This is a genomic window from Kitasatospora sp. MAP12-44 (genome assembly GCF_029892095.1).
Taxonomy (GTDB): Bacteria; Actinomycetota; Actinomycetes; order Streptomycetales; family Streptomycetaceae; genus Kitasatospora.
The window spans coordinates 6,516,561-6,574,231 of record NZ_JARZAE010000004.1 but is presented as its reverse complement, the minus strand read 5'-3'; the positions used below and the strand labels follow the sequence as shown (position 1 = coordinate 6,574,231).

Here is a 57,671-nt window from a genome sequence, read left to right as displayed (position 1 = left end):
GGGGCGGGCAGAGCGCGGGCGTCGAGCTTGCCGTTGTTGGTCAGCGGGATGCGGTCGATGGCGACGAAGGCGCTGGGAACCATGTAGCTCGGCAGCAGGCCCGACAGGTGGGTGCGCAGCTCGATCGGGTCGAGCGCCGCATCCTCGGTGGTGACGATGTAGGCGGCGAGGGTCTTGTCGCCGGGGATGTCCTCGCGGGCGATGACGGCGGCGTCGCGGACCGAGGTGTGGGTGCGCAGCTGGTTGGTGATTTCGCCCAGTTCGATGCGGTAGCCGCGGATCTTGACCTGGGTGTCGATGCGTCCCAGGCATTCCAGGCTGCCGTCCTCCAGGCGGCGGGCGAGGTCGCCGGAGCGGTAGAGGCGGGCTCCGGGCGGGCCGAAGGGGTCCGGGACGAAGCGCTCGGCCGTCAGCTCGGGGCGGCCCAGGTAGCCGCGGGCCACGCCGGCGCCGCCGACGTAGATCTCCCCGGGCACGCCGACCGGCACCAAGTTTCCCTGCTCGTCCAGGAGGTGGATCGCCAGGTCGGAGAGCGGACGGCCGACGAAGCTGCGGTTGGGCTGGGCCAGGTCCAGCTCGCCCAGCTCGTGGTACGTCGAGTGGACGGTCGTCTCGGTGATGCCGTACATGTTCACCAGCACCGGACCCGACAGGCCCAACCGGTCCGTCCACGGCAGCAGGTCCCCGGTCTCCAACCGCTCACCGGCGAACACCACCGCCCGCAGGCCCAGTTCATCGATCCGCGCGTCCCCCGCCGCCGCCAACGCCGTCAGCGAACGGAACGCCGTGGGCGTCTGGCACAGCACCGAAACCCGCTCCGCGACCAGCAGGTCCAGGAACTCATCCGGCGAGCGCAGCGTGTCGAACGACGCCACCACCAGACGGCCACCGTGCAGCAGCGCACCCCACATCTCCCACACCGACACGTCGAACGCGTAGGAATGGAACAGCGTCCACACGTCCTCGGACGAGAACGTGAAGTCGTGATCGGCCGAACGCAGCAGCCGCAGCACGTTCGCGTGGCTCAACGCCACACCCTTGGGCCGACCCGTCGAACCCGAGGTGTAGATCACGTAGATCAGGTTCTCCGGCGATGCCACAGGCACCGGGTTGACCGCCGGGCGGCTCGCGATCACAGCCGCGTCCGCATCCAGCAGCACCCGCGTCCCCGCGTAGTCCGCCGGCACACTCTCCAGCCCCGACATCGTCACCAGCAGCGACGCACCCGCATCCTCCAGGATGTAACCCAACCGCTCCACCGGGTTCGCCGGGTCCAACGGCAGATACGCCGCACCCGACTTCAGCACACCCAGCAGCGCCGGCAGTAGGTCAAGACCGCGCTCCAGCGAAACACCCACCAACTGGTCCGGACCCGCACCCAGTTCACGCAAGTGGTGCGCGATCCGGTTCGCCCGCTCGTTCAGCTCCCGGTACGACAGCTCCACACCCTCGAACACGACCGCAACCGCATCCGGTGTCCGCTCAGCCCGCGCCTCGAAGACCTCGTGCACGCAACGCTCCACCGGCTCCACCACCACCGGGTTCCACTGCTCCAGCAGCTGGACGGACTCCTCCGGCGACAGCAGACCCATCGCCGAGAGCCGGTCCTGCGGCCGGGCGGTGACCGACTCCAGGAGCTGCAGGAAGTGCCCGGCCATCCGCTCGGCGGTCGTCCGGTCGAACAGCGCGGTCGCGTAACCGAGGCGGGCCCGCAGCTCGCCCTCGGCGGCGTGCGTGACGTTCAGCGTGAGGTCGAACTTGGCGATCCGGTCCTCCAGGACCGACTCCAGCCGGAGGCCGTGCAGGTCGAAGGCGCTCTCGCGGTCCTCGTGCATCACGAAGTCGGCCTGGAAGAGCGGGGTGCGCGAGAGGTCGCGCTGCGGCTGGAGCTCGTCGACCAGGCGGGCGAACGGCACCGCCTGGTGGTCGAAGGCCTCCAGCACGGTCTGCGCGGACTGCTTCAGCACCGCGGCGAAGCTCGGGTCCCCGGTCCAACGGCCGCGGATCGCCAGGGTGTTGATGCCGTAGCCGATGATCTGCTGCAGCTCGGGCCGGTTGCGGCCGGAGACGGTGACGCCGACCGGGATGTCACTGGAGCCGGCGTAGCGGCCGAGCATCAGCTGGTAGACGGTGAGCAGGAAGGTGAACGGCGTGGTGCCGTGCTCCAGGCTGAGTTCGCGCACCCGGTCGGCGAGCGCGGCGGGAACCGTGAACGGCACGGAGTCGCCGGCCCAGCTGCGGACCGCCGGGCGGGGCCGGTCGGTGGGCAGCTCCAGCGGCATGACGGCGTCCAACTGGTAACGCCAGTAGGAGAGTTCGCGCTCCAAGGTGTCACCGGTGAGGTGCTTGCGCTGCCAGGCTGCGTAGTCCGCGTACTGCAGCGGCAGCGGCTCAGCCGTCACGCTCGGCCCCGCCACACTGGCACCGGTCACCGCACCCCGGTAGAGGTCGCTCAGCTCACCCGCGAAGAGCCGCATCGACCAGGCGTCGCAGGCGATGTGGTGGAAGGCCACCACCAGGACGTGGTCGGTGGCGTCGTGTCTGATCAGCTTGGCCCGGACCGGCGCGGTGTGCTCCAGGTCGAACGGCAGGGCGATCTCGGCCTCGACGGCCGCGCGCAGCTCCGCCTCCCCGGTGACCTCCAGTAGCGGCAGGCCGACCGGCCGCGGCGCGTCGATCACCTGCACCGGCTCACCGCCCACCAGCGCGTAGCGGGTGCGCAGGATCTCGTGCCGCTCGACGATCCGCTCCCAAGCGCCGGTCAGCGCGCCCCGGTCGAGCTCGCCGCGCAGGCGCAGCACCAGCGGGACCACGTACTCGGTGGAGTCCGGGTCCATCCGGTTGAGGAACCACATCTGCTGCTGGCCGAAGGAGAGCGGCAGGGGCGCGGTGCGGTCGGCCCGCTCGATCGTGGTGCGGCGGCCGCCGCCGCCGTTGCCGCGGCCGGCCAGTCGGCGGCGCAGCAGCTCGGCGCGCAACGAGGCCGTGTCCTGGTTCTGGGCAACTGGTCCGTTGCTGTTCATGCCTGGGGCTCCTTGACCGTGTCGGTGGTGAAAGCAGAGGTGGGCGAGGTCATCGCCTCGAGCGTGGTGGGCGAGGTCATCGCCTCGAGCGTGGTGGGCGAGGTCATCGCCTCGATGGCGTCGGCGAGCCGGCTGACCGTCGGGTGGTCCAGCACGGTGCGCAGGCCGATGTCGTGTCCGAGCTCCTCGCGCAGGCGGTCGGCCAGGCGGGCGGCTCGGATGGAGTTGCCGCCGCTCTGGCGGAAGTCCTCGTCGATGCCGGCCGGCTCGGTGCCGAGGACGTCCTTCCAGCAGGCCGCCAGCAGTTCGTGCAGCACGGTCACTGGTGGGCGGGGGGCTGCGAGGGCGTGCTCGGGCCAGGGCAGGGCGCGGCGGTCGGCCTTGCCGCTGATGCTGAGCGGGATCCGGTCGATCGCCACAAAGCTGCTCGGGATCATGTACGTCGGCAGCAGCTGGCTGAGGTAGCGGCGGTAGCGCGTGGCGTCGACTCGGCCACTGGCCACCACATGCGCGACCAGCAGGCCGTTCTCCCGCAGCGTGACGATCGCCTCGCGGATCCGCGGGTGGCTGGTGAGGGCCGACTCGATCTCGCCGAGTTCGATCCGGTAGCCCCGGATCTTGACCTGGGTGTCGATTCGGCCCAGGAACTCCAGCGAGCCGTCCAGCAGTCGGCGGGCCAGGTCGCCGGTGGCGTAGAGCCGGGCGCCGGCCGGGCCGAACGGGTCCGGGACGAACCGCTCGGCGGTGAGCTCGGGCCGTCCGACGTAGCCGCGGGCCAGGCTGAGGCCGCCGATGTACAGCTCCCCGGGGACGCCGGGGGCGGCGGGACGGCCGGTGCGGTCCAGCACGTGCAGCACGTAGTTGAGCAGCGGCGCGCCGAGCAGCACGGACTCGGGGTCGGTCGGGACCTCCCAGCCGGAGGCCCAGACGGTGGCCTCGGTGGGTCCGTAGACGTTGACCAGGCGGCCGACCCGCGCGCGGAGCTCCGCCGCGAGCTGCAGCGGCAGTTCCTCGCCGCCGACCAGGGCGACGGTGTCCGGGCCCTCGAAGCCGGCCGCGAGCAGCACCCGCCAGCCCGAGGGGGTGGCCTGGACGTGGGTGACGCCCCGGTCGGTGATCAGGGTGCGCAGCGCGCCCGGGTCGGCGGCCTGCGCGCGGGAGGCGAGCACGATCCGCCCACCCGTGGTCAGCGGCAGGTGGATCTCCAGGTTGGAGATGTCGAAGGAGACCGAGGTGGCGGCGAGCCAGCGGGTGCCGGGCCCGGCCAGCTCGGCGAAGGAGCCGATCAGGTTGGCCAGCGCGCCGTGCGGGAGCATGACGCCCTTGGGCCGGCCGGTCGAGCCGGAGGTGTAGATGGCGTACACCAGGCTGTCCGGGGTCACCGCGACGTCCGGGTTGCCGGCAGGGCGGGCGGCGATCGCCGCGGCGTCGGCGTCGGCGTCCAGCAGGATCCGGGTGCCCGGGTAGCCGGCCGGGATGCCCGCGGTCCCGGTGGAGCTGGTGACCAGCAGCGGGGCGCCGGCGTCCTCCAGGATGTAGCCGAGGCGCTCGGCGGGGTTGGCCGGGTCGAGCGGCAGGTAGGCGGCGCCCGCCTTGAGCACGCCGAGCAGCGCGGGGATCAGCTCGATGCCCCGCTCCAGGCTGACGGCGACCAGGGTGTCCGGTCCCGCGCCGAGCGCGCGCAGGTGGTGGGCGATCCGGTTGGCCCGCTTGTTCAGCTCGCGGTAGGTCAGCTCGACGCCCGCGCAGTCCAGCGCGATCGCGTCCGGCGTCTGGGCGGCCCGGTCCTCGAAGGCGTGGTGCACGCAGCGCGCGGGCGGCGTGCCGACGGCGGGGTTCCAGGCCGTGATCAGCTCCGCGGTCTCGCGGGCCGGCAGCGGCGAGGCGGTGGCGTCGCCGTCGGGGTCGGCGGCCATCGACTCCAGCACCTGGCGGTACATCCCGGCCAGCCGGTCGGCGTAGTCGCGGCCGATCACGTCGGTGCTGGAGGCCAGCTGGAGGCGGTCGCCGACGACCGTCACGCTCAGCGCGAACTCGTTCGGCGCCGACTCGAACTCGCCGATCGCGCTGGACGGTTGCGGGTCCAGGCAGTCGAAGAGGACGGTGATCAGCCGGTCCGTACCGGCCGCGCGCTGGATGGCCGGCAGCGGGAAGCGCCGGTGGCCCCAGATCGCGCTCTCCCGGGCGCGGGTCTGCTCGACCAGCCGGGCCCAGCTGGCCGGGTTGCCGCTGTGCGGGAACGGCAGGGTGTTCAGCTGCATCCCCAGCAGCAGCTCGGCGCCCGGGACGGTGAGCGAGGTGTCGGTGACCAGGCCGGTGTGGAAGACCTCCTCGCGGGTCAGCGCGCTCATCACCTTGAGGTGCGCGGAGAGCAGCACGCTGCGCGGCGAGGCGCCGGCCCGGGCGGCCAGCGCGTGCAGCCCGTCCACCAGGTCGTCGAAGCGCACATGCAGGCGGTAGCGCTCGACCGGGCCGCGGCGGCTGCCCCAGGCCTCGGGGAGGGTGAGCGGGGCGTGCGTGTCGGTGATGCTCTTCCAGTACGCGCGGTCCTCCGGGCTTTCCAGGGAGGCCAGTTCGGCGGCGATGAAGTCGGCGAAGCCGACCGGCGGCAGCTGGTGCTCGGGCAGCTCGACGCCGTCGCGCAGGCAGCCGTACAGCTCCAGCAGCTCCTCGGAGAGCATGTCGGGGCCCTGGCTGCCGAGCAGCGCGCTGTGGTGGGTGAAGGTCAGCCGCCACGCCTCGTCGGACTCCAGGTGGGCGTTGATCCGCAGCAGCGGCCCGGTCTGCGGGTCGAAGCCGGTGGCCCGCTGGTCGGCGGTGAACTCCCACAGCGCCCACTCGCGGTGGTCGTCGCCGACCCCGCGCAGGTCGTGGATCCGGGTCGGGATCTGCGCGGTCACCCCGAGGGCGTCGGCATGCACGAACTGCAGCGGACGCGAGTAGCCGGTCAGATGCATCGTGGTGCGCAACGCGACGTGGCGCCGGGCCAGTTCGCGGACGGCGCCGGTGAACGCCTCGGCGTCGAACGGGCGGTCCTCGCGGACCTGGAAGGCGCGCAGGCTGTGGTAGACCGGGCTGTCGACGGTGGCGGCCAGCGTCTCGACCAGCATGCCCGCCTGGACCATGGAGAGCGGGTAGGCGTCGACCAGGCCGTCCGGGAGCCGCAGGCGGTCCTCGTCGCGGATCAGCGCGAAGGGGGCGACGCGGGCGTCGATGGTGGGCAGGCTCATGCCGAGTACTCCTGAGTCAGCGCGTCCAGCTCGGTCGCGGAGAGGTCGTCGATCTCGGCGCGGATCAAGTCCTCGACGGCGCCCGCGAGTTCGCGGACCGTGGTGAACTCGAAGACCGTACGGATCGGGATGTCGAGGTCGAAGATCTCCTGCAACTGCGCCACCATCCGGATCGCCAGGATCGAGTGGCCGCCGAGCTCGAAGAAGCCGTCCAGCACGCTCACCCGCTCCTGGCCGAGCACCTCGCACCAGATCTCGGCGATCCGCTCCTCGGTCGGGGTGGCGGGCGCCTCGTACCGGTCGGCGCCGGACTGCGCCTCGGGCAGCGCGCGGTGGTCGAGCTTGCCATTGGGGGTCAGCGGCAGCGCGTCCAGGACGGTGAAGGTGCTGGGCACCATGTACTCGGGCAGCGCGCCGGCCAGCCGGGTGCGCAGCTGCGCCGGGTCGAGCTCGGCGCCGTCCACCGGGACCAGGTAGGCGGCCAGCGCGCGCTCGCCGGCCTGGTTCTCGCGGACCACCACCGCGACCGCCCGCACCTGCGGGTGGGCCAGCAACTGCGTCTCGATCTCGCCCAGTTCGATCCGGTAGCCGCGCAGCTTCACCTGGTCGTCCATCCGGCCGAGGAAGGCGATGGCGCCGTCCGGCAGCCGCCGGGCCAGGTCGCCGGTGCGGTAGAGCCGGCTGCCGGGCGGGCCGTAGGGGTGCGGGACGAACTTCTCGGCGGTCAGCTCGGGGCGGCCCAGGTAGCCGCGGGCCAGGCCGTCACCGGCGAGGCAGAGCTCGCCGGTCACGCCCAGCGGCACCGGCCGGCCGGCCGCGTCCAGGATGAAGCCGGTGGTGTTGGGCAGCGGCAGGCCCAGCGGCACGGTGGTGGTGTAGGGGTGGGTGACGGGGTGGATGGTCGAGCCGATCGAGTTCTCGGTCGGGCCGTACTCGTTGATCAGTCGGCCGCCGCCCAGCGCCTGCTGCCAGCGGTTGGCGACCTTGGGCGTGAGCGCCTCACCGGCCACCACCACCCACTGGGCGAGGCCGTTGATCTGCTCGTCGGACAGCTGGTAGGCCAGCAGCTCCAGGTGCCCGGCGGCCAGCTTGATGAAGCTGAACGGGCCGGCGGCGGCCAGCGTGCGCCCCAGCGAGCCGAGGTCGAGGTCGGCGGGCAGCAGGTGGACCGGCTGGCCGGTCATCAGCGGCGCGTAGAGGTTGGTGGCCGGCAGGTCGAAGGCGATCGAGGAGAACAGCGGGGCGCCGCCGGGGGTGGTGACCAGCTCGCGGGCCGCCCACTGGAGGTGGTTGGAGAGCCCCGCGTGGGTGACCATGACGCCCTTGGGGCGGCCGGTCGAGCCGGAGGTGTAGATCACGTACGCCAGGTGCTCGGGGCTCAGCACCCGGGCCGGCGCGGTGGACGGCTGGGCGTCCACCGCCGCGCGGTCGGCGTCCAGCAGCAGCCGCGCTCCCTGGTGGGCGGCTGCCAGCGGGGCCAGCGCCGACTCGGTGACCAGCACGGCGGCGCCGCTGTCCCGGACGATGTGCTCGATCCGCTCGGCCGGGTTGGCCGGGTCGATCGGGATGTAGGCGCTGCCCGCCTTCCAGACGCCGAGCAGGGCCGGCAGCAGCTCGGGGCCGCGCTGCAGCAGGACGCCGACCGGGGTGTCGGGGCCGGCGCCGAGGGCGCGCAGCTGGTGGGCGATCCGGTTGGCGCGCTCGTCCAGCTCCCGGTAGTCGATCCGCGTCTCGCCGCTGACCAGCGCGGTGGCCTGCGGGGTCGCGGCCGCCTGGCGCTCGATCAGGTCGATGACCGGGGTGCGCTCCCAGGGCTCGGCGGTGTCGTTCCAGCGGGTCAGTACCTCGCTGCGGTCAGCGGCCGGGAGGATCTCGGCGGCGCCGAGCGCGCCCTGCGGCTCGGCCGTCACCGACTCGACGAGCTGGAGCAGCCCGGCGCCCAGGCGCTCGACGGTGGCGCGCGCGAACAGCGCGGTCGCGTACTCCAGGGCGCCGGTCCAGCTGCCGTCGGCCTCGGTGCGCACATACAGCGTCAGGTCGGTCTTGGCGGCCTGGCGGGCGTAGAGGAACTTCTCGCCGTGCTCGGTGTCGGGCATGCCGCCGTTGACCGGGCCGTCGGTGAAGTTGAGCGCCACCTGGTAGAGCGGGGTGCGCGAGGGGTCGCGCTCGGGGCGCAGCTCCTCCACCAGGCGCTCGAACGGGACGTCCTGGTGGGCGAATCCGTCCAGCGCGGTGTCGCGGACCAGGTCCAGTGCGTCGGTGAAGCCGAGCGCGGGGTCCAGGCGGCAGCGCAGCACCAGCGAGTTGAGGAAGAAGCCGACCACCCGCTCCAGCTCGGGCCGGCCGCGACCGGCCACCGGGACGCCGACCGGCACGTCCCACTGCCCGGTGTGCCGGGCCAGCAGGGTCGCGAAGGAGGTCAGCAGGATCATGAACGGGGTCGCACCGCGCTGCCGGCCGAGCGCCGTGACCGCCTCGGCCAGCTCGGGCGAGAAGGTGAACGGCACCAGGTCGCCGCGCGGGTCGCGCTCGGCGGGGCGGGCGTAGTCGGTCGGCAGCTCCAGCGAGGCCGTCCCGTTCAGCGTCGCGCGCCAGAAGTCCAGGTCGGCGGCGAGCTGCTGCGGGGTGCGGGCCTCGCGCTGCCAGGCGGCGTAGTCGGCGTACTGGACCGGGAGCGCGGGCAGTTCGGGGCCACCGGCGCAGAGCTGCTGGAACTCCTGCTCCAGCAGCGTCGCCGACCAGCCGTCGCAGGCGATGTGGTGGATGGTGACCAGCAGCCAGCGCTCGCCGTCCTGCTCGGTGACCAGCAGGGCGCGCAGCAGGCGGCCGGCGGCCAAGGCGAAGCCGTCCTCGAACTGGGCCCGGAAGACGGCCTCGCGCTCGGTCGCGGCGGCGTCCAACTCCCGCCACTCGACGGGCGCGGCGGCGCCGACCAGCTGGCGCGGCTCACCGTCCACCGTCAGGTAGCGGGTGCGCAGCGACTCGTGGCGCTCGACCAGGCGGTCCAGCGAGCGGCGCGCGGTGGCGGTGTCGACGGTGCTCGGCAGCCGCAGGAAGAGCGGGATCACCCACTCCGGGCTCGCCTTGACGGAGTCCAGCAGCCACAGCCGGCGCTGGCCGAAGGAGAGCGGCAGCGGCTCGTCGCGCGGGACGGGGAGCACCGGGGGCAGTCCGGCGGCGGGGTCCGCGACCAGCCGGGCCTGGTCGGCGACGGTGAGCGCGCCGTAGACGTCGGTGAGCTGCAGCTCGCGGCCGGTGGCGGCCCGCAGGCGCTCGGTGAGCTTGGTCAACAGCAGCGAGTGGCCGCCAAGTTGGAAGAAGTTGTCGTCCGCGCCGATGCCGTCCTGGGCCAGCAGCTCCGACCAGACCGCGGCGACCATCGCCTCCTCGGGCGTGCGCGGGGCGACGTAGGCGGGGCGCTCGAAGGCCGAGGGGGCGGCGGCCTGGGCCTGGGCCGAGGGGTCGGTGAGGCCGAGCTGCTCCAGCGTGCCGTCATGGCGCAGCCGGACCAGGCGGCCGGTGCGCAGCAGGCGGGCGCCGTCCTCGCCGTCCGGGTCGGGCAGCAGCAGGTCGGCCGTCGCGTCGGGCCGGCCGGGGACGGCGCAGCCGGTGCCGAGGCCGCCGAGGTGCAGCTCGCCGGGGACGCCGGGCGGCACCGGGTCGCCGTACTCGTCCAGCACCCACAGCTCGGGCCGGCCGACGGGGGACGGGCCCTGCGGCTGGGCGGGGTCGAAGCGGCCGGCGGCGACCTCCACGCCGCAGAGCTGCGGGCCGAAGGACTGCCACAGTTCGGCACGGCTGCCCTCGGCCCAGCGGATCAGCTGCTGCTGCGCCAGGTGGTCGGCGGCGGCCACCAGGCGGACCCCCGCGAACTCCTGCGGGTCCTGCTCGGCGAGCTCGGCGTCCAGCGGCAGCACGGTGACCCGGTGCGCGCGGACGGCGGCGAGCGGGTCGGTGCCGGCCATCACCAGCGTCCCGCCGCGGGCCAGGGTGGCGAAGACCTCCCAGGCGAGGCGGCCGGGGGTAGCGGTGCAGAGCACCCGGTCGCGCGGCGAGAGGCCGTAGCGCTCGGCGCGGCCCAGCGCGTCGCGGGCGGCGTCGGCGTGGTCCACCGTCAGCAGCGTGCCGTCGGCGGTGCGGCAGAGGGCGGCGACGGCTTCGGCGTGCTCGATCGGCTCGGTGCTCACCGCCGCGTCTTCGGCGAGCGCAGCCTCGGCGGGCGCGTCCAGGCAGAGCGTGCGGGTGGCGCCGGCCGGCGCGGCCAACTCGCCGGTGGTGAGCACCAGGTGGAGCCCGGCGGCCCTGTCGACCGGCTGCGCGGGGTCCAGCAGCAGGTAGCCGGCGCCCGCCTGCCAGACGGCCAGCAGCGCGGTCGGCAGCTCGACGCCGGCCGGCAGCAGGACGCCGACCAGGCAGCCCGGTCCGACACCGGCGGCGCGCAGCCGGTCTGCCAGCAGCGCGGCCTCGATGGCCAGGTGCTGGTAGGTGAACTCGTGGTCCTGATCAACCACGGCCACCGCGCCCGGCGCCGGCGACGCCTGCTGCACGAAGGTACTGGGCAGAAGCAGAGGGCGGGTCAACGGATGCTCCTCGCGAGTGGGGTCGGACGCTGGCGGGGCCGTGGGTGCGCAAGCGGAGGTCAACTCACTCGGCTCACTGGGCCAGTTGTAGATTCCGCCCCGGTGCTATAGCGCTTCTATATCCACTTCGCGGGGGTGCTGGTCGGTCGATGAGACGCCTGCTGCCGCGCACCGACCGGCGTGGAGCCGGATCGGTACGCGGCAGCAGAGTGGCAGGGCCGTACAGGCCATACAGGCCCGTACAGGCCGTACGGTCGTCCGGGTCAGCGCAGGATCGCGCCGTTGTCCGGACGGTCCACCCGGCTGCGACGGTTGTCCAGGTGCACGAAGGTGCGGTGCAGCCAGCGGTCGTGCCCGTCGTAGCGCGGCACGAACGAGCTGCGCCCGTGCAGCGCCATCCGGTTGTCGATGAACGCCAGGTCACCGGACTGCAGGACCAGCACCGACGACGCCAGCACGATCGCGTCGCGCAGCTGCTCCAGCGCCTGCGTGCCCTCCTCGTCCAGCGCCACGGTGGCCGCGAAGTCCACCCGGATGTTCGGGTCCACCGGGTCCCCGTACAGCACCGCGTGCACCTCGGCGGCGTCGCCGCCCTGGAACGACGGCGGCGGCTGGGTGACGAAGCGCGGCTCGGCCAGCACCCGGCGGGCCTGGTCGGGGACCAGTGGCAGCGCCCGGCGGATCGAGGAGACCAGCGTCCCGGCCGTCCTGGTGTGGTCGTTGCGCAGGCAGAGCAGGCCGACGTAGTCGGGCCGGTTGAGGTGGAAGGCGTTCTCGACGTGCATCTGCAGGTCGACCGAGCCGGCGTTGCTCTGCGACGCCTCCATGCCCGGCACCGGCACCACGTTCTGCACCAGCGCGCCGGACTTCTCCTCGCGGAACGCGACGACCTCGCCGAGGTGCAGCGACAGCAGCGCCGAGATGGCCGCCGGGACGGTGGTGCGGCGCTCCACCGACTCCCGGACGGTGGGGGTTTCGGGCAGGGTGTGCTCGTCCACGGGGAGGTTGTGCAGCATCAGCAGCGCGTCCGGTCCGCAGTCGTAGCGGTACTCGCGGATCGCCTCGCGCAGCCGCAGCGGGATCCGGCAGGACAGCTCGCGGGCGTGGTCGAGCCACTGCGGGTCGTCCACCAGGCCGCTGCCGTGGGCGGCCAGTTCCTCGGCCAGTCTGGCCAGTTGGGAGCGTTCGAGGTCGGTGAGCCAGAGCGTCAGGGAGCCGCGGGCCGGCGCCTGGACCGCTTCGGTCAGTGTGCTCATGAAGTTCCTTCTTCCGTCGGTCAGTCAGTGGTGGTCGGGGTACGGTCCTCGTGGGTACGATGCGCGCGGTGCATCAGGCGGACATCGCGACGAGTACCCGGCGGCTGCCGGTGAACGGCCGACGGCCGTGCGCCACCAGGACGTTGTCGATCAGCAGCAGGTCGCCGCGCCGCCAGTCGACATCCACGGCGCCGGCGAGGCCGCGGTCGCGGACCTGCAGGATGTAGTCGTCCGGGATCGGGCTGCCGTCGGCGAAGCTCACCGACTGCGGCAGCTCGTCGACGGGCAGGATCTTCGCCAGCGCCGTGCCCTCGTCGCCGAGCGCGGCCGAGTGCCACTGGTCGGACTGGTTGAACCAGACCTCGGTGCCGGTGACCGGGTGGCAGGTGGTGGACGGGCGGGTCTGGGTGATCCGCAGGCCGCCGTCGCGGCGCCAGGTCCACTCGGCGCCGGCCTCCGCGAGGAACTCCTCGACCCGGTCGCGCTCGGTGCTCTCGAAGGTCTCCTGCCAGCTCTTGCCCAGGCCGAAGCCGCTGTGCAGGTTCTGGGTGTAGCGCACCCCGCCCGCGTAGGCGGCCCGGACCTCCTCGTCCAACGAGTCCAGCCAGTACGCGGCGTCCACCACCGAGGTCGCACCGCCGGTCTCGGACGGCTGCGCGCAGAGGAACAGCAGGCGGGCAGGCCATGTCGTGCTGTACGAGAGCTCGTTGTGCATCGAGATGGTGAAGGCGGCCGGGTACTCGGTCGACGTGTAGACATTGGCGCCGACCTTGGTGCGCGGCGAGTTGCCGTGCACATAGGCGAGCCGGTCGGCGAGCAGCAGGTCGAGGACCGGGTCCATGGTGGACTCGGCGACGCCGAAACCCCGGAAGACCAGGGCCTTCGACGCCAGCAGCTGCTCGTCCAGCGCCGACCCGGCGCCGCTCAGATAGGCGGTCAGACCCGCCACGGTCGCCGGGACGCCCACGTCGGACGGGTGGATCTCCTGCGGCGTCCAGGTCAGTTGGGGTGTCGGCATAGAAACTCCTCACAGGCTGGTGCGGCAGGTGCGATGCCGCTCTGCAGCGAGGCTGGGAGGTGTGCCTATACGGCAGCGATATCCGCTCCTGGCAGGGGTTGCGCGCCCGGCCGATATGGCCGGCGCATAGACCGTCCACCCATGCTGCCCGGCACCCTGCGCCCACACCCTGGAGGAGTTCGATGAGCACGGCCGGCACCTGGTTCCACCGCTACGACGCCCCGGCGGATCCGGGGTTGCGCCTGGTGTGCTTCCCGCACGCCGGTGGCTCGCCGAGCTTCTACCGCTCCTGGCAGCGCCGGCTGCCGGCCGGAGTCGAGCTGCTCGCGGTCTGCTACCCGGGTCGGCAGGACCGGATCGGTGAGCCGGCGATCACCGCGATGTCCGAGCTGGCCGACCGGCTGACCCGGGCCCTGCTGCCCCGACTGGACCGCCCGTTCGCCTTCTTCGGGCACAGCATGGGCAGCGCGGTGGCCTACGAGTGCGCGCTGCGCCTGGCCCGCGAGCACGGCCTGCGCCCCACCCGGCTGTTCGCCTCCGGTCGCGGCGCGCCGCACCGGGTGGAACCCTCCGCCGTCCCGCTGGCCGAGGCCGACACCGAGACGCTGCTCGGGGCGCTGGCCAGGCTGGGCAGTTCCACCGTGGGCCTGCTCTCCGAGGAGGCGGTGCGCGAGCTGCTGCTGCCGCCGCTGCGCGCCGACTTCCGGCTGATCGAGAGCTACCGGCCCAGTGCACCGGAGCGGATCGGCTGCCCGGTGGTGGTGTACTCCGGCGAGCAGGACCGCGGCTGCACCTCGGAGTTGGTCCGGGCCTGGTCCGAACTGACCATGGCCAGAGCCGAGTTCCACACCTTTGCGGGCGGCCATTTCTACCTGGAGCAGGCCGAGGACGCGCTGCTGCGCCACCTCGGCAGCCACCTGGCCGACGACCTGCGGCTGCGCCGGGTCGCCCGCCCCGCCCCGCGCTGACCCGTGGACCGGATCGGCGCGGAGCGGAACATCCATGGGATCAGGCGAAGTTGTGGGAGAACGCGGACCCGCCGGCCCCCGCCGCCAGGGCCGGCTCCGCGGCGAACGGGCGCAGCACCGCGTAGTACGCGAACGGCGGGCCGATCAGCTTGGACACCCGCAGCCCAGCACCGTCGGCCAGGCCGAGCAGCGAGGACGCCCGGATCTGGTGGCGGTCGAAGAACTCCCCGATCACCAGCCGCCCGGTGGGCTTGAGCACCCGGCGCAGCTGGGCCAGCGTGACCTGCGGCTCGGGGATCTCGCCGAGCGCCGTCACCAGGTAGACGGCGTCGAACGAGCCATCCTCGAACGGGAGTTGGTGTGCATCGGCGTGGGTCGCCACGATGTTGGCCACCCCCTGCTGCTCCGCCCGGCGCATCACGTGGTCCAGCATCTCCTGCTGGATGTCGACGATGTCCAGCCGGCCGCTCACGCCCAACTGCGGTGCGACGTGCAGCGACTGCAGGCCGGTCCCCGGGCCGATCTCCAGGATCCGCTCCCCCGGCTTCGCCTGCAGCACCGAGTCCAGCCGGCCCAGCGTCAGGAACGGCAGCGGCAGGTCCAGCAGCCAGCGCTGCGAGTAGGGGTAGGGCGCGGAGTCGGTCAGCCACCAGGCAGCAACGGCAGCGGCGGTGACGCCGCCGGCCAGCACCCGGCGGGTGGCCTTCTTCGACAGCAGCGAGCGAACGGTCAAGATTCCTCCCCAGTCATGAGCGCGGGCAGGTCGTCCACCCGGCGCACTGCTTCCCGGCGGCGGCGGCAATGACAACCGCTCATCAGGTAGCACTGGCAATCTACTTCGCGGCCTGCGCCGATTGGGGTGCGAGCGGTGGCAGGACATTGCCCCGACAAGATCTTGACAGCCGTCAGAGCAGTTCAGAGGGCCGGGCTCGCGCAGAATTACGTCAGCCGGACCGACGTCCACCGACGCAGGGGTCCGAAGTCAGAGCTGATCCAACGGGGGATAGCTCGCCCCGTTCACTTTTCGCGCACCGCCGCCCCCACATGCGGCGTGAATTCGTGGCAGGAGGAACTATGGAATTCCAGCTTCTCGGCCCGGTCGAGGTCCGGCAGGGCAACGACGCAGTGCCGCTCTCGGGAACGAAGATCCACACCGTGCTCGCCGTCCTGCTGCTCAACCGCGGCACGGTGGTCTCCGACGAACGCCTCAGCAACGCCCTCTGGGGGTGGGACCCACCCGCGACCAGAAGCGCGCAGATCTACACCTACGTCTCGCGGCTGCGCAAGCGTCTCGGCCCCGAGGTCGACCTGGTCCGCCATGCCCAGGGGTACCTGATGCACCCCGGCTCCGCCCGGTTGGACCTGGAGGAGTTCGAGCGCAGCTCCGGACTCGGCCGCGAGGCCCTGGAGCAGCACCGCTACTACGACGCCTCGGTGCACCTGCGTTCCGCGCTCGCCCTCTGGCAGGGCCCGGCGCTGGCCAATGTCACCGACTACCTGTCCGACGCCGAGCGGCCCAGCCTGGACGAGGCCCGTGTGGTGGCCGTGGAGGACCGGATCGAGGCCGACCTGGTCCTCGGCCGCCAGCGCGAGCTGGTGCCCGAGCTGACCGGCCTGCTCGCCGAGCACCCGCTGCGGGAGCGGCTGCGCGCCCAGCTGATGACCGCGCTCTACCGCTGCGACCGGCAGGCCGACGCGCTGACGGTCTACCAGGCCGGCCGCCGGGTGCTTGCCGAGGAGCTCGGGGTCGACCCCGGACCGGTGCTGATCGCCGTCCACCAGTCGATCCTGCGGGGCACCCCGATCCCGGGCACCCCGATCCCAGGCACGCTGATCCCGGGCACGCTACTCCCGGGCACCCCCGCACCGGGCGCGCCGGCGCAGGCGCCCGGCGCCCAGTCGGCGCTCCCCACCCGGCTGCGCGTCCCGGCCCGCCCGGTCCCGGCGATGGTCCCCCCCGAGCTGGCCGACTTCGCCGGACGGGAGGCCGAACTCGCCGACATCCGACGGGTGTTGGCCCCGCAGCCGGGCAGCTCACGGGCCGGCGCCGTCCTGCTGACCGGCATGCCGGGGATCGGCAAGAGCGCGCTGGCGACGCAGGCCGCGCACGCCTGCCGCGACGCCTTCCCCGACGGCCAGCTCTACACCGACCTGCGCCGCCCGGACGGCTCGCCGAAGAACCCGTGGGAGGTGCTGGTCCTCTTCCTGCACGCCCTGGGCCTGGACACCCGGGAGTCGGCTGACCTGGACGAGCTGGTGAGCCTCTACCGCGCCCACACCGCGGGCAAGCGCCTGCTGGTGGTGCTGGACCGGGCCGCCAGTGACCTGCAGATCGGCCCGCTGCTGCCCAACGACCCCGGCGTCGGCGTGATCATCACCAGCCGCGGCCACCTGGCCACCGGCGGCCACACGGTGACCGTCCCGCTGCTCGACGACGAGCAGGCGCTCGACCTGCTGGCGTCGATCACCGGTCCGGAGCGGATCCTGGAGAACCCCGCCGCGACCCAGGCGATCATCGAGGCGTGCGCGGGCCTGCCGCTGGCGCTGCGGATCGCAGGTCTGCGGCTGGCCACCCGGCCGCACTGGTCCACCGGCCAGCTGGCCCGCCGGCTGGCCGCGCCCAGCACCCGTCTCGACGAGCTCAGCTTCGGCGAACTCGCGGTCGGCCAGCGGCTGCTGAGCTCGCTGCGGGGTGTCAGCCCGCAGGCCCGTACGGCGCTGCCGCAGCTGGCCGCCATCTCCACGCCGCACTTCCCGGCCGAGCTGGCCGCCGCCGTCCTCGGCACCGGCGAGGGCCCCACCGAGCAGGTCCTGGACGACCTGGTCGGCGCCCGCCTGCTGGAGGTCAACGGTTCCGGCTCCCCCTTCCACACCGAGTACGGCTTCCACGAACTGGTCCGCCTGCTCGCCCACAACCTGCGCGGGCCCGCCGTGCTGGCCCGGCAGGGCGGCCACGCCGCCTGATCGCCTGACCCCCGAACCACCTTCCACCACCTCAGGAGAGTCATGTCCCGCCGCCTGTTCACCTCGGAATCCGTCACCGAGGGGCACCCCGACAAGATCGCCGACCAGATCAGCGACGCGATCCTCGACGCCCTGCTGAAGGAGGACCCGGCCGCCCGGGTCGCCGTCGAGACCCTGATCACCACCGGCCAGGTGCACGTCGCCGGCGAGGTGTCCACCACGGCGTACGCGCCGATCGCGCAGATCGTCCGCGACAAGATCCTGGAGATCGGCTACGACAGCTCGAAGAAGGGCTTCGACGGCGAGTCCTGCGGCGTCTCGGTCTCCATCGGCGCGCAGTCCCCCGACATCGCCCAGGGCGTCGACACCGCGTACGAGGCCCGCGTCGAAGGTGTTGAGGACGACCTCGACAAGCAGGGCGCCGGCGACCAGGGCCTGATGTTCGGCTACGCCAGCGACGAGACCGCCGAGCTGATGCCGCTGCCGATCACCCTCGCGCACCGCCTCTCGCACCGGCTGTCCGAGGTCCGCAAGAACGGCACCGTCCCCTACCTGCGCCCCGACGGCAAGACCCAGGTCACCATCGAGTACCAGGGCAGCCGGCCGGTCCGGCTGGACACCGTGGTGGTCTCCGCCCAGCACGCCGGCGACGTCGACCTGCTCACCCAGCTGACGCCGGACATCCGCACCCACGTGGTGGAGCACGTGCTGGCCGAACTCGCCGCGACCGGCAGCACCCTGGAGACCGGGGACTTCCGCCTGCTGGTGAACCCGACCGGCCGCTTCGAGATCGGCGGCCCGATGGGCGACGCCGGCCTGACCGGCCGCAAGATCATCGTCGACACCTACGGCGGCATGTCCCGTCACGGCGGCGGCGCCTTCTCGGGCAAGGACCCGTCCAAGGTGGACCGCTCCGCCGCCTACGCGATGCGCTGGGTCGCCAAGAACGTGGTGGCCGCCGGCCTGGCCGCGCGCTGCGAGGTGCAGGTCGCCTACGCGATCGGCAAGGCCGAGCCGGTGGGCCTGTTCGTGGAGACCTTCGGCACCGCGACCGTCGCCGTCGACCGGATCGAGCGCGCCATCAGCACGGTCTTCGACCTGCGTCCGGCCGCGATCATCCGCGACCTGGACCTGCTGCGGCCCATCTACGGCCAGACCGCCGCCTACGGCCACTTCGGCCGCGAGTTGCCCGACTTCACCTGGGAGCGCACCGATCGCGCCGAGGCCCTGCGCAAGGCGGCGGGGGCATGAGCGAGTCTTCGGTGCAGTGCGCGTCATCGGTGCACAGCGAGTCTTCGGTGCACAGCGAGTCTTCGGTGCACAGCGAGTCTTCGGTGCACAGCGAGTCTTCGGTGTCCTGGGAGCAGGGAGCCGTGGTCGCCGTCGACCAGCGCGCCCTGCCCGCCGAGTACCGCACGCTGACGCTGCGTACGGTCGACGAGGTGATCGCCGCCGTGCAGTGCCTGGCCGTGCGCGGCGCCCCGACGATCGGGCTGGTCGGCGCGCTCGGCGTGGCGCTGTCCGGCTACGCGCACACCGCGGCGGACGGCACGCTCGACGAGGCCGCTGAGGCCGCCGTACGGGCGGACGCCGAGCGGCTGGCCGCCGCCCGCCCCACCGCCGTCAACCTGCGATGGGCCGTGCAGCGGGTGCTGGAGCACCTGCCGCAGGGGGCGGACGCGCTGCTGGCGGAGGCCACCGCGATGCTCGCCGAGGACGCGGCCGCCAACCGCGCCGCCGTGCAGCGCGCCGCGGACCTCGTCATCGGGCTCACCCCCGACCGTCCGCTGCGCCTGCTCACCCACTGCAACACCGGCCGGCTGGCCACCGCCGCGGTGGGCACCGCGCTCGGCACCATCCTGGAACTCGCCGCCCGGGGACGGGTCGAGGAGGTCCTGGTGGACGAGACCCGGCCGCTGCTGCAGGGCTCCCGGCTCACCGCCTGGGAGCTCGGCGAGGCGGGCGTCGCCTACCGGCTGTGTGTGGACTCCGCCGCGGCCGCCGCGATCTCGCGCGGCATGGTGGACTGCGTGCTGGTCGGCGCCGACCGGATCGCCGCCAACGGCGACACCGCCAACAAGATCGGCACCTACGCGCTGGCCGTGGCCGCCGCCCGGCACGGCATCCCGTTCGTGGTGGTCGCTCCCGAGTCCAGCTGGGACGACCAACTCCCCGACGGCAGCGGCATCGTGGTCGAGGAGCGGCCCGCGCGGGAGGTGACCGAGCTGGCCGGCGTGCGGGTGGCTCCGGCCGAGGCGCAGGTCTTCAACCCGGCCTTCGACGTCACCCCGGGAGCGCTGATCACGGCCGTCGTCTCGGAGCGGCGCACGCTGCGCCCAAGCCGTCCGGCGGCCCCCGTCGCGGCGGACCCGGCCGAACTGGCCGCCCGGACAGTCGCGTTGCTCACGGAGTACCCGGACCACCCCAAGCCCGGCGTGGTCTTCCGGGACCTGGCCGCGCTCTACGCCGAGCCCGGCATGCTCGCCGAGCTGGCCGACCAGGTGCTCGCCGACTTCGACGGCCGCTACGACCGCATCCTCGGCGTCGAGTCCCGGGGCTTCGTCCTCGGCGCGGCACTGGCGGCCCGCGGGCGGATGCCGCTGGTGCTGGCGCGCAAGCCCGGCAAACTCCCCGGCGCGGTGCACGAGGCGTCCTACGCCCTGGAGTACGGCACGGACCGGCTCGAACTGCAGAAGGGCGCGATCGCCCCGGGCGAGCGGGTGCTCGTGGTGGACGACGTGCTGGCGACCGGCGGCACGCTGTCCGCCGCCGCCCGTCTGGTCACCGACTCCGGCGGCCAAGTCGCGGGCCTGGCCGCACTGGTGGCGCTCAGCGGCCTCGGCTGGGAACAGCGGCTGGCCGGACATCCCGTGCTGGCGCTGTGCGAGGTGGCAGCGTGAGCGTGACCAATGTCGACCTCTGGTGGGACCCCTCCGACTCCTCCGACGCCCCGTCGGCGGCGAGCGGCGCGGACTGCTCGCGCCCGGCCGCCGAGCTCGCCGCGTTCTCCCGCGCGCTGTACGCGCGCGGCTGGATGCCCGGCACCTCGGGCAACCTCTCGGTGCGGCTGCCCGGCTCCGAGCCGCTGGCACTGATCACCGCCAGCGGTCGGGACAAGGGCGAACTGACCATCGCGGACACCGTGTTGATCGACGCCCACAGCGCTCGGCCCAGCCTCCCCAGCCTCCCCGGCGGCCCGCGCGCGTCGGCCGAGGCCTCGATCCACGCCGCCGTCTACCGCAGCACGGACGCCGGCGCGGTCATCCACGTGCACGCCCCGTACACCACCTGGGCGGCCTGCCGCACCGGGGCCAGGAGTGGGAGCGGGAGCGGCACCGGGGCCCTGACGCTGGCCGGCTTCGAGCTGCTCAAGGGGCTCGACCTGGCCGACCCGAGCCGCACCGAGCTGCCGGTCTTCGCCAACTGGCCCGACGTGCCGAGGATCGCGCAGGAGATCGCCGCCCACCTGGCGGCCCACCCGCAGGCGCCCCCCGGCCTGCTGATCGCCGACCACGGCGTGACCACCTGGGGACGCGACCTGGCCGAGGCCCGGAACCGTCTGGAATGCCTGGAGGCGATCTGCCGGCTGCTGCAGCTCGGCGTCGACGCCGTCCCTACCGAAAGGCCGGTCGGATGACCCTGCTGCAGATCATGCCCGAGGACGCACCGGAGCACGTGCGGCTGCGCACCACGGATCCGCTGGTGATCGGCGAGGCGCTGGCCGAGTGCGGCGTCGACTTCCGGCGCTGGCCGGTACGGCTGCCGGTCGGCCCGGACACCGACCCCGAGCTGATCCTCGCCGCCCACCGCTCCGAGATCGACGAGCTCTGCGCCCGCCAGGACCTCCAACTCGTCGACGTGGCACGGCTGTACAGCGATGACACGGCGCCAGGGCGGGAGCGGGCCGCGCAGGCCCGGCTGAGTTTCCTGGACGAGCACCGGCACGCCGAGGACGAGGTGCGCTTCTTCGTCCACGGCCGGGGCTGCTTCTACCTGCACCTCGACGGGGCCGTCCACGCGGTGGTCTGCGAGGCCGGGGACCTGCTTTCGGTACCGGCCGGCACCACCCACTGGTTCGACATGGGCGAGCGCCCGGCCTTCACCGCCGTGCGCTTCTTCCAGCAGGCGGACGGCTGGATCGGCGACTTCACCGGCTCGCCGATCGCCAAGCGGTTCCCGCTCCTTGACGCCCTGCTGGCGGCGCAGCCGTGACCACGGTCAGGTCAGGGGTCCGGCCGCGCGCCGTCGTCCTGGACATCGAGGGCACCGTCGGCTCCATCGACCACGTGCACGAGGTGCTCTTCCCGTACGCGCGGCGCCGGCTGGCCCCCTGGTTCGAGGCCCACCAGGGCTCCGAGGCGCACGACCGGATCCTGGCGGCCGTCCGCGACCACCAGGGCGCGCCCGGGCTGGACGAGCGCCAGGCGGTCGAGCTGCTGACCGGTTGGGCCGACGCGGACACCAAAGCAGCACCGCTGAAGGCGCTGCAGGCACTGATCTGGACCGAGGGCTTCGCCGACGGCACGCTGAGGGGCCACCTCTACCCCGAGGTGCCCGAGGTGCTGCGCGGCTGGCACCGGCAGGGGATCGCGCTGTACATCTACTCCTCCGGCGCGGCCTCGGCGCAGCGGGACTGGTTCAGGCACTCCGGCCACGGCGACCTGACCCCGCTGCTCCAGGGCTACTTCGACCTGGAGAACACCGGCGGCAAGCGCGAGCCCGACTCCTACCGGACGGCGCTGCGCACCATCGGCGTGCCGGCCGCGGACGTGCTCTTCCTCAGCGACGTGGGCGAGGAGCTGGACGCGGCGGCCGCCGCCGGCTGGCGGGTCACCGGGGTGCGCCGGGCCGGCGACCGGCGCGGGCCGCACCTCCCCGGCCACCCGACCGTCGCCGCGCTCGACGAGCTCCGATTCGACCCCTTCGACCCCTTCGACCCTTCGACCCCGACTCCACCGTGAAGGAAGGACGCACACCATGACCGCACTCCCAGCCGGGCAGCGCGCCGAGATCGGCGTGATCGGCGGCAGCGGCTTCTACCAACTCCTCGAAGACGCGCAGGAATTCACCATCGACACGCCCTTCGGGGCACCCTCCGACACGGTGGCCGTCGGCACCGTCGGCGGGCGCAGAGTGGCCTTCCTGCCGCGTCACGGACGCGGGCACGGACTGCCGCCGCACAAGATCAACTATCGCGCCAACCTGTGGGCCCTGCGCTCGCTCGGCGTGCGCCAGGTGCTGGCACCGTGCGCCGTCGGCTCGCTGCGCCCGGAGCTGGGCCCGGGCACCGTGGTGGTCCCCGACCAGCTGGTCGACCGGACCAGCGGGCGGATCCAGACCTACTACGACCAGGGCGGCGTGCACGTCTCCTTCGCCGACCCGTACTGCCCCGTCGGCCGGTCCGCCCTGCTGAAGGCCGCGGCCGGCGCCGGCATCCCGGCGGTGGACGGCGCGACCATGGTCGTCGTCGAGGGCCCCCGGTTCTCCACCCGCGCCGAATCGCAGTGGTTCGCCGCGGCGGGCTGGTCGCTGGTCAACATGACCGGCTTCCCCGAGGCCGTGCTGGCCCGCGAACTCGCCCTGTGCTACACCCCGTTGGCCCTGGTCACCGACCTGGACGCGGGGATCGAAGCCGCCGGCAGCGTGGCCCAGGCCGACGTGTTCGAGGTCTTCGCCCGGAACATCGAGCGGATGCGCGAGCTGGTCCTGGAGGCCGTCGGCCTGCTCCCGCAGGAGCGCGGGTGCGCGTGCCCGCACGTGCTGGACGGGATGGACCTGCCCCTGGACCTGCCTCAGGACCTGCCGGGCGACCATGCCTGACACCCCGGAGGTCTTCCAGCAGCTGACGGACCTGTTCCAGTCCCGGGCGGCCCGCTACCGCATGATCCCCCACCCGCCCGAGGGCCGGACCGACGTGGCCAGCCGGCTGCGCTGCCACCCCCTGGAGCAGGCCGCCAAGTCCATCGTGGTCCGCGTGGCGACGGGCAAGCGCTCCCGCCGCTACGTCCTCGCGGTGGTCCCCGGCGACCGCAAGGTCGACCTGGACGCCCTCGCGGAGCGCTACGGCGGCCGCGAGGCGTCCTTCGCCACCCGCGAGGTCGCCGAGCGCCTGGCGGGCAGCGAGAGCGGGTCGATCACCCCGTTCGCTTTCTCACCCGAGCTGGACCTCCTGGTGGACGGCCAGCTGCTGGTGCACGACGAGATCTTCTTCAACGCCGGCCGACTCGACGTCTCGGTCGCCCTGTCCGTGACCGACTACCTGGACCTCGCACAGCCGACCGTCGCACCGATCGCCGCCTGACCCGGCCCCGGACCCACCACTCGCCACTGACTCGGAGCAGCCGACCCAGCGACCCTGAACCCGGCGCCCCACTCCGACCGCTGGGCCTGAACCCAGCGCGGCCACCGCCCGATCGGGCGGTGGCCGCGAGCGCTGGACACCCCGGAGGTGTACTTAGCACCACCCCCAACTCGGATAGGAGGGCTACTGTTTCCGCCCCGCTGCCGCGACATCCTGGTGATGTGCCCGAGAGCCGGGCACGGGGAGGAGAAGTCGCCATGGCACTGGCCGAACTGCAGCAGGCGGCACCCGTCGAGACCTACGCCAGGCGCGCGACGGACACCGCCGCACCGCAGCTGCCGCGTCCCTCGCGCCGCGTCGCCACCGCACTCACCGTGCTCGGACTGGCGATGATCCCGTGGCTCTTCGTCCTGCACACCGGGCTCCCGGCCACCGCCCAGGCCTCGCACTGGGCCTGGACCTGGACCGGCCTGGACACCCTGGAGGCGATCGGCCTGCTCTCCACCGGTCTCCTGCTGCGCCGGGGCGACCAGCGCGCCTGCCTGACCGCCGCGGCCACCTCCACCCTGCTCCTGATCGACGCCTGGTTCGACACCATGACCGCCACCCCCGGCACCGACCTGCTCACCGCCGAACTGATGGCCGCCTTCGTCGAGTTGCCCCTCGCAGCAGCCTGCGCAACACTCGCCATCCGCACCTTCCCGCGCTTCTCCTAGGCTTGTTCGGAGTTCAGATCATGTATGGGTTGACCTGAGCAAGCGGCTTCACAAGGCCGCGCAGCACGCCCTGCTCCACAACGCCCGGCCGAGCGGCGACGGTGGTGGGAGCAGCGGCGCCGGCTCATTCACCAGGTCTTTGTCACAGCCGCAGGACGACCGCCGAGGCGGCCGCGCCGGCCGCCCAGGCGATCACTGCCGCTTCCCACGGCCGGAACCCGCTCTGTAGTGCCCATCGCCTGGCGAGTACATGGGCGCACGGGCCGGCGATGGCCGCCATCGTCCGGCAGTCTGGCCGCCAAGCGCGGAGTGGACGCGCTACCGCGCACCGTGCGGGTGACGGCCGCCGAGCGGGCAGGTGCGTTCGAATCGCTGCTGCGGAGGTTCGTACTCGGGGAACAGAGCGAGGTATCCGAGGAGCATGCCCTGGTCGTTGAGAAGGTTCTCGGGATCTCACCCGGCCGCCGCCAGCGCGTCGAAGGGTCAGGCCCTTGGCTGACCGGTCCGGCCAAGGATCTCTTCGACGCCGTCCCGATTGCGCTTCCGCAGTTGGCGCAGGCCGTTGCCCAGGCGACCGACGGGGAGCTCGAGTCGGCACGCACGCTGGCGGCCGCTTTGTTCCGGAACCTGCCGATCGCCGCCAGGTTGATCGGCGCCGCCACCGGGGACGAGAATCGGGCGGGCCTGCACAACATCGCCCGCCTCGACCAGGAGCCGGAGATCGCCGTCCTGCTGGTGCCTACTGTGGTCGCAATGCTGCAGGCCGGCTGGCAGGAGAACCTGGAGGCGCTCGCCGCTGCTCTCCGCCCATTCCCCGGCATGATCGCGGATCTCGACAAGGTCTTGGACATGTCAGCGAAGGAAGTCCAGGGGAACCTCGCGAGTCAGCCGCCGAACATTCGCGTCCGAGCCCAGAAGATGATCGACGCCGCGCTCGAAGGGCGCCTCAACTAGGACGCGAACCCCGCAGCGCGCAATGGCCGTCTTCACCCCGCAGGACAAGGTACCCAGGAGCGGTGGGTCTACGGGCCGGGTCGGACGCCGGTATGGTCGGGCTGCAGATTGCTCTGACATGCAGTCAAGGAGGAAATGTGGCTGGCCACTTCACTGACCCGCCTGTTGGCACCGATGGGTCGCGTGATGCCGAGGAGCAGGCGGGTCCGCTTTCGGGGTGGCTTCCTCCGCACGAGTATGTCGAGTCGATCGCTAACGCCACCTGCTACGGCGCCCTGATCGTGCGGGACGAGGAGGGGCGTTATCTAGGCCTCCGGTCCGCCCGCCGTGCCAGTGTCACGGAGGGCACCTGTTGGTCGCCGGCGCGCCGCAGTTGATTCAGCATCCGTGAGAGTGGGAGTTCAGCATGAACAGTGATGGTGTCGGCGGAGCCGGACAGCTGCCGTTCCGGTTGCTCGTCACCGGCGGCGGGACGGGCGGCCACACCTACCCGGCGCTGACCGCGGTGCGCGCCTTGGAGAGCCGTCTGGCCGCTGCGCGGCGGTCGCTGGAGGTGCTGTGGGTCGGCACGGCGGACGGACTTGAGGCCCGAGTCGCGGCCGAGGAGAACATCGCGTTCCGGGCTGTGGCCACCGGCAAGATCCGGCGCAGCAGCAACCCGCTGAAGATGGCGTCGCCTGCGAACCTGAAGGACATGGGCCGCGTTCCGTGGGGGGTGGCTCAGGCCCGGAACATCGTCGCGGACTTCGCTCCGGACGTGGTCCTGGCCACCGGCGGCTACGTGGCGGTTCCCGTCGGCCTGGCAGCGCGGATGTGCCGGCGGCCGCTGGTGGTGCACGAGCAGACCGTCCGGCTCGGTCTGGCGAACCGGGGTCTGGCGCGGGCGGCGTCGTGCTTCGCCGTGTCGTCCGCCTCGACGCTGGAGTTCCTGCCGGAGGCGGCCCGCAAGACGGCGGTGGTCACGGGCAACCCGGTGCGCCCGCAGGTGCTGGCCGGCCGCGCCGACAACGCGATCGCGGTGCTGGGCCTGGACGGCTTCGACCGGTCACTGCCGACCGTGTACGTCACTGGCGGCGCGCAGGGCTCGCAGCAGATCAACGGCCTGGTGACGGGCTGCCTGCCGTGGCTGCTGTCGCGCGCCAACGTCGTGCACCAGTGCGGCCCGGCGAACCTCGAAGGGCTGCGACAGCAGGCCACGTCGCTGCCGCCGCAGCTGGCGCGCCGCTACCTGGTGACGGGCTTCGTGAAGGCCGAGCTGCCGGATGTCCTGGCCCTGGCCGACGTGGTGGTCTCGCGCTCCGGTGCCGGGACGATCGCCGAGCTGACGGCGCTCGGGAAGGCCTCCGTCCTCGTCCCGCTGGCGACGTCGGCCGGCGGCGAGCAGGAGCACAACGCGCGGCACCTGCAGGAGGCCGGCGCTGCGGTGGCGCTGCTTGGGCAGGTGACCGCGCAGGGCCTTCAGGACGCGCTGGCGCCGCTGCTCGCGGACGGGGAGCTGCGTGCCCAGGTCGCCCAGCGGGCCCGCGAGAAGGGCCGACCGGATGCCGCGGAGCGGCTGGTGGATGTTCTGCTGTCCGCTGCGGGCGTGCGGCTGGTCAGCCGAGCGGCCTGAGCCGGGATCGCGTGTCGGCCCCCTGCCTGCGATGTACTGGCGCAGGCAGGGGGCCGAGGCGTCCGCCGCTGATTCAGGGCAGGTGCGCGGCGGCGCCGGTGGCGATGACGGCGGCGCAGGCTGCGAACTCCTCGGTGCTGCGCCCCATGGGGTCGGGCACGTCCTGGCGTCGAGGTACAGGCGCAGCTTCGGCTCGTTGGCGGTGCCGGCGATGGGGAGCAGTTGCTCCAGGACGGAGCGGTCCATGGCGAGCACGAGGTCGGCCCAGTCGATGAGGTCGGCGGTGACCTGGGTGGGCTGGTGGGTGGTGAGGTCGTAGCCGAGGTCGGCGGCGGCGGCGGCGGTGATCATGGCGGGGTGGGCGCCGTGGCCGGCCCACTTGTCGATCAGGCCGGCCGAGCGGACGTCGAGGGCACCGTTGCTCTGGATGGCGAGGATGCAGGCGGCGAGCGGGGAGCGGCAGTAGTTGCCCAGGCACACGGTCAGGATCCGGCGCGGGCGGTGGGCGGGGGTCATCGCGCGGCTCCGAGGGCGGTGAGGGCGCCGCGCAGGGCGTCGGCGACGTGCTGGATGTCGCTGTGGGTCAGGTGCTGGTGGAGGGGGAGCGTCATGATCTCGGTGCCCAGGCGCTCGGTGACGGGCATCGGCCGGTGCCACGCCTTGAAGGCCGGCTGGGTGTGGTTGGGCGGGTAGTGGACGCCGACGCCGATGCCCTGGGCGTGCAGGCGGGCCCAGACGGCGTCGCGGTCGGGGACGGTGACGACGGCGAGCTGGGGCACCGAGTGGTCGAGGTCGACATCCACGAGGGTGGCCTGCGGGATGTCGGCCAGCGCGTCGCGGTAGGCGCTCCACAGGGCTCCGCGCCTGCGGGCGGTCTCGGAGAAGCGGGCGAGCTGGGCGCTGCCGATGGCCGCGTTGATGGCGGACATCTGGTAGCGGAAGCCGGGGCCGGTGACCTGGTAGCCGGTGGAGGCGGCGCGGGTGGCAGCCGAGTCGGTGACGCCGAGCATCCGCATGTCGCGGATCTTGGCGGCCTCTTCGGGGCTGCGGGGGATGATCATGCCGCCCTGGCCGCAGGTCAGGTTCTTGATGGGGCCGAAGCTGAAGCAGGTGAGGGCGCCGGTCGCACCAACCAGGTCGGTGCCGTGGTGGGAGCCGAAGGCGTGCGCGGCGTCCTCGATGACGGTGATGCCGCGGTCGGCGAGCCGGTCGGCGATCGGGGTGAGGTCGACGGCACGCCCTCCGTAGAGGACGGGCATGACCGCGGTGGTGGCATCGGTCAGGGCGTCGTGGACCGTTTCGGCGTCGACGCACAGGTTCTCGGGGCTGACCTCGGCGAAGCGCGGCGTCGCCCCGCAGGCGAGGATCGCGTGGATCGTGGCGCAGAAAGTCAGCGAGGGCACGATCACCTCGTCGCCGGTGCCGATGCCGGCGGCGACGAGCGCGGTGTGCAGGGCGGCGGTGCCGGAGGTCACGGCGATCGCGTCGGGGACGCCGAGGAAGGCGGCGACGTCGCGCTCGAAGGTCTCGGTGACGGCGGTGTGCCCGTAGTGGCCGCTGTCGAGGACAGCGATGACGGCGGCCATTTCCGGCCCGTACAGGTAGGGGCTGGCGTTGCGGGAGGCGTCGGGCCGAGCCGGGTCAGCGGTGGTCATTGGGACTCCTTCAGGGCTCGCAGGGTTGCGGCCTCGCCGCTGGCGAGGGTCTCGGTGTACTTGGTCAGGAAGACATCGGGTCGGTAGGCGAGCAGGTCGTGCTGGACCGACTGGTGGAAAAGGCCGTTGATGGTCTGTCCGATCAGGTCGGCTCCGGCGGCTTCGGTCAGGGCGAAGCCGCCGGCGACGCGGACGTTCACCTCGGTGATCAGGACACGCTGCGGGCCGTCGGTGATGAAGCCCTGGACGCAGCACAGGCCAGCCGCGCCGACGGCACTGAGGGTCTGCTTGACGCGGTCGGCGACCTGGCCGTCGTGGAAGGTGGTGGAGACCGTAGCCAGGCCTGCCTTGACGCGGGTGCGGTGCCGCAGGATCGCCGACGCCCGGGCGCCCCGGTCCACGAGGCAGTCCGCGGTGAACTCGCTGCCGGTGATCTTCTCCTGGATCAGCGCGGCCGGGACGAGCTCGCACAGCACCCGTGCCTGCCCGCGGGTGCGGCAGAAGTAGACGTTCTGGGCGCCGTGGCCGGTGCGGGGCTTGACGACGAGGGAGATATCGTCGGGGACCTGGTCGAGCTGGTCAGGGAGCCAACTGCGCGGGGTGGGGATGCCGGCTGCGGTGAGGACATCGTGGAACGCGGCCTTGTCGAGGCACGTCTGCACGGAGTCCGGCTTGGGCAGCCACGTGCGCACTCCGGCGCGGGTGAGGGAGCGCTGGATCCGCAGCAGGGGCGGCAGGTCGTTCTCGATCCCGACCATGAGCGCGTCCGCGCGGGTGCTGCCGCATAGATCGAGGACTGCCGCGGTGTAGCGGGGGTCGTCGGCGCGGGGGGTGAGGCGGGCGGTGACGTCGGGCAGCAGCAGGCCGGGGGCCAGCGGGTCGGCGTCGGTGGCGATGACGTGGTGGCCCAGGCGCTGGAGGCTGCGGGTGAGGTCGAAGCCGGGGTTTGCGCCGACGCCGGTGACGACGATGCGCTTGGCGGCGGTGCCGGTCACGAGGCCAGCTCCACGGAGGGCACCACGGTGGCGGCCGCGGGGGCCTGGACGGCCGGCGCGGTAGGCGCCCAGAAGGACGGGTTGGCGCGGTACCAGGCGATGGTCTCGGTCAGGCCGTCAGCGAGGTCCTGCAGGGGCTGGTAGCCGAGGGTGTTCGCGATCTTCGACCAGTCCACGGAGTAGCGACAGTCGTTGGAGCGCCGGTCGGGGATGTACTGAACCTGCTCCCGGCCCTCGCCCATGATGTCGAGGATCAACGCGGTGAGTTGGTTGGTGGTCAGGTCAGTGCCGCCGCCGATGTTGTAGACCTCACCGGGCGCACCGCCGCGCAACACCAGCTCGATCCCGGCGCAGTTGTCCTCGACGTGCAGCCAGTTGCGCACGTGCTCGCCGGTGCCGTGGATGGTGACCGGCCGACCCTGGAGAAGCGCGGTGACGAACCGCGGGATGACCTTCTCCGGGTACTGGTGGGGACCGTAGTTGTTCGAGGAGCGGGTGACGCAGACCGGCACCTGGTAGGTCTCGAAGTAGGACAGGGCCACGAGGTCGCTGGCCGCCTTCGACGCGGCGTAGGGGACGGTCGGGGCCAGCGGCCAGGCCTCGGTGGCGCATCCGGTGGGCAGCGGCCCGTACACCTCGTCGGTGGAGACGTGGACGAACTTGGTGATGCCGGTGCGCGTGGCAGCCTCCAGCAGGGTCTGGGTGCCGAGCACGTTCGTCGCCAGGAAGCGGCCGGCGTCCAGCAACGAGCGGTCCACGTGGGACTCCGCAGCGAAGTGGACGATGGCGGCGTGCCGAGCGGCCAGGTCGGTGACGAGGCGGCTGTCGAGGACGTCGCCCCTGACGAAGGTCAGCCGCGGCGAGCGCGTCGCGCCGGCCAGGTTGTCGACGTTCCCGGCGTAGGTCAGGGCGTCCAGGACGGTGATCTGCTCGATGTCGTCGCGGCTGAGGAGGCGGTTGACGAAGTGAGAGCCGATGAATCCGGCGCCACCCGTGACGAGGATCTTGTCCATAAGAAGTGCCAATCTGCGGTTTGGGTGTGTGACCGGCAGGGACCCCAGACCGCATCGGTCGGCCTTGGCCGGGTGCGGAAGCTGGTGTCGCCGGGAGGAACAGCGAACACCCGCAGACCCGGACGGAAGGAGGCTCACGCGGGGGGCTCACACATCGCGCGCGCTCGACTGCCGTGGGCATCGGTTCTGCCCTACGCTCTACACTTCGTCAACACGCCGTTACTGATGGTGATCCTTCGAAGGAGGTCTGCCGTGGCGAACACCGACCACCCGAGCAGGGAACCGAACGAAGCCCTGATACGGATCTTCGAAGAGAGCGCAGCGAGCAAGAAGTCCCTGGCCCACAGCCTCAACAAGCTCTGTGAGCAGGCCGGATGCCCGCGCACGTATACCAACACCAGCATCTCGAACTGGATGACGCGCGGAATGATCCCCCAGCCGCCCGTCCCCCGGCTCCTTGCACAGGTCCTCACCGCGCGACTCGGCCGTACGGTGAGCATCGCCGACATCGGCATGAGTTCGTCCGGTACAACGCATGCTGACATGGGACTTGAGTTCCCGCGAGAACCAGGCGATGCGGTGCGCACCGCCGCCGAGTACTGGAGCGCCGTGAAACGCCGGACCTTCACCAGCACCACAGCCGCGTTCGCCATCGCCGCGTACGCCACCCCGGTCACCCGCTGGCTCATCAGCCCCGCCGACCAGATCCTTCCGACCCTGGCCGGGCGCCGCGTCGGGCAGGCCGACATCGACGAGCTGCGCGAGATCGCCGAGGACGCCCGCTGCTGGGATGCCCGCTACGGCGGCGGGAACTGGAAGCTGTCCTCCGTCAACGACTGCCTCCACCTGCGCGCTGCCCCGCTGCTGCACGGAAGCTACAGCGAGGCAGTCGGCCGGCAGCTGTTCACGGTGACCGCAGAGCTGTCGCGCCTGGCCGGGTGGAGCGCCTTCGACATGGGCCACCACGACACCGCGCAGCGGTACTTCATCCAGGGCCTGCGGATGGCCAAGGCCGGCGCCGACCGGGAGTCGGGCTGCTACGTCCTCACCACGATGGCGCTCCAGTCCCTGATCAGGGGCTTCCCGAACGAGGCCATCGACATGGCGCAGGGCGCCTTCAACAGCGCCCGCCACGTCGCCGCAGAGCGGGTGCTGTCGTTTGCAAAACTTGCCGAAGCCAGGGCCCATGCGAAAGCCGGCAACGGGCCGGCGGCGGAGCGCACCCTGCGCGAAAGCGAGGACCTCCTGGCCGCCGTCCGCAACGATGGCAGTGACCCGGCCTGGCTTGAGTACTACACGCCGGCCCGTCTCGCGTCGGACGCCGTCGAGATCTACAGGGACCTGGGCAAGCCGCGCAAGGCACTCGAATGGAGCGGGCACGCCGACGCGATGCCCTCCGGCCGCTTCACCCGCGCCACCGGCATCCGCTTGTCCGTCGCCAGCACAGCCCACCTCCAGCAGGGCGACCTCGACCGGGGCCTAGAGGTCGGCCACCGCGCGCTGGCCATCCTGGGCGGCGTGGAGTCCGCCCGCGCCCACGACTACCTGCGGCGCTTCGTCACCGACCTCGCCCCCTGGCGCAACGAGACCCGCGTGACCGAGTTCATCCAGCTCACCCCCCGTGCTGTCCGGATGAGCACCTGAACGCCCTCAGCGACGCCCGCGCAACCCCCGATCAACCGCTGGTCCTAGTACCGCTCGACGACGTACCCGCCGTCGCGGGTGAAGCCAGTCACGGCGCGCCCCTCCGCCATCAGCTCGCCGAGCGCCGCTCGCAGGGCGTGGCGCCACTGCCGCGCCCCCTGCGGATCGCTCAGCCGCAGCGTCTCGATGTCGGGCGGGACGCCGACCAGGACGAGCTCGCCGTCGAGCCGTCCGGCGACGGGCCGCCCGTCCGGCCCGGCCGCCAGGCCGACCACCGGCTGCCGGTGCCGCGCGGACAGGTCGACGGTGTGCGGGTGGCCCGCGCAGGCCCGGGTGACCCGCTCGCCCGCCAACTCCCAGCGGACCAGCAGCCGATCGGACTCCACGCCCGCGTTCAGCCCGTCGCGCATGACGCCGTAGAAGTTCCGCAGGTACTCCCCCGGCACCGCCCCCAGCTTGGCGAGGTTGAAGTACGCATTGCGGCCGACCAGCGGGTCGTACGTCCAGGTGACGGTGGTCAGCGAGCGGGCCAGCGCCCACGCACGCTGGTGGAGCTTGAGGGCGTAGCCGATGCTGCGGCCCCGGGTGCCGTTCTCGACGGCGGCCATGTGCGAGTGCAGGCCGACCGTGGCGAGCAGGCCGACGCACGCGCCGACCATCCGGTCGCCCTGGTAGACGCCGACCACGTAGCTGCCGGTGTGGGAGAAGACCAGCAGCAGCTCGGAGGTCATCAGCGAGGTGTCGGCGTCGGGTCGCCAGACGCGGTCGAACAGCCGACAGGCCTCCTCCATCGGGCCGAGGTCGTGCAGCTCCCGGATGGTCACACCGGCGTCGAGCGCGGCCCGCTCCGCTGCGGCTTGGGCGAGGTGGCTCATGACGAGGTGGCTCATGAGGGGACCGTCCTTCCACCGCTTCCACCAGTGTGCGAATCCGCCAGTGTGGCAGAGCCACCCCCGAGCAGTCAGCGGGTTCCCCGGGACGGGTGCGCCATACGCTGCGAGATCGAGCCATCACATCTGGTTACCGCCGGTAGCGGCCGGACGGCGGCGGAGAGCCGTACCAAATAGGATGAACGCGGGCTTCAGGGCGTGCCCGGTCGATCTGTGCCGGACGCGACCTGGCCCGACGCATCTCGGAGGGCCGATGACCAGACGCCGACCCACCCGACCCGCGAGCGCCGACGACCTGCTGAGCGAACTCGGACGGCTGACCGCCCAGGCACTGGAGCGGGCCGAGCTCCAGCAGGCCCGGGTGGAGCTGGCCGAGGCACTGCAACGCGAGCTGCTGCCGGGTGCGCTGCCCGAGCTGTCGGGCCTGCGCACCGCGGCCCGCTACGCGCCGGCCCGGCACGGACTGGCGATCGGCGGCGACTGGTTCGACGGCTTCTGGCTGCCGGACGGCTCGCTCGGCTTCTCGATCGGTGACGTGCAGGGGCACGACGTCGAGGCGGCCGCCTTCATGGGGCAGGTCCGGATCGGCCTGCGGGCCGTCGCCGGCGCCGCCGGCGACCCGGGCGAGGTGCTGGGCCGCGCCAACGAGCTGCTGCTCTCGATGGACACCCCGCTCTTCGCGACCTGCACCTACCTGCATTTCGACCCGGTCAGCTGGGAGCTCAGCTACGCCCGGGCCGGCCACGTCCCCGCGATCTGGGCCACCGCCGACGGCCAGTGCGGCGTCACCCAGGACGAGGGCGGCCTGCCGCTGGGGGTGATGACCGGCGAGGGGTACCCGGTGGAGCACCACAGCCTGCCCACCGCCGGCGCGTTCGTGCTGCTCACGGACGGCGTGATCGAGGGCCCGTCGTTCCCGATCGAGGCCGGTCTTGAGGCGGCGGCCAAGGTGGTGCTCGCCGGGGTCGACGCCGACCCGGGCGAGCTGGCCGGCGAGGTGATCAAGGTGGCCGACCTCACCGGCCACGCCGACGACGCCGCCGTACTCGTACTGCGCCATGACGCGCCCCCCGACGTACCTCCCGACGTACCCCCTGACGCACCCACTGACATACGCACCGACACACCCACCGACGCACCCACCGCGCCCGCAGAGCCGGTATGACTGAGCGTGTCACCGGCCGCGTCCGACACCGGACGTTGTCTGATGGCTGCTGTGCTGCGCAACGAGCAAGTCCGACGTCTCGCCACGGCCGGCCTGCAGATCCTCGCGGTCGCCGCCGCCTACCTCGCCGGCGGGCGGCTCGGCCTGCTGCAGCAGGTGGTGGTCGCCGGCGCCAAGGTCACCCCGCTCTGGCCGCCCACCGGCATCGCACTCGCCTGCCTGCTGCTGCTCGGCCTGCGGATCTGGCCCGGGATCGCGCTCGGCGCCCTCCTCGTCATCATCACGCTCGGGCCGCTGCACCCCGCCAGCTTCGCCATCGTCGCGGGCAACACCCTCGCGCCGGTCTGCGCCTGTCTGCTGCTGCGCCGGGTGCACTTCGACGTCGCGCTGGAACGGCTGCGCGACGGAGTGGCGCTGGTCTTCCTCGGCGCGCTGGGCGGCATGCTGATCAGCTCGACGATCGGCACCGCCGCGCTGCTGCTCGACGACACGGTACCGCTCAGCGCCTTCTGGCAGACCTGGTCGCCCTGGTGGACCGGCGACGCGATGGGCGTACTGCTGGTCACGCCCCTGCTGCTGACGCTGTACTCGGCCGTACGGCAACCACCCGAGGACATCGGCCCGCTGCAGTACGCCGAGCTGGCGGGCCTGCTGATCGCCACCGCCACCGTCACCGTGCTGGTCACCAGCACCGTGCTCGACCTGCTCTTCCTGGTCTTCCCGATCCTCATCTGGGCTGCCCTGCGCTTCGAGCTGGTCGGCGGGACTCCCTGCGCCCTGCTGATGTCGGTGCTCACCATCGTGGCGGCGACCGATCACCGCGGGCCGTTCGAACACCACGGCTATGTCGCGGTGATGGTGATCCTGCAAGCGCTGAACGGCTCCGCGGCGCTCTCCACCCTGCTGCTGGCCGCGGTCGTCGCGGAGCGCAAGAGCACCTACCGCAGAATCCAGGACGCCTGCATCGCGCTGGCCGAAGTGGTCGCCCGGCTGGCCCCCGCCGAGGACCCGCCGCGGCGGACTCCGGAGGACGGTTAGCCCCCGGTTAGCCCCCGGTCGGCCGAGGTCGGCCAAAAGCGGGCCTCGACGCGGGATCAATGCGCGATCAAAGCATGATCCAAGCATCATCCCAGCGCGATCAAATGGTTGACAATCGGTCAGGAAGTCGGCGGTAGTACGACGATCGCGGTGAGGATCAGTCCGTCCCGCACCAGCCAGCGGCCGGAGAAGCCGGTCAGTTTTCTGCCGTGGACCTCGATGCCCGGCACCAGCAGCCGGGCCGCGAAGGTGCCCTGCTCGGGGTCGGCGGTGATCAGGGCGTCCTCGAAGTCCAGCCAGGAGTGGGCGAGCGGGAACCAGGCCTTGTAGACCGACTCCTTGGCGCTGAACAGCAGGCGGTCCCAGCAGATCTCCGGCTCCGCGATGCCGAGGTCGCGCACCCACACCTGCTCTCCGGGCAGCGCCACGGACTCCAGCACGCCCGGGGAGAGCTTCAGGTTGGGCTCGGCGTCGATGCCGATCGAGGTGACCTCGCCGACCCTGCCCAGCACCGCGCCCCGGTACCCGGCGCAGTGGGTGATGCTGCCGACGACGCCGTCCGGCCAGTGCGGTTCGCCGCGCAGACCGGACACCACGGGCGACGGCGGCAGCCCCAGCGCGGCCATCGCCCGGCGGGCGCAGACCCGGGCCGTGGTGTATTCCGACCGGCGTTTCGCAACGGCCTGGAATATCGCCTCCTCCTCGTCCGGGAAAAGGAATGCATTCGGATCGTCCTCGCGGGCTTCGGCGGACACCACGGACGGCCCGAGAATTGTCTCGATCATCAGGTACCTCGGGCTGGGAAATGAGGAAATTGAAGATGAATAGCAATCACCCGATCACCGTACCGCTCCTTCCGGGAGACCGGAACAATGCGGCCGCAATCAGCCGGGTCGGTCCTGTCCGAACTGGGGCAATAGGAGTTCGGCAGGGGTTGAGAAATCCCCGTGCGGTGCCGAATGCTGGAGTGGCGAGGGGCGGAACAACAGAAGAGGACGGGCAGCATGACGGCGAGGCGGCTGGGCACGACAGGACCGATGACCTCGAGGTTCGGCCTGGGCTGTCTGCCGCTGGGCGGAGCGTACGGGCCGGTCGACCCGGCTGACGCCGTCCGGCTGATCCAACTGGCACTGGACTCCGGCGTGGTGCTGCTCGACGCGGCGGACGGGTCCGCGCGCGGTGAGGTGCAGCAGATCGTCGGCCGGGCGGTGGCGGCCCGCCGCGACCAGGTCACCATCGCCGCGCACAGCCGGCCGGTCGGCGGCGCGGGGCAGGGCGAGGACGGGCCGAACGCTGCGGTGGAGGGGCTGGACGCCGCGCTGCGCCGGCTGAACGTCGACCATGTCGATCTCTACTACCTGCACCCCGGCGGCTCGTTGGTGCCGATCGAGGAGCGGATCGGTCTGCTGGTCGGGCTGGTGGAGGCGGGCAAGGTCCGCCACCTGGGGGTGGGCGGGGTGACCGGCGAGCAGCTGGTCCGGGCGCACCAGGTCCACCCGATCACCGCGCTCGCGGTCGAGTACTCGCTGTGGCAGCGGCAGGTGGAGCGCGAGCGGCTGCCGATCGCCCGGCGGCTGGGCATCAGCGTGGTCGCCGCGCAGCCGCTCGCCCGGGGCTTGCTGACCGGCCGGGTCAGCGCGCCGGAACGCCTGCTCCGCACCGATCGCCGTCCGGACGACCCTCGGCACAGCGACCCTCGGCACAGCGACCCGCGGCGGCACAGCGACCCGCGGTTCTTCGCGGCGCGGCTGGCCGAGTTGGAGCGGGCGGCGGCGCAGCTGGACGTCGGAGCGGGCCGGCTGGCGCTGGCCTGGCTGCTCAGCCGGGGCGAGGACATCGTGCCGGTACCGGGCACCAGGGACCCGGTGCACCTGGAGATGAACCTCTCGGCGGCGGCGCTGCGGCTCACCCCGGAGACCAGCGAGCAGCTGGCGTCACTGTTCGACGACACGTCGGCCGACCCGGCCGACGCGCACGAATCGGCTGACGCACACGAGTCTGCCGACTCCGCGCAGCCGCTCAGGGAGCCGGAAAGCGACGCACCTGGTGATCCCGCTTCGAGGTGATCAGCGAGGAGGCGATCGCCTTGTTCACCGCGTCGATCCTGGAGACCGCGCCGAGCTTGACGAACACATTGCTCAGATGCCGCTTGACGGTGGCCTCGGTGATCGCAAGGCGGGTGGAGATCTGACTGTTGCTCAGTGCGTCAGCCACCAGCTCCAGGATCTCCAACTCGCGGGCGGAGAGCACCCCTTCGGTGACCTGCTGCATCTGCGCCAGGCTGTCCCGGGAGACCGCGAGCACCATCCCGTCCGGCCCGTTGCGGACGCTGCGGATCGCCGAGAGCAGCTGCTGGCGGTCCACGCTCTTCAGCAGGTAGCCGCGGATCCCGGCGGAGATCAGCCGGCGCAGCAGCTGCGGCCCGTCGTACATGCTGAGCATGATGATCTGCGAGCGGGGGACGAGCGCGCGCAGCTGGCGCACGGTGTCGACGGGCTCGCCGCCGGGGAGTTCGACATCGAGCAGGATGATGTCCGGGGAGTGGCGCCGGGCCTCGGTTATCGCGTCGGAGCTGGTGGCGGCCTCGCTGACGACCACGATGTCGTCGTGCGACTCCAGGATCTCGCGCACCCCGGCGCGGACCAGGGTGTGGTCGTCCACCAGCAGGACGGTGATCTTGCTGTCAGGCGGATTCATTGGCGAACCGTTCTGTGAGGCGTAGCCAGAGGTCGACCCGGGTACCGGCGCCGATGCGGCTGGTGATGGTCACCCGGCCGCCCAGCAGCTCGGCGCGTTCGAGCATCGAGGCCACCCCGACGCCGTCGGAGACCGGCGGGCCGAGCGGGTCGAAGCCGCAGCCGTCGTCCTCGACCGAGGCCCGCAGCTCGTGCGGGGTGATGTCGACGTTGATCAGCAGCATCGACGCGCCGCTGTGGCGCAGCGTGTTGCGGGCCGCCTCACGCAGGATCAGGAAGGCCTCGTCCAGGATCTCCGGCGGTGCCCAGCTCTCGTCGCCGTTCACCCGCAGCCGGACCGGCAGCTCCTCGCTGGCCACCGTGCCCAGGTAGTTGAGCAGCGCGTCCTCCAGGCTCTTCAGCGGTTCCTGCGCGTGCAGCCCGGAGGTGACGGCCCGCAGGTGGTGCATCGACTCGCGGATCGCCTGCTGCGCGCTCTCGACCTTCTCGGAGGCCTTGGCCGGCTCGGTGTCACGGTAGATGTTGTAGAGCTCCAGCTGGTGGTGGCTGACGCTGATGCCGTGGCCGATCCGGTCGTGCAGGTCCCGGGCGATGCGCCGGCGCTCGTCGATCTGCGCCTCGCGTACCCGGTTGAGCAGGACGCCGTTGTAGCTCGACACCGATTCGCGCACCCGCAGCGCGATGCTCTGCTCCAGCGTCAGGGCCGCCACCGTGAACGCGTCCAGGGACTCGGGCCTGGGGCCGACCAGGTCGGTCAGTGCCGCGAGCGCGGTGCGGAAGAAGATCGAGGCGGCCTCCAGCGACTCCTGCGGGTGGACCCCGGCGGTGGCCCTGGTGGCTCCGATGTCCCAGGCGATCAGTTTGTACTTCTCGTTGACCTGGACCCGGCCCGCGTGCAGGGCGTTGACCATGTCACTGAGGATCTGTTCGGCGTTGGCCATCGCCTGCATGAGGGAATGCGGATCCTGGATGAGCAGGCTTCCGGCGGCCTTGAGATTCACTGCATAGGCGTTGAGGATATCCGGCCGATTCGCTTCCAATTGATCGGCCAGACAGTGAGCGTTCTCCCCCGATGCCCGCTCCGCGCGTGTCACCTACTCTTGCTCCCTCGCCAGTTCGGACCATCCTGCCCAAGCTAGCAGACGAGGTCCCGCACGGTCTCGACTCAATCACGCGCAGGTCGCGACCGGAGCCGTCGGTCCGGTATGTGATATAGCAGTCCGGCTTATCCGGCAATCAGTAGGAAAACGGTCCCGGCGAGAGCGAGATGAGCCAGGTGCTGCGTCCACATGAACGCGTGATAAGGGCGCCGGCCACCGCGGCGGCCGGTCGGCGCGGATCGGTCGAGACCGGTGGCCGACACCACCAGGGCGCCGAGCAGGACGGTCAGGGCGCAGCCGAGCAGGACGGTGTCGTAGCACGCGGCGATCAGCACGAAGGCCAGGCCGGTGCCGATCGCCACGATGGCGAGCAGCCGGCGGGCCCGGTACTCGCCGAGCACGATCGGCCAGGTGCGCCGGCCGACCAGCCGGTCCCCGTCGATGTCGGAGAACTCCTTGGCGATGCCGCCGACTCCGCCCATCCAGACGGACATCGCCCCGCCGAGCAGCAGCAGGCCGGTGCCGGCCCGGGCCCCGGCCGCGTCGCCACCGGCCATATAGGTCAGCAGGCCAAGACCCAGGCCGGCGCCGGTGCAGGTGTAGAAGGTCTGCTTCAGCGGGAACGGCCGCCCGGAGTACGCGTAGCCGATGGCCAGAAAGCCGGTGGACAACAGGCCCTGACGCTGGCCCAGCGACCAGGCGCAGGCCGTGCCGACGGCGGCGAAGCAGGCGATCAGCGCGAGTGCCGCCGCGACCGGCAGCCGTCCGGTGGCGATCGGCCTGGTGGACCCGTTCTTGCGGTCCTCCGCGCGGTCCGTCACGCCGTTGAAGGCGTAGATCGCCACCGTCGAGCAGAACCAGCCGAGTTCTCCGGTGGCAACGCGTTGCAGATCGGGCATATGCCGGAGCAGCGTCAGCGCCGAGCCGGCTGAATAGCGGAAAAAGAAAGCCAGTTGGACGGTCGGCCTGGCCTCGGCCAGACAGAGTCGGGTGTACCTGGCGATGGATCGCAGCATGTCTGTCCCCTCGAGTGGTCCCCCACCACTTTCGGGTCGAAGCCTACGAGCGCCGTCAAGAGGCGAACCGGGGTGCGCTAGGGGGCGATTGGGCCGGTCAGCGCCCATCACTACAACTTTCGGTGCACCGAATGGTCCCTTCGGTAGCCGGGGGGTGTACCAACCCGGGGGTTGCCCTTGTCTGGCATTCGAGCTGCTCTCTAGCGTGATGTGCAGCAGGTCGGCACGACCGGTTCGGACAGGTCTGGGAGCACCAGGGCCCCGTCCTCGCTCCAGCAGACTCCGTGATCCAGCAGCCCTGAAAGGCTTCGTGCGAGATGGCTTCCCGAGGAACCCGGCGTTACCAGCCGTTTGCACCGCTCTCCCTTCCGGACCGCAGCTGGCCGGACCGCAGCGTCAGCACCGCGCCGCGGTGGCTCTCCACCGATCTGCGGGACGGCAACCAGGCGCTCGTCAATCCGATGACGCCCGCCCGCAAGCTGGCGATGTTCGATCTGCTGGTCGAGATGGGCTACCAGGAGATCGAGGTCGGCTTCCCGGTGGCCAGCCAGGACGACTACGACTTCGTTCGGATGCTGATCGAGCAGGACCGGATTCCCGAGGACGTCAGGATCTCGGTCCTGGTCCCGGCCCGCGAGGAGCTGATCGAGCGCACCGCGCGCTGCCTGGTCGGCGCGCACAGCGCCACCCTGCACGTGTACAACGCCACCGCGCCGCTCTTCCGCGACCTGGTGCTGCGGGTGAGCCGGGACGAGTGCAAGGAGCTCGCGGTCCGCGGCACCCGGTGGATGATGAAGTACGCCGAGAAGTACCTGGGCGGCTGCGATCTCGGGTACCAGTACTCGCCTGAGCTGTTCAACGAGACCGAGCCGGAGTTCGCGGTCGAGGTGTGCGAGGCGGTGATGGACACCTGGGAGACCGGTCCGGATCGCCCCATTGTGCTCAATTTCCCCTCCACTGTGGAACGTTCGCTTCCGCATGTGTTCGCCGACCAGATCGAGTGGCTGGACCGCAACCTCTCCCGGCGCGACTACCGATGTCTGTCCATCCACCCGCACAACGACCGGGGCACCGGCGTGGCCAGCGCCGAACTGGCCATGCTGGCCGGGGCGCAGCGCATCGAGGGCTGCCTGTTCGGCAGCGGCGAACGGGCCGGCAACGTCTGCCTGGTGACCCTGGGGCTCAACCTGTACACCCAGGGCGTGGACCCGGGCATCGACTTCTCCGACATCGACCGGATCCGGCGCACGGTGGAGTTCTGCAACGAGATGCCGGTCTCGCCGCGCCACCCGTACGGCGGCTCGCTGGTCTACACCGCCTTCTCCGGCTCGCACCAGGACGCGATCAAGAAGGGCTTCGACGCGCTGGCCGTACAGGCCGCCGACGCGCGGCAGCCGATCGGCGAACTGCCGTGGCAGATGCCCTACCTGCCGATCGACCCGCAGGACGTCGGCCGGGACTACGAGGCCGTGGTGCGGATCAACAGCCAGTCCGGCAAGGGCGGGGTGGCGTACATCATGAGCGCCTGGCACGGGCTGCGGCTGCCCGTGGAGCTGCAGGTCGAGTTCGCCCGGGTCGTCCAGGCGGTCACCGACCGGACCGGCGACGAGCTCGCGCCGGACCGGATCAGGGCTATCTTCGAGGAGGAGTACCGGGTCGCCGCCGACTCGTCCCGGCCGCTGGGGGTGCGTCATGAACCTGTGCTCGCCGAGCTCTTCATCGAGGGTGAGCTGGACCTCGCCGACGAGGCGGTCCGCGAGCTCGGCACCACGCTGGCGCCCTGGGGCGTCGAGGTGCGGTCCGTCCACGGCACCGGCGCGGCGGGCGAGTTCAAGCGGGAGACCGCAGCGGTCTATGCCCGGTGCACGTTCGAGGATCAGTCGTTCTGGGGATTCGGTCTGCATCGGGACGTCCAGGCGGCCGCCTTCTCCGCGGTGCGCGCCGCAGCCGCCCGAGCCGGCCAGAGCGCCCCGGCCGAGGAAGCGGTCAGGGCCGCCTAGCGAGAGTCCAGCGCGTGGCGCGGCGCACGGGGGAACAGCGCGCGAATCACCACTTGAGCTGACGATGAAGGGAAAACGGGGATGATGCTGGTCGAGCGGGACACCGCGCTGTCGCTCCTGGCCGGAATGCTGGAGGAGTCGCTGCGTGGCCGGGGGCAGATCGCCCTGGTCAGCGGCACCGTGTCGGTGGGGAAGACCTCACTGCTGGACGTCTTCGCGGGGCGCGCCGCGGACCTGGGGGCGACGGCACTGACCGCCGTCGGCTCGGTCCCCGAGAGCGGGATCCCGCTCGGTGTCATGGGGCAGCTGCTGCACCGCGCACCGCTGACCGGCGAGGAGCGCGCCCGGGCCGAGCAGCTGCTCGCGACCGCCCTGCCCGGGCAGCCGCTTGAGCACACCGTGGTGCACGGGCTGTGCCTGCTGCTGCTCGGCCTCGCCGAACGCCAGCCGCTGGCCCTGGTGGTGGACGACGTGCACGACGCCGACCCCGCCTCGCTGGAGTGCCTGTCCTACCTCTCCCGCCGACTGCGCAGCGCCCACGTGATGGCGGTGTTCAGCCACGGCGACAAGCCCGCGCACCGGCACAGCGCGTTCCGCCTGGACCTGCTGCGCCAGCCCAACAGCCGCGGTGTACCGCTGGCGCTGCTCGGCTCGGCCGGCGTGGCGGAGCTGGCCGCCGAGCGGTTCGGCCCGGCCGCCGCGGCCGGGTTCGCCGACCAGTGCCACGCGGTCAGCGGCGGCAACCCGCTGCTGGTCCGCGCGCTCCTTGACGACCACGCCATCGCGGTCCGGGCGGGCGCGGCGCCGGACGTCCTGTCGGTGGGCGACGGCTTCGGTCAGGCCGTGCTGTCCTGCCTGCACCAGGGCGGACCCGCGCTGCTGCGGCTGGGCTACGGCCTGGCCGTACTCGGCGCGCCCGAATCGGTCGACCGGCTGCTCGGTCTGGAGAGCGGCGTGGTGGCGCTGACCCTCTTCCGGCTGAACGCGGCCGGCCTGCTGGAGGCCGGCAACTTCCGCCACCCGGTGGCCCGTTCCGCCGTCCTGATGAGCATGGAGCCCGACGAGCGCAGCGCGCTGCACCAGCGCGCGGCCGAACTCGCCCACGACGACGGCGCGCCCGCGCCGGTGATCGCCGAGCACCTGGTGGCGACCGGCGCGGCGGAGGCGGACTGGGCACTGCCCGTCCTGGAGGAGGCCGCCCACCTCGCGCTCGGCGAGGGCCGGGTCGGCGCCGCGATCGACTACCTCAAGCTGGCCTGCCGGGTCTGCGCCGACGAGCCCCGGCTGGCGCAGCTGCGGATGTCGCTGGTGCGGGCCGAGTGGCGGATCAACCCGGGCGCGCCGACCCCGCACCTGGCCGAGCTCACCGAGGCGCTGCACGAGGGCCACCTGCCGGGCAGCGACGCCATCGTGCTGGCCAAGGCCCTGCTCTGGCACGGCCGCTACCAGGACGCGAAGGACGTACTGGCCCGGCTCGGCGGCTCGGCCGCGGCGCAGGACCCGCAGACCGCCGCGGAGTTGCGCACCACCCGGCCGTGGATGCGCTGCAGCTACGCCCCGTTCCTGGAGCTGATGCCCGAACTGGACGAGGGCCAGGGGGTGGCCACCGCCCCGACCATGAAGGTCAGCCACCGGATGGACGCCGCCACCGTGCTGGACACCGTGCTCAGCGGCGGCCTCTCCGAGCCGGTGGTGGAGGAGGCCGAGCGGATCCTGCGCAGCTCCCGGCTGGACGAGATGGGCATGGACACCGTGGAGTCGGCCCTGCTGGCGCTGACCTTCGCCGAGCGGGCCGACCGGGCCGCGCCCTGGTGCGACGGCCTGATCCAGCAGGCGGTGGACCGCCAGTCCCCCGGGCGGCAGGCCCGGCTGTCCACCATCAGAGCGGAGATCAGCCTGCGCCAGGGCGAGTTGCCCGAAGCCGCGCGCTACGCCCAGCAGGCGCTGGAGATCATCCCGCCGAGCAGCTGGGGCGTCGCGGTCGGCGCCTCGCTGGCCAGCCTGCTCACCGCGCTGAGCGCGATGGGCCGCTACGACGAGGCGGTCGACCAGCTCAACCGGCCCGTCCCGGAGGCGATGCTGCAGAGCCGCTACGGGCTGCACTACCTGCGCGCCCGCGGCCGCCACCAGCTGTCGCTGGGTCAGTTCGACGCCGCACTCGGGGACTTCCAGGCCTGCGGCAAGCTGATGGGCCGCTGGGGTCTGGACGTGCCCGGGCTGATCGCCTGGCGCAGCGACTGCGCCGAGACGCTGCTGCTGGTGGGCGAGCGCGAGGAGGCCAGGCAGCTGGCCGAGGAGCAGCTGGAGCTCTGCACCCCCTCCTCGCTGCGCACCAAGGGCGTGGCGATGCGCCTGCTGGCCGGCACCTACGAGCTGCGCCAGCGCCCGGCGCTGCTGCGCAAGTCGGTCGACATCCTGCGGGAGTCCAGGGACCGCTACGAGGAGGCGCAGGCGCTGACCGACCTGACCCGGGCGTACCACGACCTGGGCGAGCTGCGCCGGGCCCGGCTCAGTGGCCGCCGGGCCTGGGAACTCGCCCAGGAGTGCCAGGCGTTGCCGCTCACCCGGATCCTGGGCGCCGAGCTCGGCCAGCGCGGCGGCGAGTCGGGCGCGGACGACGAGGCGGGCCTGTCCGGCACCGAGCTGGTGCTCAGCGACGCCGAGCGCCGGGTGGCCGAGCTCGCCGTGCAGGGCTACACCAACCGGGAGATCGCCACCCGGCTGTACGTCACGGTCAGCACCGTGGAGCAGCACCTGACCCGCGCCTACCGCAAGCTCAACGTCGGTCGGCGCAGTGACCTGCCCGCGGCGCTCGGGGCCAGGTAACCAGAATCGACCGGCACCTGCTGAGCGGCGTTGCGACGCTCGGCGGGTGCCGGTTGCCCGGTCCCCCCGGAGATCCCGATCCCCTCGGAGATCCCAATCCGCTCGGTGATGCCGGTCCGCTCGGTGATGCCCAGCCGCTCGGTGATGGTGGCGAGCACCGCGGGCAGCTGCTCGGTCAGATAGAAGTGACCGCCGGGGAGCACCTGCAGCTCGAAGTCCGCCGAGGTGTGCTCGGACCAGCGGCAGGCCTCCTCGACGCTGACCTTGGGGTCCCGGTCGCCGGTGAGGACGGTGATCGGGCAGCTGAGCGGCGCGCCGGCCCGGTAGCGGTGCGTCTCCACCGCCCGGTAGTCGGCGCGCAGCACCGGCAGCAGCAGGCGCATCAGCTCCTCGTCGTCGAGCAGTTGGGCGGCGGTGCCGTCCATGGACCGCAGGTCGGCGAGCAGACGGTCGTCGGGCAGCAGGTGGGTGCGGCCGCGCTCGGGCAGGCACGGCGGGCGGCGACCGGAGACCAGGAGCTGACGCAGCCGCACGCCATGGGTCTCCAGCCGCCGGGCGACCTCGAAGGCGAGGACGGCGCCCATGCTGTGCCCGAACAGCGCGAGCGGCAGGTCGGTCCAGGGCAGCAGCGCCGCGCAGATCCGCCCGGCGAGGGTGTCCAGGTCGTCCAACGGGGCCTCGGCGTGCCGGTCCTGGCGGCCGGGGTACTGAACCGCGAGGACGTCCACGGCGGGAGAGAGAGCGCGGGAGGCCGGGACGTAGAAGCTCGCCGAGCCGCCGGCGTGCGGCAGGCAGACCAGCCGGACCTCAGCGCCGGGAGCCGGATGGAAACGCCTGATCCACAGATCAGGACTGGTCGGTTCGGTCATGTCCGTATTCCTTTCCAGGGTACCGACCAGCGAATCTGACAGGGCGCCCGAGTGCGCCGCAACCCCTAGTGGCAAGTCCGTGCCATTGCGCCCTATTGGAGGGCCGGACGGGCCACGCTAGGGGTTATTTCCGTTCCGCGGTCCAAATAGGGTGGATTACCGTGAACACAATCATCGAAACTGTTCTGTCCGAGGAAGCCGTCGCCGCGGATTTCGCCGCGCTTCCGGTGCCGGAGAGCTATCGCGGCTGCGTCGTCCGAAAAGAGGACGTCGGCATGTTCGACGGCATGGCGAGCCGGGACAAGGACCCGCGCAAGTCACTGCGGGTCGATGATGTCGCCACCCCGGAGCTGGGCCCGGGCGAGGCGCTGGTCGCCGTGCTGGCCAGTTCCATCAACTACAACACGGTCTGGAGCTCGATCTTCGAGCCGGTGCCCACCTTCGGCTTCCTGGAACGCTACGGCCGCAGCGGCCTGCCCGGCGCCGCGCAGCACGACCGGCCGTACCACGTGCTCGGCTCGGACCTCTCCGGCGTGGTGCTGCGCACCGGCCCGGGCGTGCGGCGCTGGCAGCCCGGCGACCAGGTGGTGGCGCACTGCCTCTCGGTGGAGCTGGAGTCCCCCGACGGGCACGACGACAGCATGCTCGACCCCGAGCAGCGGATCTGGGGCTACGAGACCAACTTCGGCGGCCTCGCCGAGCTCGCCGTCGTCAAGACGAACCAGCTGATGCCCAAGCCGGCCCACCTGACCTGGGAGGAGGCGGCCTGCTCCGGGCTGGTCAACTCGACCGCCTACCGCCAGCTGGTCTCCCGCAACGGCGCCGGGATGAAGCAGGGCGACGTGGTGCTGATCTGGGGCGCGGCCGGCGGGCTCGGCTCGTACGCCACCCAGCTGGCGCTGAACGGCGGCGCGGTGCCGATCTGCGTGGTGTCCAGCCCGCAGAAGGCCGAGCTGGTCAAGTCGATGGGCGCGCCGCTGGTGATCGACCGGGCCGCCGAGGACTACCGGTTCTGGCGGGACGCCGAGACCCAGGACCCGCGCGAGTGGCGCCGGCTCGGCGCCAAGATCAGGGAGCTGACCGGCGGCGAGGACCCGGACATCGTGCTGGAGCACCCGGGCCGCGAGACCTTCGGCGCCAGCGTCTACGTCGCCCGGCGCGGCGGGACGGTGGTGACCTGCGCCTCCACCTCCGGCTTCCAGCACCAGTACGACAACCGCTACCTGTGGATGAACCTCAAGCGCATCGTCGGCACCCACTTCGCCAACTACCGCGAGGCGTGGGAGGCCAACCGGCTGATCTCCCGCGGCATGGTGCACCCGACGCTGTCCATCGCGTACCCGCTGGACGAGGTCGGCCAGGCCGCCTCCGACGTGCACGACAACCGGCACAGCGGCAAGGTCGGCGTGCTCTGCCTGGCCCCGACCGAGGGCCTGGGCGTGCGGGACCACGAGCTGCGCGAGCAGCACCTGCCGGCGATCAACAGGTTCCGCAGCCTCTAGGGCGCGCGGCCACGACGAAAGGTATGGAAACGATGGAGCACAACCGGAGCGTGATCGGGGTCGTCGGCCTGGGCACGGTGGGCGAGGCGCTGCTCGGGCTGGCGGCCACCGCCGGCCACCGCGTGATCGGGGTCGACTGCGACCCCGGCGTGCTGGAGCGGGTCGCCCGGCGCACCGCCGCCGCACAGGCCGGCGCCGAGGCGACGGCGGGCACGGTGCTGACGGCCGAGCGGACCGTCACCCTGACGTCCGACCTGGCCGAGCTGGCCGCCGCCGACGTGGTGTTCGAGGCCGTACCCGACCGGCGGGAGACCAAGATCGAGGTGCTGCGGCGGATCAACGAGAGCTGCGGGCCGGCCACCCCGACGGTCACCACCACCTCGACCCTGGCCGTCCCCTACCTGGCGATAGCCGCCGGCAGCCCCGCGCACACCGTGGGACTGCGGCTCTTCCTGCCGCCGGGCGGCGTCGGCAAGGTCGAGCTGACCGGGACCGCCGCCACCGACCCCGGGTGCCTGGCCGAGGTCCGGGCGCTGGTGGCAGGACTCGGCCTGACCGAGGCGAGCGTGGGCGCCCGGCCCGGCGACGCCGCCATGGCGCTGGTGTACGGCTACCTGAACCGCGCCGTCGACCTGTACGAGCAGGGCTACGCCGACGCGGTGGACATCGACGCCGCGATGCGGCTCGGCTGCGGACTGCCGTACGGACCGCTGGAGCTGCTGGACCTGATCGGCCTGGACACCGCGCACGAGGTGCTGACCGACCTGCACCACTCGGTCGGCGCGGCCGCCTTCGCACCCGCGCCGCTGCTCACCCGGATGGTCGAGGCCGGCCTGCTGGGCCGCAAGTCCGAGGCGGGCTTCCACCGCTACGACGCGCTCGGCGCGCGGGTCGAGCAGGCCGCGGACGGGGCCGACGCGGCCGCGCCGTGCGACCTGCGCCGGATCGGGGTGCTGGGCTCCGGCACGATGGCCCGCGGCATCGCCGAGGTGGTGGCTGCCGCGGGCTTCAGCACAGTGCTGGTGGCCCGCAGCCAGCAGAAGGCCGACGCGGCGCTCGGCGCCATCGGCGACTCGCTGCTGCGCGGCGTGCGGCGCGGCCGGATCAGCCCGGACGGCAAGGCGCAGACCCTGGAGCGGCTGGCGGGCACCGCGGACCTGGCCGCGCTGGGCGACTGCGACCTGGTGATCGAGGCCGTCGCCGAGGACCTCGCGGTGAAGCGGGAGCTGTTCGGGCGCCTGGACGCGGTCTGCCGGCCCGGCGCCGTGCTGGCCACCACCACCTCCAGCCTCTCGGTCGCGGACTGCGCCGAGGCGACCGTGCGCCGCCGCGACGTGCTGGGGCTGCACTTCTTCAACCCGGCCCCGGTCATGCGGCTGGTCGAGGTGGTCCGTACCGAGTCGACCGACCAGGCCGCGCTGGCCGTCGCGCACGCCTTCTGCGCCCGGCTGGGCAAGACCGGCGTCGACTGCCCGGACCGGGCCGGCTTCATCGTCAACTACCTGCTCTTCCCCTACCTGGGCAGCGCGGTGCGGATGCTCGACCAGCACGACGTGGGCGTCGCGGAGCTGGACGCGGCGGTGGAGCTGGGCTTCGGCTACCCGATGGGCCCGTTCGCCCTGCTGGACGCCATCGGGCTGGATGTCTCGCTGGCCATCCAGCACCGGCTGCACGAGGAGTTCCCGACGCCGGAGTTCGCCCCCGCCGTGCTGCTGGAGCAGCTGGTGAAGCTCGGGCACCTCGGGCGCAAGACCGGTCTCGGCTTCAAGGCCGTGCCGCCGCGCAACGAGGTGCTGGCCGGCTGAGCGGTCGACCCGCGCTCAGCACAGACGGAAGGCTCAACACACACGGAAGCGGGCCCCGGATCTCGTCCGGGGCCCGCTTCCGTCTGCCGGTGGTCACGTGCGGGCGGGCTCGCCCTTGGCGGGCTGCGCCACGGCGACCGGAGCGACCGGGGCGGCCGGAGCAGCCTTGGCGGCGCCGGGCAGCCAGCGGTACGCGATGAAGGCCGCGGCCAGCGAGACCGCGGTGAGGGTGAGCATGGTGACCTGCATGCCGTCCAGGTAGGCCTGGGTCGCCCGGGTGGTCAGCGCGGCCACCTGACCGGGCTGCAGTCCGGCCTGGGTGATGGCGTGCATGGTGGCGCCGAGCGAGGAGGCCGCCTGGTCGCGGACGTCGGCCGGCAGCACGTCGATCGCGCTGCCGAGCGAGGAGCGGTAGCTGACCGCGAGCAGGCTGCCGATAATCGCGACGCCGAGCGCGCCGGCCACCTGGCGGACCGTCTGGGAGACGGCCTGACCCGCGCCGGCCTTGACCATCGGGACATCGGACATCAGCGCGGCCGTGGCGGGCGCGACCATGCTGCCCCAGCCGAGACCGAACAGCACCTGGGCCAGGACGATCAGCGGCATCCCGGTGGACTTGTCCATCTGGCTGAAGCCGGCGAAGGCCACCGCGATGGCCAGAGCCCCGCCGCCGACCACCGGGCCGGCGCCGAAGCGTGCGGCCATCTTGGCGGAGCGGAAGGACATCAGCCAGGAGCCGAGGCCCATCGGCAGCATCAGCATGCCGGCGGTGAACGGCGAGTAGCCGTGCACCCCCTGGAAGTACAGCGCGGTGATGAAGAACGCGCCGAGCACCGCGAAGAACGCCAGAGCCAGCGCGAAGGTGCCCGCCGAGTAGCGGACGCTGCGCAGGAAGCTCAGGTCGAGCGCGGGGTGCTTGATCCGGCTCTCCACCTTGACCAGCAGGGCGACCAGCGCCAGGCCCAGCACGATCGGGCCCGCGGTGGCCAGGCTCAGCCAGTCGTCGTGGTCGCCGCCCCGGACGATGCCGTACACCAGGGTGCCGACGGCCAGCACCGAGATCAGCACGCCGAGCGGGTCGAAGCTGTTGTTGTTGGGGTTGCGGGACTCCGGCACCAGCCAGATGATCAGCGCCACCGCCGCCAGGATCACCGGCGCGTTGACCAGGAAGACCGAGCCCCACCAGAGCACCTCGAGCAGCATGCCGCCGATCACCGGACCGACCGCCAGGGCGATCCCGGCCGCACCGGCCCACCAGCCGATCGCGCGCGGGCGCTCGGCGGGCGGGAAGACGTTGATCAGGATCGCCAGCGACACCGACGGCACCAGTGCCGCGCCGACGCCCATCAGGCTGCGCCAGAGGATCAGCTCACCGATCGACGTCGAGGAGGCGGCCAGCGCCGAGGAGGCGCCGAACAGAATCAGGCCGGCCAGCAGGGTCTTCTTGCGGCCGAAGCGGTCGGCCGAGACGCCGCCGGTGAAGATGAAGGCCGCGAAGGTGATCAGATACGAGTCCATCGACCACTCGAGCCCGGCACTGGACGCGTGCAGTTCGCGCTGGATGGTCTCCAGGGCGACGTTCTGAATCGTCAGGTCCATGACCACGACGAGGCCGGTCAGGGCAAGCAGGACCAGGATCGCCTGGCGGCGCCCCTGGCCGATTTCCGTTTGCATATTCACTCCACATCAGTGGGAAAGCAGGGTGGACCGCACATAATCCTGCCCATTCCGGTCGTGCGCGGTAAGTCGGAAACACCCCTAGAAAGGCATTCAGGGGTACCCGCCGAACTGGGGTCGGTCAAGGGTTGTCCGCGCGCGCGGGGGCTGGGACGCTCTTCAACGCAGGACGCATTCGTCTGGATTTTCGAGCAGTACGAGTTGGGAGATTTCCATGCACGTCATCAGGCAGACCGAGGAGCGCACCATCACCACCCCGGCGGCCGTCACCGCCTCGCTGGCAGGCCCGAGCCAGGGCAGCGACGAGGTGAGCACCTGGCGGGTCGAGATGAACGAGGGCTCCGAGTCGCCGTTGCACGTGATCACTCGCGACCAGGTGTGGATGGTCATCGGCGGGGCGTTCGAGTTCGACGTCGAGGGCGAGAGCGCCAAGGTCGTCGAGGGCGAGTGCGTCGTGGTCAAGGGCGAGATCCCCCGGCAGTTCCGGGTGCTCGAGGGTCCCGGCCGGGCGCTCGTCGCCATGCTTCCGGACGGCCAGGCCGGCGCCCCGGGCAGCGATGTCCGCCAGCCGCTGCCCTGGGCCAAGTAGTCCACTGGGGGTGGCCGCCGGCGCAGTTGCCTGCGTCGGCGGCCACCCGCGCGCGTATCCGAACAGACCTGAAGACCTGAAGACCTGACAGACCACCATGGGGGTAGCACCATGACCGACACGGCGCCGATCGAAACGTCCTTCCCGACCTTCCCGATGGCCAGGAAATGCCCGTACTCCCCGCCGGCCGAGTACGCGGGGCTGCGGGAGACCGAGCCGGTCAGCAAGGTCACCCTGCCGACCGGCGCCACCGCCTGGGTGGTCGCCAACCACACCCTGGTACGGCAGATCCTGGCCGACCCGCGGGTCAGCTCCGACCGGACGCTGCCCGGCTGCCCCCGGCTGATCCAGGTGCCGCCGCAGGCGCTGCGCCCGTCCTCCACCCCGCTGATCGCGCTCGACCCGCCGGAGCACACCACCCACCGGCGCATGGTCACCAACGAGTTCACCCTCAAGCGGATCCAGGGCATGCGCCCGCGCATCCAGGAGCTCGTGGACGCGCGGATCGACGAGATGCTGCAGTCCGGCGGCAGCGCCGACCTGGTGCCGGCGCTGGCCGTGCCGGTGCCCGCGATGGTGATCTGCGAGCTGCTGGGCGTCGACTACGAGGAGCGCGACACCTTCACCCGGATCAGCGAGGTGCTGGTACGGCAGGGCAGCACGCCGCCCGAGATCGGCGCCGCCATGGGCGAGATCCGGGCCTTCCTCGCCAAGTTGGTCGCCGACAAGGAGAAGGCCCCCGAGCAGGACCTGATCAGCCGACTGATCGTCAAGTACAAGGAGAGCGGGACCTACGACGCCGAGCGGGTGATCAGCACCGCGATGGTGCTGCTGAACGCTGGCCACGAGACCACCACCAGCATGATCGCGCTGGGCGCGGTCGCCCTGCTGGAGCACCCCGAGCAGCTCGCCGAGATCCAGGCGGACCCGTCGCTGGTCCCGCAGGCCGTCGAGGAGCTGCTGCGCTACTTCAGCATCGCCGACCTGGTCACCTTCCGCACCGCCACCGAGGACATCGCCCTCGGCGACGTGGTCATCAAGGCCGGCGAGGGCCTGATAGCCCTCGGCGCGGCCGCCAACCACGACCCGCAGCAGTTCCCGAACGCGGACATCCTGGACATCCACCGCAACGCCCGCCAGCACGTCGCGTTCGGCTACGGCGTCCACCAGTGCATCGGCCAGAACCTGGCCCGCCTGGAGCTGGAGATCGTCTTCACCACCCTGTTCTCCCGCCTCCCCGGCCTGAAGCTGGCCACCCCGGTCACCGAACTCCCGTACAAGCACCAGGGCCTGCTCTTCGGCATCCACTCCGTCCCCGTCACCTGGTGACGACAGCTCAGACCTCTGCAGCACCCCTTCGCCCCGCCGGCTGACCGGCGGGGCGAAGCGCTGCCCGCCGACGAAGCCGCCCGTGACCGCCTAGAGCGGTCCCGCTGCGGTGGAGGACTTCCCTGGTCGATAGGGTCGCGGCATGGCCGATCACGACGCTGCGCGCATCGCCGACCAGTACGCCGACCCGCGCCCCGGGCACCTGCGTAGTCCGTGGCACTTCCTGCTCTGGCTGATGGCCGGTCAGAAGTGGCGGGTCCTGCGGGCGTCCCTGCTGGGCAGCACGTGGCTGGTCGGCTTGGCGGCCCCTCCCTACCTGCTCTCTCAGGCGATCGACGAGGGTCTGCGGCCGCGGAACACCGGCGCCCTGGTCGGGTGGGTGCTGGCACTGGTGGCGGTCTGCGTGGCGAACGCGGTGGTGGGCGGGTTGCGGCACGCCACGATGACGAGGATCCGCACGTATTCCGCCTATCAGATCGGCCTTTCGACCGTTCGCCACTCGACGCGGCTGGGGGCGGCGCTGGGCCGGAAGTCCTCGTCCGGAGAGGTGGTCGCGATCGGGCTGGGCGACGTCCAGGACATCGCCACGTCGCTGACCGTCACCGGTCCCGGGGTCGGGTCGGTGGTGGCGTACGTGGTGGTCACGGTGCTGCTGTTCGCCATCTCCCCGCTGCTCGCCCTCGTCGTGTCGGCGGGCGTGCCGGTGATCGCCGTGACGGTCGGGCCGGTGCTGCACCGCACCCATGGGGCCATGACGTCGTACCGGGAGCAGCACAGAGTCCTCATCAACAGGCTGATCGACATCGTCACCGGCCTGCGCGTACTGGGAGGCCTCGGCGGCAAGCAGACGTATCTCGCGCGCTACCGGGAGGATTCGCAGGCGCTGGTCCGTCAGGGCTACCGGGTCGGGGCCGCGTCGAGCTGGACCGAGGCGCTGGGCTCCGGGTTGCCCACGCTGTTTCTGGCGGCCGTCACGTGGGTGGCGGCCAGGATGGCGGCCGAGGGGTCGATCACGGTCGGCCAGCTGATCGCCGTCTACGGCTATGTCGCGATGCTGGTGCTGCCGGTCTCCATCCTCATCGAGGGGGCGCAGCAGCTCACGGCCGCGACCGTGGCCGCGCGCCGAGTGATCCGCTTCCTGGCGCTCGAACCCGATCACCACAGCGAGGGCGTGCGTGAGCTCGGCCTCGACCCCGGTGTGCTGCACGACCCGCTGTCGGGTGTGGAGGTTCCGCCCGGTGTGTTCGTCGCCCTGGTCAGCGCCGAGCCTGCGGACTGCGCCGGGGTCCTCGAACGCCTCGCCCGCTTCACCGCGTCGGATGCCACCTGGGGCGGGGTGCGTCTGGACGAGGTGACACTCCCGCGGCTCCGCTCGCGCATCCTGCTGGCCGAGAACGACGCCGCCCTGTTCGCCGGGACGGTGCGCGAGACGGTGGCCGGGCGCCTCGAGGCGCGCGAGCCGGCTCTCGGCCACGCGGTCAGGGCAGCGGTGGCCGGCGACATCGTCGACGCGCTGCCCGAGGGCCTCGACTCGACGCTCGATTCCCAGGCCCGCAATCTCTCCGGCGGCCAGCGGCAACGGCTGCGGCTGGCCCGCGCCCTGTACGCACGGTCGGAGGTCCTGCTGATGACCGAGCCGACCTCCGCCGTGGACGCGCACACCGAGGCCGCCATGGCAGCCCGACTCCGGGAAGCGAGGCGGGGGCTGACGACCGTGGTCACCACGTCCTCACCGCTGGTGCTCGACCAAGCTGATCTCGTCCTGCACCTGATCGGTGGGCGGGTGGCCTCCACGGGCACCCATCACGAGCTCCGGCTGTCCGACCCCGCCTACCGCGCGACCGTCTCGCGCACCACCGCGCCACGGGACCAGGAGGCCGCCCGGTGAACCCCCGCATACCCCGCATACCCGTCGCCGACGCCCCACAGGTCAGGGCCGCGTTGCGCCAGGACGTGCGGTCCGATCGCCGCGCCTTCGCCGCAACGCTCGCCCTGAACGCGCTCGCGGCGATCGCGGCCCTGGTCGGCCCGGCCTACCTCGGCCGGATCGTCGACGCGGTCACCAGCGCGCATCCTTCGGTTTCCGCAGTGGACCGCGACGCCCTGGTCATCGTCGTGTTCGCGCTCGCCCAGATCCTGCTGTCCCGCTGGGCGCTGCTCGTCGGCGCGCGCTTCGGCGAACGCACCTCCGCCCGTATCCGGGAGCGCATGCTCGAGCGCGCACTCGCCCTGCCGGCCTCGGTCGCCGAGCACGCGACGACCGGCGACCTGGTCTCACGCGGGACGAGCGATGCCGGGATGGTCGCCACGACCCTGCGCGACGCCGCACCGATCATCTTCGTCTCGGCGGTCCAGGTGCTGTGCATCGCCGGCGCGGTGCTGGTCCTCAACCCGCTGCTGGGGATATCCGCAGTGCTGTGCCTGGCCGGTGACGTGTTCGTGCTGCGCTGGTATCTGCGCCGGTCCCGGCCCGCGTTCCTGGCCCAGAGCCTCGCGGGCGCGGCGATCACCGACGTCCTGGAGAGCACCGCGAGCGGCGCGCGCACCGTGGAGGCGCTGGGCCTGCAGCGGCGGCGGATCGAGGCGGCCGAGACCGCGTTCGCCGCTTCCATCAAAGCCCAACTGCGCTCGCTGCGGCTGCGCCTGGTCCTGTTCCCGACGGTCGACGCCTCCTATGTCCTGCCGCTGGCCGGGATCCTGCTGATCGGCGGAGTCCTGTACGAGCACGGCGAGATCTCGCTCGGGGCGGTGGTCGCGTCGACCGTCTACATGCGGCAGTTGGTAGGACCGCTGGACACCATGCTGCTGTGGGTCCAGATGCTGCAGAACGCCGCCGTCTCCTACGCGCGGGTCGAGGGTCTGGCCGCGGCACCCCAGGAGCAGGCGCCGACCGGCGAGATCCCGCAGGGCGACCACATCGAGGTCGCCGACGTCCGCTTCGCCTACAACGCCGATCACGGCGATGTCCTGCACGGGGTCAATCTGGTGGTCCAGCCAGGGGAACGGCTGGCGATCGTCGGCGCGTCCGGCGCGGGGAAGTCGACGCTCGGTCGCCTGCTGGCCGGTATCGACCGACCGAGCCATGGCTCTGTCACCGTCGGCGGCATCCCGATCGCCGACCTGCCGCCCGAACGTCTGCGCCGCCAGGTCGTGCTGGTCACTCAGGAACACCACGTCTTCGACGACACGCTGCGCGGAAACCTGACGCTGGCCAAGGCGGGTGCGACAGCCGACGAGGTGCTGGCCGCACTGGCCGCCGTCGACGCGGGATGGGTCGACGCCCTACCCGAGGGCCTGAACACGACCGTCGCCGGGAACGGCCACCGCCTCGACGGCGCCCAGGCCCAACAACTCGCCCTGGCCCGCGTCGTCCTCGCCGATCCGCACACGGTGATTCTCGACGAGGCGACCGCCCTCCTCGACCCGGCCACCGCCCGCAACACCGAGCGCGCGCTCGCGGCGGTACTGAAAGGCCGCACAGTCATCGCGATCGCCCACCGCCTGCAGACCGCACACGACGCCGACCGCATCGCGGTCATGGACGCCGGATCGGTCACCGAGCTCGGGACCCACGAGGAACTGGTGGCCTTGAACGGAACATACGCAGCCCTGTGGCACTCCTGGCACGGCGGCTGACCCTCAACACCCGTCGACCACCATCAGCGCTCCCGGTGCAGCGGTGCCGTTGGCTACGGCGGCCACGACGATCTCGTCCAGTCGGACCGCCGCCATGCGCCAGCTCGTCCTCCAGGCCCCGCCCTCCGTGGTCGCCGGGATGCTCGGCTACCACACCGTCCACGCCGAAGCGATCGCCGCGGAAGCCGGAGGAACCTGGAAGCACTACGCCCCCGGCAACCACAGTCGATAGCAACTGACGCCTCGTCGACGGATCAAACGTCAGGAATGGCAACCACCTGTTCAGCGGTATGCCCGCCAGCCTCGACGTCCTGCCGGCTGCCCAGGAATCCGGCCACCAGGTCGCAGAACTCCGCCGGCAAGTCGACCCAGGGCCAGTGCCCGCACCCGGACAGCACCTCCACCCGGGCCGCCGGGTAGCAGGACGCGACGAGCCGTGCCGGCGCGGTGCCCGCCACGCCGTCCTCGGCACCGGCAACCACCAGCACCGGGCTGAGCACAGCAGCACGGCGGGCAACTTCAGCTGCGGCAGCCGCTGCGGAGACAGGGCTCACATAGAAGGTCTCGCGCAGCCACGAAGGCGGCTGCGGATAGTCGGCCTCGGCCTCGTGGTGCCTCCGCGTCGCCTCCGACCAGGCACCATAGCTCCACGGCAACGCCCCAACTGCCAGCGCCTCAGCACTTCCCGGCTCGCCGGCACGCCGCTCCCGAATGGCAACCACCTCAGCCTCATCCACCTCCCGGGCGACCAGGCCAGCAGGCGTGACCAGTACCAGCCTCCCCAATCGCTCCGGATGGCAGGCCGCAAACTCCTGAGCTGTCAGGGTGCCGGCAGAGTGGGCGAGCAAGTCCACACGCTCCATGCCCAGGTGTCGGCGCAGTTCTTCCACGTCCCGGCCCTGCTCGGTGAAGGCGCAACTGCCACGGTCCGCAGGGACCTCGGACCGCCCGGCGGCACGGGCATCCAGCAGTACCAGAGTGCGGTGGCGATCCAGACCTCCAAGATCGCCGAGATCGCGGACGTCCGCCCCCGGTCCGCCCGCCAGGCAGACCAGCGCTGGGCCGCTCCCGGCAACCGAGTAGAACAACCTGGTTCCGTCATACGAGGTGAAATAAGGCACGAGACGCATCCTCGCAGGGAACGGCTTCCCACCTGCAGGCCGCGTCGATCAACGTCCCTTACCAGTGCTGGCCCCCTTCCGGTCACGGTGCGGAATCGCTTGTGTGGCGAAACGGCACACCGGGGAGCGCATCGGGCTGCGACCGCGTCCAATCGACATGACCGACACCTCCCGCTCCACCACACGGCGCTGCGCTTCGGTTCTCTCGCTTGCCGTCGCAACCGTGGCAACGGCCTTATTCATGGCCGGCTGCGCGCCCCAACCCCGGGTCTACGGGGTCCAAGCCCGACCACCGGTCCCCACGGCCGCCGTGATTGCCAGTGCATACCCCTACTACCTCAACATCCACTGCGGGATCCGCTTCGCTGACTTCTCGGGGCGCTGGTGGGAGGCGGACACACCAGCGCCGGCCCCCACGGCCGCCGGAGCGTACACCGAGGCGTACGGCACGATGACGCTCATCGCCGCGAACCACGCACGCTT

At 72.0% G+C, this 57,671-nt stretch carries 44 protein-coding genes (2 of these 44 cut by a window edge); 26 read left to right on the top strand and 18 right to left on the bottom strand.

The annotated features are described in order from the left end of the window. The 5 genes from P3T34_RS29915 to P3T34_RS29895 form a co-directional block, all read right to left on the bottom strand. Nucleotides 1-3,023 carry the 5' end (the start) of a non-ribosomal peptide synthetase gene (locus tag P3T34_RS29915; protein ID WP_280669140.1) on the bottom strand. The gene continues 18,550 nt to the left of window position 1, outside the view, so 3,023 of the gene's 21,573 nt are visible here — the first part of the coding sequence; its start codon is at nt 3,021-3,023; its stop codon lies off the left edge, out of view. After that, complete coding sequence (locus P3T34_RS29910) at nt 3,020-6,253, bottom strand: amino acid adenylation domain-containing protein (RefSeq protein ID WP_280669139.1); 3,234 nt, start codon at nt 6,251-6,253, stop codon at nt 3,020-3,022. Before P3T34_RS29910 ends, P3T34_RS29915 begins: the two co-directional genes overlap by 4 nt. Then, entirely contained in the window at nt 6,250-10,833 is a 4,584-nt protein-coding gene (locus P3T34_RS29905) for a non-ribosomal peptide synthetase (protein ID WP_280669138.1), read from the bottom strand. The genes P3T34_RS29910 and P3T34_RS29905 overlap by 4 nt, the downstream gene beginning before the upstream one ends. 263 nt (nt 10,834-11,096) lie before the next feature. Continuing rightward, a complete protein-coding gene (locus P3T34_RS29900; protein WP_280669137.1) occupies nt 11,097-12,089 on the bottom strand; it encodes a TauD/TfdA family dioxygenase in 993 nt (330 codons plus the stop codon). 73 nt (nt 12,090-12,162) lie between these two features. Beyond that, nucleotides 12,163-13,107, bottom strand: a complete 945-nt coding sequence (locus P3T34_RS29895) for a TauD/TfdA family dioxygenase (protein ID WP_280669136.1) — start codon at nt 13,105-13,107, stop codon at nt 12,163-12,165. A 182-nt stretch (nt 13,108-13,289) separates the two neighbouring features. Between P3T34_RS29895 and P3T34_RS29890 the strand changes: the two genes are divergently transcribed. Then, nucleotides 13,290-14,075, top strand: coding sequence for an alpha/beta fold hydrolase (locus P3T34_RS29890; protein ID WP_280669135.1), 786 nt, complete (start codon nt 13,290-13,292; stop codon nt 14,073-14,075). Nucleotides 14,076-14,115: 40 nt separating this feature from the next. Here P3T34_RS29890 and P3T34_RS29885 read toward each other — a convergent pair whose 3' ends face one another. Continuing rightward, complete coding sequence (locus P3T34_RS29885; RefSeq protein WP_280669134.1) at nt 14,116-14,808, bottom strand: methyltransferase domain-containing protein; 693 nt, start codon at nt 14,806-14,808, stop codon at nt 14,116-14,118. Between the two features lie 341 nt (nt 14,809-15,149). On the opposite strand from P3T34_RS29885, the gene P3T34_RS29880 reads away from it, so the two are divergent. From P3T34_RS29880 to P3T34_RS29840, 9 genes are all read left to right on the top strand, one after another. After that, a complete protein-coding gene (locus P3T34_RS29880; RefSeq protein ID WP_280669133.1) occupies nt 15,150-17,039 on the top strand; it encodes an AfsR/SARP family transcriptional regulator in 1,890 nt (629 codons plus the stop codon). 42 nt (nt 17,040-17,081) lie between these two features. Beyond that, entirely contained in the window at nt 17,082-18,290 is a 1,209-nt protein-coding gene (gene metK / locus P3T34_RS29875; RefSeq protein WP_280669132.1) for a methionine adenosyltransferase, read from the top strand. Further along, nucleotides 18,287-19,939 carry an S-methyl-5-thioribose-1-phosphate isomerase gene (mtnA, locus tag P3T34_RS29870; protein WP_280669131.1) on the top strand — a complete coding sequence of 551 codons (1,653 nt, stop codon included), beginning with the start codon at nt 18,287-18,289 and terminating at the stop codon, nt 19,937-19,939. The genes metK and mtnA overlap by 4 nt, the downstream gene beginning before the upstream one ends. Further along, a complete protein-coding gene (mtnB, locus tag P3T34_RS29865; RefSeq protein ID WP_280669130.1) occupies nt 19,936-20,676 on the top strand; it encodes a methylthioribulose 1-phosphate dehydratase in 741 nt (246 codons plus the stop codon). The genes mtnA and mtnB overlap by 4 nt, the downstream gene beginning before the upstream one ends. Further along, complete coding sequence (locus tag P3T34_RS29860) at nt 20,673-21,251, top strand: cupin (RefSeq protein WP_280669129.1); 579 nt, start codon at nt 20,673-20,675, stop codon at nt 21,249-21,251. The genes mtnB and P3T34_RS29860 overlap by 4 nt, the downstream gene beginning before the upstream one ends. Continuing rightward, nucleotides 21,248-22,000, top strand: a complete 753-nt coding sequence (gene mtnC / locus P3T34_RS29855) for an acireductone synthase (protein WP_280669128.1) — start codon at nt 21,248-21,250, stop codon at nt 21,998-22,000. The genes P3T34_RS29860 and mtnC overlap by 4 nt, the downstream gene beginning before the upstream one ends. 16 nt (nt 22,001-22,016) lie before the next feature. After that, nucleotides 22,017-22,859 (top strand): S-methyl-5'-thioadenosine phosphorylase, encoded by an 843-nt coding sequence (locus P3T34_RS29850; RefSeq protein WP_280669127.1) that lies wholly within the window; start codon nt 22,017-22,019, stop codon nt 22,857-22,859. After that, the gene (locus P3T34_RS29845; protein ID WP_280669126.1) at nt 22,852-23,340 is read left to right on the top strand and encodes a YbaK/EbsC family protein; all 489 of its coding nucleotides are present in this window, start codon (nt 22,852-22,854) and stop codon (nt 23,338-23,340) included. The genes P3T34_RS29850 and P3T34_RS29845 overlap by 8 nt, the downstream gene beginning before the upstream one ends. 257 nt (nt 23,341-23,597) lie before the next feature. Next, entirely contained in the window at nt 23,598-24,056 is a 459-nt protein-coding gene (locus tag P3T34_RS29840; protein ID WP_280669125.1) for a hypothetical protein, read from the top strand. A gap of 142 nt (nt 24,057-24,198) precedes the next feature. On the opposite strand, the gene P3T34_RS29835 is transcribed toward P3T34_RS29840, so the two are convergent. Further along, nucleotides 24,199-24,336: a hypothetical protein gene (locus P3T34_RS29835; RefSeq protein WP_280669124.1), complete on the bottom strand. Its 138-nt coding sequence runs from the start codon at nt 24,334-24,336 to the stop codon at nt 24,199-24,201. Between the two features lie 56 nt (nt 24,337-24,392). On the opposite strand from P3T34_RS29835, the gene P3T34_RS29830 reads away from it, so the two are divergent. After that, nucleotides 24,393-25,010 carry a hypothetical protein gene (locus P3T34_RS29830; protein ID WP_280669123.1) on the top strand — a complete coding sequence of 206 codons (618 nt, stop codon included), beginning with the start codon at nt 24,393-24,395 and terminating at the stop codon, nt 25,008-25,010. A gap of 406 nt (nt 25,011-25,416) precedes the next feature. Next, on the top strand, nt 25,417-26,622 hold the full coding sequence (locus P3T34_RS29825; protein ID WP_280669122.1) for a UDP-N-acetylglucosamine--N-acetylmuramyl-(pentapeptide) pyrophosphoryl-undecaprenol N-acetylglucosamine transferase: 1,206 nt from the start codon (nt 25,417-25,419) through the stop codon (nt 26,620-26,622). A gap of 512 nt (nt 26,623-27,134) precedes the next feature. Here P3T34_RS29825 and P3T34_RS29820 read toward each other — a convergent pair. Genes P3T34_RS29820 through rfbB form a run of 3 tightly spaced genes read right to left on the bottom strand, consistent with a single transcriptional unit; the run spans nt 27,135 to nt 30,285 of the window. Next, on the bottom strand, nt 27,135-28,277 hold the full coding sequence (locus P3T34_RS29820) for a DegT/DnrJ/EryC1/StrS family aminotransferase (RefSeq protein WP_280669121.1): 1,143 nt from the start codon (nt 28,275-28,277) through the stop codon (nt 27,135-27,137). Further along, nucleotides 28,274-29,272 carry an ATP-grasp domain-containing protein gene (locus P3T34_RS29815; RefSeq protein WP_280669120.1) on the bottom strand — a complete coding sequence of 333 codons (999 nt, stop codon included), beginning with the start codon at nt 29,270-29,272 and terminating at the stop codon, nt 28,274-28,276. The genes P3T34_RS29820 and P3T34_RS29815 overlap by 4 nt, the downstream gene beginning before the upstream one ends. Beyond that, nucleotides 29,269-30,285, bottom strand: a complete 1,017-nt coding sequence (rfbB, locus tag P3T34_RS29810) for a dTDP-glucose 4,6-dehydratase (protein WP_280669119.1) — start codon at nt 30,283-30,285, stop codon at nt 29,269-29,271. Before rfbB ends, P3T34_RS29815 begins: the two co-directional genes overlap by 4 nt. A 252-nt stretch (nt 30,286-30,537) precedes the next feature. On the opposite strand from rfbB, the gene P3T34_RS29805 reads away from it, so the two are divergent. Further along, a complete protein-coding gene (locus P3T34_RS29805; protein ID WP_280669118.1) occupies nt 30,538-31,929 on the top strand; it encodes a sporulation protein in 1,392 nt (463 codons plus the stop codon). A 44-nt stretch (nt 31,930-31,973) separates the two neighbouring features. Here the strand turns inward: P3T34_RS29805 and P3T34_RS29800 are convergent, their stop codons facing one another. After that, a complete protein-coding gene (locus tag P3T34_RS29800; RefSeq protein WP_280669117.1) occupies nt 31,974-32,819 on the bottom strand; it encodes a GNAT family N-acetyltransferase in 846 nt (281 codons plus the stop codon). Nucleotides 32,820-33,072: 253 nt separating this feature from the next. Between P3T34_RS29800 and P3T34_RS29795 the strand changes: the two genes are divergently transcribed. Together P3T34_RS29795 and P3T34_RS29790 are read left to right on the top strand one after the other, a co-directional pair. Then, nucleotides 33,073-33,984, top strand: a complete 912-nt coding sequence (locus tag P3T34_RS29795) for a PP2C family protein-serine/threonine phosphatase (RefSeq protein ID WP_280669116.1) — start codon at nt 33,073-33,075, stop codon at nt 33,982-33,984. Nucleotides 33,985-34,026: 42 nt separating this feature from the next. Beyond that, nucleotides 34,027-35,022, top strand: a complete 996-nt coding sequence (locus P3T34_RS29790; RefSeq protein WP_280669115.1) for an MASE1 domain-containing protein — start codon at nt 34,027-34,029, stop codon at nt 35,020-35,022. Nucleotides 35,023-35,141: 119 nt separating this feature from the next. Here the strand turns inward: P3T34_RS29790 and P3T34_RS29785 are convergent, their stop codons facing one another. Further along, entirely contained in the window at nt 35,142-35,807 is a 666-nt protein-coding gene (locus P3T34_RS29785) for a 4'-phosphopantetheinyl transferase superfamily protein (protein ID WP_280669114.1), read from the bottom strand. 252 nt (nt 35,808-36,059) lie between these two features. Here P3T34_RS29785 and P3T34_RS29780 point away from each other — a divergent pair, with 252 nt between their 5' ends. Then, entirely contained in the window at nt 36,060-37,088 is a 1,029-nt protein-coding gene (locus P3T34_RS29780; RefSeq protein WP_280669113.1) for an aldo/keto reductase, read from the top strand. Here the strand turns inward: P3T34_RS29780 and P3T34_RS29775 are convergent. From P3T34_RS29775 to P3T34_RS29765, 3 genes are all read right to left on the bottom strand, one after another. After that, nucleotides 37,042-37,719, bottom strand: a complete 678-nt coding sequence (locus tag P3T34_RS29775) for a response regulator transcription factor (protein ID WP_280669112.1) — start codon at nt 37,717-37,719, stop codon at nt 37,042-37,044. The two genes, P3T34_RS29780 and P3T34_RS29775, sit on opposite strands and share 47 nt — an antisense overlap. Next, nucleotides 37,706-38,719, bottom strand: a complete 1,014-nt coding sequence (locus tag P3T34_RS29770; protein ID WP_280669111.1) for a histidine kinase — start codon at nt 38,717-38,719, stop codon at nt 37,706-37,708. Before P3T34_RS29770 ends, P3T34_RS29775 begins: the two co-directional genes overlap by 14 nt. Nucleotides 38,720-38,943: 224 nt before the next feature. Then, complete coding sequence (locus P3T34_RS29765; protein ID WP_280669110.1) at nt 38,944-39,834, bottom strand: UbiA family prenyltransferase; 891 nt, start codon at nt 39,832-39,834, stop codon at nt 38,944-38,946. A 317-nt stretch (nt 39,835-40,151) separates the two neighbouring features. Here P3T34_RS29765 and P3T34_RS29760 point away from each other — a divergent pair, with 317 nt between their 5' ends. Together P3T34_RS29760 and P3T34_RS29755 are read left to right on the top strand one after the other, a co-directional pair. Next, nucleotides 40,152-41,834 (top strand): 2-isopropylmalate synthase, encoded by a 1,683-nt coding sequence (locus P3T34_RS29760; protein WP_280669109.1) that lies wholly within the window; start codon nt 40,152-40,154, stop codon nt 41,832-41,834. A gap of 81 nt (nt 41,835-41,915) precedes the next feature. Continuing rightward, nucleotides 41,916-44,660 (top strand): helix-turn-helix transcriptional regulator, encoded by a 2,745-nt coding sequence (locus P3T34_RS29755; protein WP_280669108.1) that lies wholly within the window; start codon nt 41,916-41,918, stop codon nt 44,658-44,660. Here P3T34_RS29755 and P3T34_RS29750 read toward each other — a convergent pair. After that, nucleotides 44,600-45,529 carry an alpha/beta fold hydrolase gene (locus tag P3T34_RS29750; RefSeq protein WP_348534708.1) on the bottom strand — a complete coding sequence of 310 codons (930 nt, stop codon included), beginning with the start codon at nt 45,527-45,529 and terminating at the stop codon, nt 44,600-44,602. The two genes, P3T34_RS29755 and P3T34_RS29750, sit on opposite strands and share 61 nt — an antisense overlap. 161 nt (nt 45,530-45,690) lie before the next feature. Here P3T34_RS29750 and ccrA point away from each other — a divergent pair, with 161 nt between their 5' ends. Beyond that, nucleotides 45,691-47,031 carry a crotonyl-CoA carboxylase/reductase gene (ccrA, locus tag P3T34_RS29745; RefSeq protein WP_280669107.1) on the top strand — a complete coding sequence of 447 codons (1,341 nt, stop codon included), beginning with the start codon at nt 45,691-45,693 and terminating at the stop codon, nt 47,029-47,031. A gap of 32 nt (nt 47,032-47,063) precedes the next feature. After that, nucleotides 47,064-48,836, top strand: a complete 1,773-nt coding sequence (locus tag P3T34_RS29740) for a 3-hydroxyacyl-CoA dehydrogenase family protein (RefSeq protein WP_280669106.1) — start codon at nt 47,064-47,066, stop codon at nt 48,834-48,836. A gap of 93 nt (nt 48,837-48,929) precedes the next feature. Here P3T34_RS29740 and P3T34_RS29735 read toward each other — a convergent pair whose 3' ends face one another. Next, complete coding sequence (locus P3T34_RS29735) at nt 48,930-50,510, bottom strand: MFS transporter (protein ID WP_280669105.1); 1,581 nt, start codon at nt 50,508-50,510, stop codon at nt 48,930-48,932. 217 nt (nt 50,511-50,727) lie between these two features. Between P3T34_RS29735 and P3T34_RS29730 the strand changes: the two genes are divergently transcribed. The 5 genes from P3T34_RS29730 (at nt 50,728) to P3T34_RS29710 (ending at nt 56,299) form a co-directional block, all read left to right on the top strand. After that, on the top strand, nt 50,728-51,102 hold the full coding sequence (locus P3T34_RS29730; RefSeq protein WP_280669104.1) for a cupin: 375 nt from the start codon (nt 50,728-50,730) through the stop codon (nt 51,100-51,102). 111 nt (nt 51,103-51,213) lie between these two features. Further along, nucleotides 51,214-52,431: a cytochrome P450 gene (locus tag P3T34_RS29725; protein ID WP_280669103.1), complete on the top strand. Its 1,218-nt coding sequence runs from the start codon at nt 51,214-51,216 to the stop codon at nt 52,429-52,431. 142 nt (nt 52,432-52,573) lie between these two features. Further along, on the top strand, nt 52,574-54,319 hold the full coding sequence (locus P3T34_RS29720) for an ABC transporter ATP-binding protein (RefSeq protein WP_280669102.1): 1,746 nt from the start codon (nt 52,574-52,576) through the stop codon (nt 54,317-54,319). Then, nucleotides 54,316-56,067, top strand: a complete 1,752-nt coding sequence (locus P3T34_RS29715; protein ID WP_280669101.1) for an ABC transporter ATP-binding protein — start codon at nt 54,316-54,318, stop codon at nt 56,065-56,067. The genes P3T34_RS29720 and P3T34_RS29715 overlap by 4 nt, the downstream gene beginning before the upstream one ends. 94 nt (nt 56,068-56,161) lie before the next feature. Then, nucleotides 56,162-56,299 (top strand): hypothetical protein, encoded by a 138-nt coding sequence (locus P3T34_RS29710; RefSeq protein WP_280669100.1) that lies wholly within the window; start codon nt 56,162-56,164, stop codon nt 56,297-56,299. A gap of 22 nt (nt 56,300-56,321) precedes the next feature. Here the strand turns inward: P3T34_RS29710 and P3T34_RS29705 are convergent, their stop codons facing one another. Further along, nucleotides 56,322-57,197 carry an alpha/beta hydrolase gene (locus P3T34_RS29705; RefSeq protein ID WP_280669099.1) on the bottom strand — a complete coding sequence of 292 codons (876 nt, stop codon included), beginning with the start codon at nt 57,195-57,197 and terminating at the stop codon, nt 56,322-56,324. A 301-nt stretch (nt 57,198-57,498) separates the two neighbouring features. Between P3T34_RS29705 and P3T34_RS29700 the strand changes: the two genes are divergently transcribed. Then, a protein-coding gene (locus P3T34_RS29700) for a hypothetical protein (protein WP_280669098.1) crosses the window boundary here: on the top strand, nt 57,499-57,671 show its 5' portion. Its footprint extends 67 nt past the window's final position; 173 of the gene's 240 nt are visible here — the first part of the coding sequence; its start codon is at nt 57,499-57,501; the stop codon falls past the right edge of the window.

Excerpts from the sequence above, each read along its gene's own strand:
- P3T34_RS29910 (WP_280669139.1), bottom strand. The coding sequence starts at position 6,253 with ATGAGCCTGCCCACCATCGACGCCCGCGTCGCCCCCTTCGCGCTGATC.
- P3T34_RS29900 (WP_280669137.1), bottom strand. The coding sequence starts at position 12,089 with ATGAGCACACTGACCGAAGCGGTCCAGGCGCCGGCCCGCGGCTCCCTG.
- P3T34_RS29895 (WP_280669136.1), bottom strand. The coding sequence starts at position 13,107 with ATGCCGACACCCCAACTGACCTGGACGCCGCAGGAGATCCACCCGTCC.
- P3T34_RS29890 (WP_280669135.1), top strand. The coding sequence starts at position 13,290 with ATGAGCACGGCCGGCACCTGGTTCCACCGCTACGACGCCCCGGCGGAT.
- P3T34_RS29880 (WP_280669133.1), top strand. The coding sequence starts at position 15,150 with ATGGAATTCCAGCTTCTCGGCCCGGTCGAGGTCCGGCAGGGCAACGAC.
- metK (WP_280669132.1), top strand. The coding sequence starts at position 17,082 with ATGTCCCGCCGCCTGTTCACCTCGGAATCCGTCACCGAGGGGCACCCC.
- mtnA (WP_280669131.1), top strand. The coding sequence starts at position 18,287 with ATGAGCGAGTCTTCGGTGCAGTGCGCGTCATCGGTGCACAGCGAGTCT.
- P3T34_RS29860 (WP_280669129.1), top strand. The coding sequence starts at position 20,673 with ATGACCCTGCTGCAGATCATGCCCGAGGACGCACCGGAGCACGTGCGG.
- P3T34_RS29850 (WP_280669127.1), top strand. The coding sequence starts at position 22,017 with ATGACCGCACTCCCAGCCGGGCAGCGCGCCGAGATCGGCGTGATCGGC.
- P3T34_RS29845 (WP_280669126.1), top strand. The coding sequence starts at position 22,852 with ATGCCTGACACCCCGGAGGTCTTCCAGCAGCTGACGGACCTGTTCCAG.
- P3T34_RS29840 (WP_280669125.1), top strand. The coding sequence starts at position 23,598 with ATGGCACTGGCCGAACTGCAGCAGGCGGCACCCGTCGAGACCTACGCC.
- P3T34_RS29835 (WP_280669124.1), bottom strand. The coding sequence starts at position 24,336 with ATGGCGGCCATCGCCGGCCCGTGCGCCCATGTACTCGCCAGGCGATGG.
- P3T34_RS29825 (WP_280669122.1), top strand. The coding sequence starts at position 25,417 with ATGAACAGTGATGGTGTCGGCGGAGCCGGACAGCTGCCGTTCCGGTTG.
- P3T34_RS29820 (WP_280669121.1), bottom strand. The coding sequence starts at position 28,277 with ATGACCACCGCTGACCCGGCTCGGCCCGACGCCTCCCGCAACGCCAGC.
- rfbB (WP_280669119.1), bottom strand. The coding sequence starts at position 30,285 with ATGGACAAGATCCTCGTCACGGGTGGCGCCGGATTCATCGGCTCTCAC.
- P3T34_RS29800 (WP_280669117.1), bottom strand. The coding sequence starts at position 32,819 with ATGAGCCACCTCGTCATGAGCCACCTCGCCCAAGCCGCAGCGGAGCGG.
- P3T34_RS29795 (WP_280669116.1), top strand. The coding sequence starts at position 33,073 with ATGACCAGACGCCGACCCACCCGACCCGCGAGCGCCGACGACCTGCTG.
- P3T34_RS29790 (WP_280669115.1), top strand. The coding sequence starts at position 34,027 with ATGGCTGCTGTGCTGCGCAACGAGCAAGTCCGACGTCTCGCCACGGCC.
- P3T34_RS29785 (WP_280669114.1), bottom strand. The coding sequence starts at position 35,807 with ATGATCGAGACAATTCTCGGGCCGTCCGTGGTGTCCGCCGAAGCCCGC.
- P3T34_RS29780 (WP_280669113.1), top strand. The coding sequence starts at position 36,060 with ATGACCTCGAGGTTCGGCCTGGGCTGTCTGCCGCTGGGCGGAGCGTAC.
- P3T34_RS29775 (WP_280669112.1), bottom strand. The coding sequence starts at position 37,719 with ATGAATCCGCCTGACAGCAAGATCACCGTCCTGCTGGTGGACGACCAC.
- P3T34_RS29765 (WP_280669110.1), bottom strand. The coding sequence starts at position 39,834 with ATGCTGCGATCCATCGCCAGGTACACCCGACTCTGTCTGGCCGAGGCC.
- P3T34_RS29760 (WP_280669109.1), top strand. The coding sequence starts at position 40,152 with ATGGCTTCCCGAGGAACCCGGCGTTACCAGCCGTTTGCACCGCTCTCC.
- P3T34_RS29755 (WP_280669108.1), top strand. The coding sequence starts at position 41,916 with ATGATGCTGGTCGAGCGGGACACCGCGCTGTCGCTCCTGGCCGGAATG.
- P3T34_RS29750 (WP_348534708.1), bottom strand. The coding sequence starts at position 45,529 with ATGACCGAACCGACCAGTCCTGATCTGTGGATCAGGCGTTTCCATCCG.
- P3T34_RS29740 (WP_280669106.1), top strand. The coding sequence starts at position 47,064 with ATGGAGCACAACCGGAGCGTGATCGGGGTCGTCGGCCTGGGCACGGTG.
- P3T34_RS29735 (WP_280669105.1), bottom strand. The coding sequence starts at position 50,510 with ATGCAAACGGAAATCGGCCAGGGGCGCCGCCAGGCGATCCTGGTCCTG.
- P3T34_RS29730 (WP_280669104.1), top strand. The coding sequence starts at position 50,728 with ATGCACGTCATCAGGCAGACCGAGGAGCGCACCATCACCACCCCGGCG.
- P3T34_RS29725 (WP_280669103.1), top strand. The coding sequence starts at position 51,214 with ATGACCGACACGGCGCCGATCGAAACGTCCTTCCCGACCTTCCCGATG.
- P3T34_RS29720 (WP_280669102.1), top strand. The coding sequence starts at position 52,574 with ATGGCCGATCACGACGCTGCGCGCATCGCCGACCAGTACGCCGACCCG.
- P3T34_RS29710 (WP_280669100.1), top strand. The coding sequence starts at position 56,162 with ATGCGCCAGCTCGTCCTCCAGGCCCCGCCCTCCGTGGTCGCCGGGATG.
- P3T34_RS29705 (WP_280669099.1), bottom strand. The coding sequence starts at position 57,197 with ATGCGTCTCGTGCCTTATTTCACCTCGTATGACGGAACCAGGTTGTTC.